Genomic DNA, 57,671 nt, shown 5'->3' with positions numbered 1-57,671 from the left:
GATTAAATCTTCGGTGATTTTGCATAAATCCGGATTGACAAAGCGGCCGGCAAGTTCCTTCTTCTTCTGTTGGTTCATCCCCAGATCCGACGTGTAGAACAGGGTTCTGGCCATGAAGCGGCCAATATGCTCTGCGAACTTCGGATAGGCATTGCCTTCGATCAGGCCTTTGCGCATGATGGTATACTCGCTCAGGTCTTCCATTACCGTGTAGGCGAGCTCATCCGAATAACCGTATACTTTGGGCACGAGGTCGGGGCAAATGGAGTACTCTGTCTCCAGCGCGAGACGTTCGATGCGGGCTCGGTCGAGAGACAGCGGCCAGGATTCGCCTACAACTTTTGCATAAGGAACAGCTTGCTTGATAATGATACTATCAGTTGTATTTTTGGCGGTGACATGAAACACCAGATTGAGATTGCCGTCGCCGATTTCGTGGCATTCGAGCTGGGCATGGTCCGGGAACCGGCCGGGTATACTTTTAGCTAATTGTATAGCTTCTTCCGCGTTCAGCGGATGATATGCAGACATGGATGGTCACCCCCAAATATAATAGAAGAAAACAAAGCCAACTTTTTTGCTTGGTATTACCTAGTATAACGTTTTTTCGCGAATTTTGTATAATTTTTTGGCAAGACGAAAGGTTTGTTTAAACTGATTCGCCTTGTAGTCCTAAGGGTAAACTATAAATAGTCGCCCCAGCACAGGATGTACTCATATATTAAGGAAGGAATGGCATTAGCAGATGGTACCAGTTACAATGGGTATACACCGCTCTGCCGAATGTTCCTTTGACGCAGTACAGGGTGCATTTCATATAGAAAAGGAAGGGATTAACCATGGCAAAAACTACATCTGGCAAAGCTGCAGGAAAAACGAAGAATGCAAGTCTGGAGCAATTGTTGAATCAGCAGGTTGCGAACTTCAACGTGCTCTATGTCAAACTCCACAATTATCACTGGTATGTAACCGGAGAGCAATTCTACTCCCTTCATGTTAAATTCGAAGAACTGTATGACGAAGTTACACTTAAAATGGATGAGGTTGCGGAGCGCTTGCTCTCGATTAAAGGCAAACCTGCTGCGACGATGAAAGAATATTTGGAACTTGCGACAGTCCAGGAGGCTTCGGGCAACGAGGATACCCGCGGCATGGTACAAGCTTTGATTGAGGACTTTGCAACCGTATCTGAGGAGCTGGCGGAAGGTATTGAAATGGCTGAGGAAGCCGGAGATGCGCCAACAGCGGACATGTTCACCGGGTTTAAGGCTGATCTTGAGAAGCATATGTGGATGCTTCGTTCGTTCCTTGGATAAAGCGTGAATACAACAGAGTGATGCCTGTTCTTTCCTTGAATTTTGCAAGAGCTAAGGTTGCGGGTTACCGTGCCGTGTGCCTTAGCTCGTGATGTTGACCTGAGCACCGTCTGTCAACGCGCGATAAACGCCGGTGCCGGATGCAGTAATGATTCTCAGGAGCATTAGCAGATAGGAAGGGGAATAGGGCGAACGAAACAGGCTTGGCCGGTCTATCGGTCATGCCTGTTTTTTTAATTGTTACGGTTGTCTGAATGTTGTCTGTAAAACGCTTGTCCGGTTGAAATACGTCATATTTTATTATAAAATGGCTTGAGAATCATTGATAATCAGTTTAGAATGATTATAAATAAATAATTATTTTTTGTTTTATGAAATCAGGGCGTCCAATCCTGTTATCATATAGGACAACAATACACTACCTATTCAACGGAGGGAATCTAATATGTCAACCAAGTTTGTCATTGAAGGATTGAAAGCAACAATCGAAGGCAAGGAGATCCTTAAAGGTATCAACCTTGAGATGAAGGGCGGAGAAGTTCATGCCATCATGGGACCAAACGGTACAGGCAAAAGTACTTTGGCTTCCGCGTTGATGGGGCATCCTAAATATGAAGTTACAGAAGGTAAAGTATTCCTTAACGATGAAGACGTGCTGGAGATGGAAGTTGACGAGCGCGCCCTCGCAGGTCTGTTCCTGGCCATGCAATATCCAAGCGAAATCGCCGGCGTTACGAACTCCGATTTCCTGCGCAGTTCCATCAACGCACGCCGGGGTGAAGGCAATGAGATTTCCCTGATCAAGTTCATTCGTCAAATGGAAGGCAAAATGAAGGAGCTCGAGATGAATCCTGAGTTCGCTCACCGTTACCTTAACGAAGGTTTCTCCGGTGGTGAGAAGAAACGTAACGAAATCCTGCAAATGATGATGCTGGATCCGAAAATCGTCGTGCTTGACGAAATCGACTCCGGTCTTGATATCGATGCTTTGAGAATTGTGGCGAACGGTGTCAATGCCATGAAATCCGAGGAACGCGGTTTCTTGATTATTACCCACTATCAACGTTTGCTTAACTATATCACCCCAGATTACGTTCATGTGATGATGCAAGGACGTATCGTAAAATCCGGCGGCCCTGAACTGGCACAGCGCCTGGAGGCAGAAGGTTATGACTGGATTAAGGAAGAGCTGGGCATTACTGATGAAACTGTAGGTCAAGACGCGTAAATAGACGGGAGGAGGAAACGATATGACTACACAAACCATTCTTCCGGTCAACGCTGAGGCTCTGAAGGCATTGTCCGAAAGTAAACAGGAACCGGCCTGGCTGACAGACAGCCGTTTGGCTTCCCTGGAACTGGCTGGCCAGTTGGAACTGCCCAAGCTGGAGAAACAACGCATCGAGCGCTGGAACATCCAAAGCTATGGTGAATATAAAGAGAGCAACAAACTTGCTTCCCTTGACGAATTGCCAGAACAGGTAGCCAAACTTGTCGAAGGTTCAAGAGAAGGCGGCTTGGTTATTCAACGCAACTCGGGAACCGTATATGTAAGTCTGGCTCCGGAACTTGCCGCCAAAGGCGTGATCTTCACCGATTTGGAAACAGCGGTTAAAGAACACGCGGATTTGGTTAAACCTTATCTGCATCAAGCGCTTAAGAATGACGAGCATTCGATGGCCGCTCTGCATGCTGCCGTATGGAACGGCGGGGTGTTCCTCTATGTTCCTAAGAATGTGGAGGTCGATGTACCTCTGCAGGCGGTGATGCTGACGGATGATGCCGAAGCAACATTTGCTCCGCATGTGCTGATCGTAGCTGAAGCGAACAGTCAGATCACTTATGTAGACAACTACGTATCGGATTCTCTGGCAGCACCGTTGACCCATAACGGAGCGGTGGAAGTATTCGCCAACAATGGCGCAAAGGTGCGTTATGCTTCCGTTCACCAATTGGCTGGGGAAGTAACCGATGTTACATTCCGTCGTGCGATGCTGGACAATGACGCTTCGATCGAGTGGATCGTTGGTGAAATGAACAATGGCGATACAGCTAGCGATACCATGAGTATCCTAAAGGGCAACGGCTCGACATCTGATGCAAAAGTCATCGCGGTAGGTTCCGGCTCCCAGAAGCTCAACTACACCACGCGAGCGAAGCATTATGGCAAGAGCTCCGAATCCCAGATGATTACCCGTGCGGTTATGCGCGAAGAGGCACAAGCCATCATCAACGGAATTACCAAGATCGAGAAGGGTGCAACGAAGGCGGACGGACAACAGACCGAGCGTGTGCTGATGCTCAGCCCGAAAGCTCGCGGTGACGCGAACCCGATTCTGTTGATTGACGAGGATGATGTAACAGCTGGACACGCAGCGTCCGTAGGACAAGTGAATCAGGAGCAAATTTACTACCTGATGTCCCGTGGTATTTCGCGTACCGTAGCAGAATCCTTGATTATATACGGCTTCCTGGCTCCGGTAGTCAGCGAAATTCCGCTTGAGGGACTTCGCGACCAACTGCAGGGGCTCGTTGAAAGGAAGCTGGGACAATGATCGCCTCTGTCCGTGAGCAATTTCCCATTCTTCATCAGGAGATCAACGGACATCCGCTGGTATATCTCGACAATGCCGCGACATCGCAAAAGCCGCAGGTGGTCATAGATGCTATCAAGCGGTACTACGAGTGGGAGAACTCCAATGTACACCGCGGGGTTCATACACTCGGCAGCCGTGCTACTGATGCTTATGAAGGAGCCAGGGAGAAGGTTGCCCGTTTTATTAATGCCGAGAGTTCGGAGCAAATTATTTTCACCCGCGGTACGACGACGGCCCTAAATCTGGTAGCTTCGTCCTACGCGCGCTCTGTGTGCGGTCCTGGGGATGAAATTGTCCTGACGGAAATGGAGCATCACAGTAATCTCATACCGTGGCAGCAGGCGGCTATCGCCGTTGGCGCTACGCTGAAATATATTCCTCTGCAGCCTGACGGCACGATCCGTGTCGAAGATGTAGAGGCACTCGTTACCGAACGGACCAAGGTTGTAGCCATCGCTTACGTATCCAACGTGATGGGCGTTGTACATCCCGTGAAACAAATGGCGGAAATCGCGCACCGCCACGGTGCCGTCATTGTGGTGGATGGTGCGCAGAGCACACCGCATATGAAAGTGGACGTCCAGGACCTGGATTGCGATTTCTACGCTTTGTCCGGCCATAAGATGTGCGCTCCAACAGGTATCGGCGCATTATACGGCAAGAAGGCGCTGCTGGAATCAATGGAGCCGATCGAATTCGGCGGAGAAATGATCAATGATGTTGGATTGTACGAGTCGAACTGGAAGGAGCTCCCTTGGAAGTTTGAAGGAGGGACGCCTATCATTGCAGGGGCTGTCGGTTTGGGCGCTGCCATCGATTTCCTGGAGGAAATCGGAATGGATGCCATCGAGCAGCATGAATCGCAGCTTGCGGCTTACGCCATGAACCGCCTCTCCGAGATCGAAGGTATTTCCATTTACGGTCCCCGTGAGCGTAAAGTAGGCCTCGTTACATTTAACCTTGGCGACGTTCACCCGCATGACGTGGCAACCGTGCTGGATGCACAGGGGATTGCGATTCGTGCAGGACATCATTGCTGTCAACCGCTTATGCGTTGGTTAAAAGTATCCTCTACGGCACGCGCGAGCTTTTATCTGTATAATACAGAAGAGGACGTTGATCGATTAGTTAGCGCCTTAATCCAGACAAAGGAGTATTTTGGCGATGCAACTTGACGATTTGTACAGACGTGTCATCATGGATCATTATAAGAACCCCCGCAATCGCGGCAAGTTTGAAGACGATGCAGTAACCATCGATTTGAACAATCCGACTTGCGGAGATCGCATTTCCTTGCAGCTTAAGGTAGAGAACGGCGTAGTAGCCGATGCCAAATATACAGGGGAAGGCTGCTCCATCAGCATGTCTTCCGCTTCGATGATGACGGACGCTGTAAAAGGCAGAACGCTGGATGAAGCGATCAGTCTGGCGGATCGGTTCTCCTCCCTTATGAAAGGCGAGGCTGTAGATTTTGACGAGTACGAGGATATTGAAGCCCTATCCGGTGTTAACAAGTTTCCTGCACGCATTAAATGCGCAACTCTTGCGTGGAACGCACTCCGAAAAGGAATAGACGCGAAGTAAGTGAATCAATAGATCGATAGGGAGGTAAGTTAAATGGCTAAAAAGGCACCAGAAATTGGAGAATATAAATATGGTTTCCGTGACGAGCACAAAGCTATTTTTCAAACTGGCAAAGGTTTGACGCGTGAAGTCGTAACGGAAATTTCCAAAATCAAGAACGAGCCGGAATGGATGCTGGAATTCCGTTTGAAATCACTGGAGCAGTTCGAGAAAATGCCAATGCCTCGCTGGGGCGGCGATCTCGACGAGCTGGATTTCAACGATATCCAGTATTATGTAAGACCTTCCGAGAAGCAAGGCAAGACGTGGGAGGAAGTACCGGCCGAGATCAAGGAAACCTTCGATAAGTTGGGTATTCCCGAAGCGGAGCAGAAGTTCCTGGCGGGCGTATCCGCGCAGTACGAATCCGAAGTGGTCTACCACAATATGCAAAAGGATCTAGAGGATCAAGGCGTTATCTTCATGGATACCGACACGGCTCTTAGAGAGCATCCGGAGATTCTGAAAGAGTACTTTGCAACGGTCGTACCTCCGACGGATAACAAATTCGCGGCTTTGAACAGTGCGGTATGGTCTGGCGGAAGCTTCATCTATGTTCCAAAAGGCGTGAAATGTGAAATTCCGCTGCAAGCGTATTTCCGAATCAACTCCGAGAACATGGGCCAATTCGAACGTACGCTGATCATTGCCGACGAGGACAGCTTCGTGCACTACGTAGAAGGATGTACAGCGCCAATCTACAGCACGAACTCGCTTCACAGTGCGGTGGTCGAGATCATCTGTAAAAAGAATGCGCGCGTTCGTTATACAACCATTCAGAACTGGGCGCCGAACATCTACAACCTCGTGACCAAGCGTGCCGTTGCTGAAGAGAATGCAACGATGGAATGGGTGGACGGCAACATCGGTTCCAAGCTGACAATGAAGTATCCTGCTGTTATCCTGAAGGGTCGCGGTGCAAAAGGGATGGTATTGTCCATCGCTGTAGCAGGCAAAGGCCAGCATCAGGATGCGGGAGCCAAAATGATTCACTTGGCACCGGACACGACTTCTACGATCGTATCCAAGTCCATTAGTAAGCATGGCGGTAAAGTAACGTACCGTGGGCTGGCTTCCTTCGGTCGCAATGCAGAAGGCGCGAAAGCCAACATCCAGTGTGATACACTCATCCTCGATAATGAATCGACGTCTGATACGATTCCTTACAATGAGATCAAGAATGACAACATTACGCTGGAGCATGAAGCGACCGTATCCAAGGTGTCCGAGGAACAATTGTTCTACCTCATGAGTCGTGGCCTTAGCGAGTCTGAAGCTACGCAAATGATCGTTATGGGCTTCATCGAGCCATTCACCAAAGAACTTCCGATGGAGTATGCCGTTGAGATGAATCGACTCATCAAGTTTGAGATGGAAGGCAGTATCGGCTAAATAGTTCTTATATACACAGGGGGCAAATCACTCGGGCACGAGTGGTTTGCCCCTTTTTTATGCTGGGGATGCTTGGATTGTTTATTTTATGTTGATTCATTGTGACCTTTATAGTTGCGTGAGCTCGTCTCGATAGGATACGCCTTTATTTTGCCAGAAATCAAGAGTGAGATGATGTGAGAAATGTCACAAAAACGCACGAAAAAACCGCCAGCACACTAGTCTGGCGGCTATATGAGTTATTCATAAGGGGTCTTAGGCGAAAACGCCGGTTACAGAAGAATCTCTTGGATCTCGGTATTATATTCCTTGGAGAGGTCGATGAATCGATCCTCAGTCTTCACAAGCGGACGGAAGTAATCCGAAGGATTGTTCATGACGATACTGCCTGATTCGCCGGTCGTCAGCAGAACCTTTTTACCGATAAAGTTCGGCAGCATCTGCTGGATGAAGGCATGCGTCGGCTTGCCGTTCAGTTTACCGAAACTAAGACGATACAGCTCCCGAAGTACGGTTAACAGCTGCTGCTTGGATTGATAGACCCGGTTCGTTGTCATCGCGCTATATACATCGGCTACAGCGCAAATATGAGAGTATGGATGAATCTGGTCTGCACGGAGTGCTCGTGGATAGCCGGAAGCATCATCCCGTTCATGGTGCTGGAGTGCGACCATAGCGGTGACCTTATCTTCCATGGATTCGGAGATCATCTCGTAACCATAGATGGTATGCAGCTTCACTTTCTCATATTCTTCAGAAGTCAGCTTCCCTGGCTTGTCCAGTATATTCCTTGGAATCTTGCTTTTGCCGATATCATGGAGATAGCCCGCTTTGCCGATTTCATAAGCTTCCTTGTCGGAGTAACCCATCCAATCCGCGATATAGTACGATAACATTCCTACTTGAATGGAGTGCCTGTAGGTATAATCGTCTTTGCCATTAAAAAGCAGAAGCAAGGAGACCACATCCGTATGCTCATTCAGAGAGCCGACTAAGGGTTTGAAAACATCATCCACAACGGACTCATTGAATTTACCGGTTTGTGACGCTTCGGTAAATAAGGTGGAGCACCCGTCAAATGCAAGATTGAAATGGGGTTTAACCTTGTTGTATGAATCTGAAATTTCAGATGATGAATCGAGGGATACGGACAGTTTGCGTGGGTTTATTTCTATGTAATCGATACCGTGCTGCAATAGCTTGGATATATCCTCTAAACGAAGGGTTGCTCCTTTTTGTAGAACATGAACGCCGTTTGTGTTGTAAGCATCATCCTGCATTTGATCACCGGGTATCAGGTCCGTGACATGTACTCTCAAATCATTGCACCTCTTGCCCTTATATAAGTAAAAAGATCAAAACTATCTTAGCAAGAAAATTATGGTTTTACAATGTGTAATCATGACTTATTACCTAACGGTTGGGTCCCAGGGTCCGGTCTGCGGTCCTTTCCATTCCGAACCATCGTCCCAGATCTCCTTTTTCCAGATTGGGACGGATCGCTTCAATTGTTCGATGGCATAACGGCTGGCCTCATAACATGCATTCCGATGCGGGGAGGATACAGCGATAACAACACTGGTTTCTCCAATACCGACCGTACCGATACGGTGGGAAATCGCACATTGCGTGCCGGGCCATTGTCGAAAAATGTCAGCGCATATTTGCTGCATCTCTTTTAGCGCCATCGGGATATATGCTTCATACTCCAGCGTAACCGTTCGCATCTGGCCGCTCATCTCTCGCGTTGTTCCTACAAATGAAAGCGTTGCTCCATGATTATCATCATGAACTTTGGCAATGGTTGCTTCTACGGACAGCTGGTCGTAGGATATAGAGCACTTCCCATCTGCCGAGGACCTGGATCCGGAGTCTTGCGGGGCGGTTCCGTCACCGCCGGACACAGGTGGAATCAGAGCTACCTCGTCACCGCTTTGAATAAGCTGATCCGATAACGCATACTCTTGATTGACCGCAACGAAAGCCGTGGAAATCTGGGATTGGACATCAGGATAAGCCCCGCTAAGAAGCAGCTTCAATTCCCCGGCTGTAAGGGGAAAGCCCGGTACGTTAAATGTAAGTGAAGCTGTACCGATTCGATCAGCTAATCCTGCAAATAATAATATAGAAATGGTTGTTGACATTCTTCATCACCTCGTAATTCTTATGGGCTACAATATACCATATTCTTCGCTAAAATGTTATGCTTGTAAGACCGGAAATTATGGAATAACGAACATGGGGAGGGGCCGCCAGATGGGGTTAGGAAGCAACAAGCAGAAGCTGACGATATTGTATACCAACGATATTCACAGCCATTTTGAAATGATGAGTAATGTGGCGGCACTTATTTCCCGGGAAAAGGCGGTTGCCGGTGATAAGGCAATTGTGCTGGATATCGGTGATCATATGGACCGGGCATCGGTGGAAACTGAAGGCACGATGGGCCAAGCCAATGTGGATGTCATTAATTTGACAGGATACGACGCCATCACGATTGGCAATAACGAAGGGCTCACCATTTCGTATGATGTTCTGGAGAGTGTATACGCCGGACTGCAGTGTCCCGTTGTGTGCTGCAACATAAGCGAGACAAAGAGCGGTAAACCTCCTTCATGGATGAAGCCGCATGTGATCCTGGAACGAGAAGGCATTCGAATCGGGCTCACCGGCGCAACGGCTGCTTTTGCAGGATTTTATCAATTGTTAGGCTGGGAAGCCGGAGATCCGGTGCAGGCTATTGCTGAGCAAGTGCGAGCGCTTCAGGGCCAGTGTGATATCATGATCGTTTTATCCCATTTAGGACTAACGATTGATAAAAGATTAGCAGAACATGTTGAGGGGATTGATGTTATTCTAGGCGGTCATACCCATCACATCCTTGAGGAGCCTCTGATGATTGGGAAGACTGCCGTGTGCGGTGCAGGCAAGTTCGGACAATACGTAGGTCGCCTTGGCGTGCAGCGCGATCATGCAGAAGATCGCTTTACCTGTATAGAGGGAAGTCTGCTGCCCGTGGATAAAAACTTGATGGAACCCATCGTAGAGCAGGCGATCATGAAACACCATGAGCTGGCAAGGGAGAAATTAACGGAGGCCGTAGCCGTTATTGACCGTAGTCTGCCCATTCACTATGAGGAGGAGTCGCCGTTTGCGAACCTGCTGGCTCAGGCAGTGCTGCAGCATACGGATGCTGATTTTTCTATCGTGAACTCGGGGCAGCTGCTAGGACCGCTGCCGGAGGGTGAGATCAGTACCGGCATGCTCCATGGCCTGTGTCCGTCCCCGATTAATCCCTGTGTCGTGAAGCTGCGCGGAGAACATATTTATCAAGCACTTGAGGAAAGCCTGCTCCAGGAGTTCAGCGGGAAGAAGATACTGGGCTTTGGCTTCCGCGGTTATATATTAGGCGGCCTGGCTGTCGATGGCTTGAAGATTCACTTTGACAAGAACGGAGAGCCCTATCGCAAGATCACGCATATCTCCATGAAGGGACAACCGCTAGAGCTGCAGCGAGAATACAAGGTGGGAACACTCGACATGTTCACTTTCAAAATCGGATATGAGTCGTTGTCACTTGGTAAGGACACGGTATATATGCTGCCGGAGTTTATTAGAGACTTGCTGCGAAGTGAGCTTTCGAGGCCCGGTTCGCTTGAAGAGTCCATGATTCCACGCTGGTTATCCTGACAATCCCCGACTAACTTCCTTTGGCCGAGCATACATATGAGGAGGACAAAGGTAAGGAGGGGAAGGATCATGGATTTTATCACATCCATTATACTGGGGATTGTGGAAGGACTGACCGAATTCATTCCGGTGTCTTCCACAGGCCATATGATCTTGACGGCTAAGGTGCTCGGTTACGACGATCAAACTCCGATCATGAAGACGTTTGAGGTTGTTATTCAGCTTGGCGCTATTATGGCGATCGCGATTGTTTACTGGAATCGGATTTTGAATCTGCTCGGCTGGAGTCGAAGTGAACCATTGACCAAGAAGATGCCTCGAAGACGATTGAATTTGATTCATATCTTTTTGGGGATTGCACCGGCCCTGCTGGTTGCTTTCTTTGCGAGGGATTTCATCAAGAGCCTGTTCCATGCACAGACCGTGTTGTTTGCACTCGTTGCCGGCGGTATTTTTATGATTTTTGCAGAATGGTACAATAAACATAAAGTTCAAGTGACATCGCATGATTTGGATGACTTGACATATAAACAGGCCTTTCAGATTGGCGTCTACCAGATCATATCCGTATTATGGCCGGGATTTTCCCGTTCGGGATCCACCATCTCCGGGGGGATGCTTAGCGGTGTGAGCTATAAGGCATCGGCCGACTTCTCGTTTATTATCGCAATTCCCATTATGTGTGCTGCATCCGGATATGAATTGCTGGATTCTTATCGATATTTTACTTTAGATACGATCGGTGTATTTCTTGCCGGATTTATCGTTTCGTTTGTTGTCGCTTATTTTGTCGTCTTGGCCTTCATGAAGCTCATACAGAAGATAAGGCTTACTCATTTTGCGATCTACCGTTTTGTTCTCGCTGCCGTTTTTTGGCTGTTTATCATGCATTAAGCAGGAGGAGACACAAGGAGGAGATCCGGCTTCTTCGTATCGTGATCCACTGAAGACTAGACGCTATATCCCACACAAGTTTGAGAATAGCAGAGGAAGTGACGGATTTTGCGTCTTATACCTATCAACGCGTTGAGGCCGGGGATGGTTCTTGGTAAAAGAATATATAATAGCGATGGTTTAATTCTGCTTGCCGAAGGCGTGGAGCTGACAACAGGGCTGATCCGCCGTCTGGGCACGTTGGAACTCGGGTATGTCTATATCGAGGAACCGATGACGGAGGATATCGTGGTTCCGGAGTTGTTGACCGAGGAAACTCGGCTGCACGCGATCCAGTCAATTCGGACGAGCTTCAAGACCCTGGAGAGCCAGGCTGCTCTGAAGGGAAGCTTCCTTCATTTAGGCAAAACGTTCTCTGGAATGATGGAGTCTATTATGGATGAAATATCGGATCATGACGAGGGCATGGTGCTGCTGACCGATATGAATACGAACGATTACAACTTGTATCGTCATTCTCTTAACGTATGTCTGTATTCAACGGTTCTTGGTGTGTCTTACGGGTATAATCGGCAGGATCTGAAGGTGCTGGGCTTGGGGGCATTGCTTCACGATATCGGCAAGACGAGGATATCCCAGGAGCTGCTGAATCATCCAGGACGTTTGAGTGAAGAAGAATTTCGCGAGGTTCAGAAGCATACGGAGATCGGGTTCAAAATACTGAAAGATGAACCCAACATTCCCCTGTTATCAGCGCATTGCGCCTTGTCACATCATGAGCGCCTGGATGGCAGCGGTTATCCCAGAGCCTTGAAAGGATCGGAGATCCATGAATACGCCAAATGGATTGCGATTACGGATTCTTACGACGCGATGACAACACAGCGGGTGTACAAGCCTGCCTTATTGCCGCATCAAGCGGTAGAGGTGATGTATGCAGGCTCGGGAACACTGTATGAACAGTCATTCCTGGCCATGTTTCGGGATCGGGTAGCGATATATCCTCCAGGGATCACCGTGAAATTGCATACGGGTGAGAGTGGAGTGGTATCCAAAATTCACGCACATGTGCCTCATCGCCCCGTTGTCCGCGTATTAACGGATGCCGAAGGCACACCGCTAACTGCACCTTACGAATTGGATTTGTCGGAAACGCTGGCCATTATGATCGCTGGTATCGGACGAGCACCATAGATCAAACTTACACTTAAGGAGGTTGACTCGTGAGACGTAACAGCCATACAACATTGCTGCATACATGGGGGCGACAGATATATCGCTACCGTAAAGCCATTGTTGTGACCTGGCTTCTTTTGTTTTGCGGGCTGCTTCCGTTTGCGTTTAAGCTGCCGTCCATTCTGGAGCACAACGGGTTTACGCCGAAGGATAGTCCGGCCCAGATCGGGATTGAGAAGCTGGAAGAGGGATTAGGATTGTCGGCAGCCTCATTGGATGTTGTCGTAGTCAGTCAGCACGATGAGAATCTGACGGCAGGCACGGCGCAGAGGCGAATATTGACGGAGCTTGCGCCTTTGCGAGCCCGTCCCTATGTCAGGGATATTTATATGAATATGGCAGCTCATAAGGCAGGCCAGGACCATATCGTATCCGTGACGGTGCTGCTGGATCTGGATTCCACGGAAGCCTTGAAGCAGTTTGAAGAGATTCGAGATTCGGTTCCGGACATCACGGGAGCGGATACTTACATAACAGGGAATACCGCCATCTTCGCCGACATGAACCAAGCCGTCAAAAGCGATATCATCCATGCCGAGATGGTAGGCATTCCCGCAGCTTTGCTCATCCTGGCGGTCGTATTTGGAACATTGACTGCCGCGATTCTGCCATTGTTAGCCGGTGTTGCCAGCGTGGTGGTCACGATGGGAATCCTATATTTCGTCGCTTTGGCCGACGGTTCGATCAGCAATTTCCTTCCGAATGTTGTAACGATGCTGGGGCTGGCCGTGGGTATCGATTATGCTTTGCTGGTCGTAAGCCGCTTCAAAGAAGAGATGCGGGCACGGAGCGGAGATGTGGGAGCTGCCCTGGCTGTCACTTGCGCAACCGCCGGCAAAGCGGTGATGTTCTCCGGTGCGGCTGTGTTGATTGGTTTTGTGGCGATGAGTTTCATAGACCTGCCGATCTTCCGTTCCTTCAGCATAGGGGGCATTACCGTCGTGCTGTTATCGGTGCTGGCTGGTAACACGCTTCTTCCCGCATTATTGGGAATATTGGGCCCGCGTATAGAAACGCTCCCTCTATTCCCTGCCGCATACCGGACGCTTCGGGCACGGCAGACCTCCGGTATGTGGAGAAAGCTCTCCAGATTTGTCATGGCGCATCCTGTAACCATCTCTATCGCAGCGATCGGTTTACTGTTGCTGGCGATTTATCCTGTTAGGCACATGAATATCGCGATCCCCGCAGCCGAAGTGCTTCCCCCCGCCTATGAATCCCGTTATGGTCACGACCTGCTCATACAGGCTTATGACGAACGTGAATTGAATTCGATCGTTGTGGCGGTGGAGCTTCCGGCCTCTTATGAGGAGTCGCGCAGCATCGAGCTAATGAAGGCATATACGGATGAAATCAGGATGATGCCGGGTGTGAAGCAGGTAGAGAGTTATCTGAGCATTGGCAGAGGATCGGTAGTGGAAGCATCGAAGTATTTATCCCGCGAAGATATCCGCCAGCAGCTGGAGCAGCATCGTTTTGTAAGGGGGAATATAGCAGCCGTCGCCGTGATCCCAGAATATGGGGAATCCCATGCACTTACAATGCAGCTTGTCCGAGCGTTAAGGACGATGGATACTCATGAGCTGACGACCTATGTCACTGGAAGTCCCGCATACAAACTTGACATCATGGATGCCATCCATCAGAAAATCGCCTATGTTCTGGTTTTTGTATTTGTAGTTACCTATGTCATCCTCCTCCTGGCGTTTCGATCGGTCGTGCTCCCTTTAAAAGCAAGCATAATGAATATGCTCAGCCTCGGCGCCGGACTCGGTATCGTAGTGTGGGTATTTCAAGAGGGGATAGGCGCGCAGTGGCTGGGTGTTTCCTCTACGGGATCTATCTTTGCGCTTTTGCCGATTCTGATATTCTGTGTGGTGTTCGGCATATCGATGGACTATGAAGTTATGATGCTCTCGCGTATGATGGAGAACTATGAACGGACGGGGGACAACGAATTCAGCACAGCTGAAGGTCTGGAGAGCACGGGCGGGTTGATTACAAGCGCTGCCTTAATCCTGGCCGTCGTTGTGGGTGCGTTTGTATTTACGGATAATGAAGTGATGAAAGCAATCGGTTTAGGCCTAACAGCAGCCGTTCTGCTGGATGCTACCGTAATTCGGGTGCTGCTTGTGCCTGCGTTTATGAAGATGATGGGCAAAGCGAATTGGTGGAGTCCAAGGTGGATGTTTCCGGCACACAAACTTACTTCCAAGGAACGCTCTGACAAACCCGGGGAAACCGGATGATTTCCCAGCCGAAACAAGCAGAAGCCTTCTGTTTGGGTATGTTATAATCATATAATGGACATTATCAAAGCCGTAGAGTACATAAAGCGTAAGTTGTACTGCATGAATCGGTAATTCAAAGAAATAAGGTGAGAGAACCATGAGTAATACAGCACAGCCATTTCCATCAGCCGTAAGGCCCATTTCGCCGAGTTATGATCCGTGGGATCCGATAACTTCACTGCGCGAGCATGGCCGTCATGTGCTGACCAGTGTGGAAATGACAGTGACGCATCTTTGTAATATGCGCTGTGAGCATTGCGCTGTCGGTGATATGCTTGTCATGAAGGAAGCCCCGATGCTGCCTCTCGTTACGATGCTGAAGCGACTGGACGAGGTAGAGCATCTACAGACGATTAGTCTGACGGGTGGAGAACCGGCATTTTTGGGCAAGACGGTGGACAACGTGATTGTTCCCTTACTCAAGTATGCCAAGGAAAGGGGCATCCGGACCCAGATTAACTCCAATCTGACGCTCGATATGAGTCGGTATGAGAAAATGCTGCCTTATCTGGACGTTATGCATATCTCATTCAATTATTTGAACGGGGATGACTTCTATGAGGTCGGATTTGCAAATAGCGCACGTCCTGTCTCCAAGGAGACGGCATACAAAATGTACGATACGATGCTGATCAATTCGGAAAAGCTGAGTGCAGCGGGTATGTACATATCCGCTGAATCGATGATTAACTATCGGACGCATACGAAACTCAGCGGCATCCACAAGCTGATCAAGGATATGGGCTGCAAACGGCACGAGGTTCACCCGATGTATGCCTCAAACTTTGCTTCCGCTCTGCCCGTATTGTCCTTGAATGACACGAAAGCTGCCATCCACCATCTGCTCGATGTCCGGGATCGGGACATGTGGATGCTGTTCGGAACGCTGCCCTTCTATGCCTGCAGCTCCGATGATCATGACCAAGAGATCATTCGCCGTCTGCGGCAAGAACCGAACGTAACGGTCCGGAATGATCCGGATGGTCGTAATCGGGTGAATGTGAATTTATTCTCGGGCGATGTGTATGTAACGGATTTTGCTGATATCCCGGCGTTTGGTAATATTAAGGAACAGAAGCTTGACGATATTTTTAATGAATGGACAACGGGACACCCGTTGAATCAAACAGTTAACTGTCACTGCGATGCAGTGAGCTGCTGTGGGCCGAACCTGTTGGTGGCGGACATGTACTACCAGGGTGTGGATTTCAAGTCAAGGCAAGCAAAGACAAACTAGAACTCTAGAAAGAAGGCGTGTCATCATGGCGGAGGAATTTGAGGTCGGGAAACTGATTTTGAATTTGCTCTTGGTTTTCCTGCTCGTTTTGTTGAACGGCGTGTTTGTAGCTGCCGAATTTTCACTGGTGAAAATGCGTCAATCCCGGTTGACCCAGCTCGTTAGCGAAGGGAACCGGCTGGCTGGCATTGCCCTGAAAGTAAATCAGAAGCTGGATGCGTATTTATCCGCAACTCAGCTTGGGATCACCTTAACTTCCCTGGGTCTTGGCTGGATTGGGGAGCCTGCCATTTCAGAATTGCTGGTGGCTCCCATTATGCATAGCATTGGCTTTACGGATGAACGATTGATTAGCACGATATCGGTTGCGGTGGGATTCTGTATTATCACTTTCCTGCATATTGTGTTAGGGGAGCTTGCACCGAAGTCTTTGGCTATTCAGCGGACGGAGGGGACGGCTCTGATTCTGTCGGCGCCGCTGCTCTGGTTTTATCGCATTTTTCTGCCGGTGATCTGGGTTCTGAATGCTTCCGCTAATCGTATTCTGAAGATGGTTGGCATCGAGCCGGCAAGTGAGGCCGAAGCAGCTCACTCCGAGGAAGAGATTCGGATTCTGATGAACGAGAGCGCAAAGAGCGGTGTCATTGACGAGAACGAGATGAAATTAATGGACAACCTGTTCGATTTTTCTGACTTGAGAGCCAGAGAAATTATGCTGCCAAGGACAGACATGGACGTTCTTTTCACCAATTATACCTTGGAAGAGAATCTTCAGATCGTCAATGAGACGAAGCATTCCCGTTACCCGGTTGCAACGGACAACAAAGACCGCATTATCGGGTTTGTCCACATTACCGATCTCTTGCTGGCGGAGCCTGATAAGCAGCGTGATCTGGCTTCCTTGATGAGACCAATTATGGATGTATCGGAATCGACGGAGATCAGCGAGGTCCTGCGGAAGATGCAGGCAAGACATGAGCAGCTTGCGCTCGTGGTGGACGAATATGGAGGGACGGCCGGTATCCTGACAGCTGAGAAGATTCTGGAAGAGATTGTTGGGGACCTGTACGATGAATTTGAAGATGAACGGCCTGAAATTGAAGTATATGATGAGTACTTTTCAGTGGATGGGCGGATGCTCATTGAAGAAGTGAATGATTTGACCGGCTTGATGATTGAAGAGCATAACGTGGATTCCATTGGCGGTTGGTTATTCAAGGAGCTTGAAGGGAACCCGGCTGTTGGGAAGAAAACCACCTTTGACGGGGTGGTCTTTGAGGTAGAGGAGTCTACACGATTGCGTGTAACTCGCGTCATGATTCATCAGAAGCTCGAGAGCAGCTTCACCTAGAACTAGCAAGACTCTATTTGTTAGGAAGTGGATTATGTCGATTAAGCAGCTCATATTTGTCGGTCTCGGCCTCCTGTTACTGTACGGAATGTTTACCGTTGGAGCTCCGTTCTTGTTGGCCATCGTGATTGCTATTGCATTGGAGCCGTTAAATCGGCTCTTAATGAAAAGACTTCGGTTGAATCGCATCGCGGCCGCAACGGTGACAAGCACGCTATTCCTTCTTTTGATGCTGCTGTTGGCTTATTTGATCGGTCTGCAGGTGTTTAACCAGCTCGTCGAATATTGGAGCCGGGCTCCGCAATATTTTGACGGGGCTAACCAATTCCTTCAGCATACGATTATTCAAGCGCAAGACATGCTGAACGGCATTTCGCCGGGGCTTGCCGACAGTCTTACCGAATTCATGTCGAATATTTCTTCCTATATACGGTCGCTTGTCAATTCGGTATCATCGACATTTTTGTCCTTTGCCAAAACGCTGCCGAACCTGTTCGTCACGTTCATTGTATTCTGTGTAGCGGTGTTCCTATTCGCTTTCAGCCTCGATACGATGCGTGAGAAAGTGTTGTCGCTATTCGATGAGACATCACAGTCGCAGGTGAACGAAGTGCTGATCAGCCTGAAAAAATCAATTTTCGGTTTTTTACGGGCACAGCTGATTCTCAGCCTGTTTACGTACGTGATTACGCTGCTCGGCTTGCTGGTATTAGGCGTTAACTATCCGCTTGCCATCGCTCTGCTTGTCACCATTGTCGACATTCTGCCGATTCTGGGTGTAGGTTCCGTCTTGATACCATGGTCCATCTACCTGCTTGCAGTAGGCGATATTTTTACAGGGGTTGGCTTGATCTTCATGTTCATTCTGATTACGGTAATCCGCCGCGTGCTGGAACCGAAGGTCATAGGGGATGCCGTCGGAATCGGCGCATTGCCTGCTCTGGTCAGCATGTATATCGGATTTAAACTGGTGGGTGTGATCGGATTTTTTATCGGCCCTTTGGTCGTTATTATCTATTCCGCTATGCGTAAAGCCGGCTTGTTCCAAATCAAAATTAAATTTTGAGGACAACTCAACGAGAACCCTTTTCCCGGAAATATTCCAGGGAAGAGGGTTTTTTTGTCATTTTGGAGTTCATTTTCTGGGCGGAAGACATATGTTAAATACGAAGAGCCTTTGATAACGACGGATAGTAACGATAAGGAGGAATACCCTTGAAGGAAAACCCTGAGGTGCGCGTATACCAGGTATTTCATTCGCCATTTGATCCTTGCCCGCCCAAGCCCTACAGAACGTATGTGGTGCCTGTTAACCAGTTTATTGTGTTTCAACCGCCCGGCCTGCCGCAGTTTAGCCCTGCCGAGGCATTGAGACACGGAACGTTATGGCCGTCTTTGTATAGCCCGTATACCTCGCGAAAATTTAAAGGAGAGTGATCGGCCGTGAACGAAACCAGACCCCAGGTTGGAGATCGGAAGTATTACGAAATGCTCGAGCAGCTGCAGGCATTGGATTTTGTCCTGGTGGAGCTGAACCTGTATTTGGACACCCATCCGGATGATCTCAAGAGCATCGAGCAATTCAACAGGCTGACGCAGGAAAGGACGGTGCTCGCGAAGCAATTTCAAGAGTTGTATGGGCCGCTGCAAAATTTTGGCCGTGCTTTTTCTAAGTATCCGTTCGAATGGGCCCAGGGGCCTTGGCCCTGGCAGGTTTAACGGTGACGGTGTTGGCAAGCGGGCTGCTGTTTTTTTCACCATCTGCATGCAGCCCTCGCGAAGAGGAAAAGCGAGAACAAGGAGGCGGACGATCCCATGTGGGTATATGAAAAAAAGCTTCAGTATCCGGTACGAGTAAGTAAATGTGATCCGAAAATGGCGAAGTTCTTGATTGAGCAGTATGGGGGAGCCGATGGGGAGCTCGCGGCAGCGCTCCGCTATTTGAATCAGCGGTACACCATTCCCGATAAGGTTATCGGATTGCTGAATGATATCGGAACCGAGGAATTCGCCCATCTTGAAATGATTGCCACTATGGTGTATAAATTGACGAAAGATGCAACGGTTTCGGAGATGGAGGCTGCCGGATTAGGTGCGCATTATGCCAATCATGATCATGCGCTGTATTATGAGAATGCCGGCGGGGTCCCTTGGACAGCAACCTATATTCAAGCTAAAGGCGATCCGCTTGCGGATTTGTATGAGGACATTGCGGCAGAAGAGAAAGCGCGCGCTACATATCAATGGCTCATCGATTTGACGGATGATGTGGATTTGCAGGACAGTCTTAAATTTTTGCGGGAACGCGAAATTATTCATGCCATCCGCTTCAGGGAAGCGGTGGAGATTATTAAGGATGATCGGGCAACGAAAAAAATATTCTAAGGGAGAGGAGATCGTTTCGACATACGAATGTATAACAAATGACAGACCCGGTCGATATCTGTCCGGGCCTGTCCGTTTTATGTTAGATTGGGAGTTATGGCGGCCATTATATCCCGTGCGACTGCTGATCCGAGTCATGATAGGGCAGCCGGACCGTAAATGTAGTTCCTTGCCCCTGCTGGCTCTCCACCTGAATCGTGCCACCGTGAGATACGATAAATTCCTTGGCAATCGCCAGACCCAGTCCCATACCGCCTTGATGCCGTGCACGTGCTTCATCCGCGCGGTAGAAGCGGTCAAAGAGATAGGGAAGATGCTGGGCGTCAATGCCTGGGCCTGTATCTCGAATATCAATCCGTAGCATGCCGGAAGCGGGCTCCTCTTGTAACGTGATGTGGACAAGCCCGTCTTGGGGCGTATACCGAACCGCGTTGATGAATAGATTCAGAAACACCTGTGTGATGCGGCTTGGATCCACAGGAACGGAAGTGTGTTCCGTAGCGCTCGTTAAACGCAGGGTCAAATTCTTGGCATCGGCATCTGGTTCTATGCGCTCCTGAATCTGACCCAGCAGATCCAGCATGTCCGTAGGTTTCCGAACCAGCGGCAGCTGCTTCGCTTCGGCAAGTGATAGTTGATGAAGGTCTCCTACGAGACGGGTTAAGCGAATCAACTCATCCTGGATGGGAAGCAATAGTTCCGGCTGGATCGGTTGCACGCTCTGCTGAAGCAGATCCAGCTTGCCTCTGACGATCGTCAGCGGTGTTCGAAGCTCATGTGCGACATCAGCCACCAGATTGCGACGGACCATCTCGGACTGTTCGAGTCTGGAAGACATTCCGTTAAAAGCAACCGCGACCTTCCCGTATTCATCTTCCGAGGTAACGGGAGCCTGGATACCGTACTCGCCTTGCCCGAGGCGTTCGATGGCCGGTACGAGTTTGCGCAGCGGCGCAGTAAGCCTCCGCGATATCCAGTAGGCTGCTCCGAGGGAGAGCAGGACGAAGAGGATGGTGCCGCCTCCCAACAGAATGATGATGGATGTGGGTGTGCCAATTCGAAGTTTGGACAGGTTTGCTATATCCGTATCATAATAATACACGTCCGCAATCGGTTTGCCTTCAAAATATAACGTCCGTTTAACCCCCAAGTGTTTGATCTGTTTTTCCACCGCGTCCCCCTCATGCAAGAGAACCGTTTGTTCCCTGGATACCAGCAGGATACTTTCCTGGTGGTCGGCTACTGGTAGACGTTCGCTTAACCATTCCTGATCCTGAATGACACGGAAGGTGTTCCCATTCTTCACATAGTAGCTGAGCAGCCTGGCCTCAAGCTGATTCAGCTCCTCTTCACGCGAGGTTTGCAGCATGACATCCATGGAGTCGCGGATCACAATGTAAGTAAGAAGGACGAAAACGGTGCTGAATCCGATAATAAACGACGACAACACGATGAATATCTTACGTCCAACACTCATGGCTGCTGTTCAAACCGGTAGCCGAAACCATACACCGTTTTTATAAAAATGGGCTCGGCAGGGTCATCTTCTACTTTTTTACGGATCCGGCTGATATGGGCGTCCGCGGTCCGTTCATCATTGTGGATATCGTCCTCCATGGCCGCTTGAAGCAGCTGCAGACGGCTGTATACCACGCCCGGTCTGGAAGCGAGGGTAAGAAGGAGCTTGAATTCGGTAGGAGTCAGCTGTATCTCCTGGCCGCGTTTCCATACCCGGCATTGAGTTTCCGAGATCGTTAATTCGCCGCGCTCAAGCAAATCCTCGGAAACCGAACCGCCTTCCATTCTGCGCAGAACAGAACGAATTCGGGCAGCCAGCTCGCGGAGTGAGAAAGGCTTGGTCATATAATCATCCGCCCCTACCTCAAGCCCGATTAGTTTATCTGTCTCCTCAATCCTTGCAGTAACCATAATGATGCCGACACGGCTTGATTTTCTGAGCTCACGGCATACCTCAATGCCACTTAATTCAGGCAGCATCCAATCGAGTATGACCAGGGAAGGCTTTAAATCACTCGCTTTGGCCAAAGCCTCCGTACCAGTCGCAGCGGTAATAATCTGAAATCCTTCTTGCCTGAGGAATGACTCCATAAATTCAATGACTTTGCGTTCATCGTCTACAAAAAGCAAGGTATGTGCCATGCTGAATCCTGCCTTTCTTTTGATTCGTTAGGTTTAACCTTAAATCCCCCCCATTATATACGGTTTCCAGCCGCGAATGGAAAATTTCACGGAATCCGCAAGCCATCATCACAAGATCACAACATTCCGGTGATAGGATGGTATCCGTAACGATCATGAAACAAGAGAGGGGTATCGAGATGAACCAACAAGCTTCATCTGTCAGAAAAACACCGCTCGCCGGTTGGATTTCACTAGGGCTGGCCTGGATTTTTGTTGTTTGTATTGCTATTCAGACGCTATTTGCTGGCATGGCGCTGTTTCACGATGGATCGATGTGGAGAAGCCATACTCTATTTGTTCATTTTTTTGAAATTGTGCCGCTGCTTATGCTGCTTTCGGGTTTTGTAGGCAAGCTGCCCGCCAAGTATAAATGGAGCTCGGTGGTCATGTTGTTATTGGTCCTCAGCCAGTATTTCACGGCCAATTTCCCTGGTGCGGGTGCATGGCATCCGGTCATTGCCATCGGATTGTTCTGGCTCGCGGTGGACACGGCGCGCTCCCTTCTGCCGTACTATCGACAGGGACAAAGAGGGGTAGATTGAATATGAAAGGCCTTGCGGTGTTGGTTATGGCTTTAATCGGAGGTTATGCGGGTGGGCTCATTCTGAATGAAGTGATTGCCGTTATGTCGCAAGTATTATATGGAGGAGACGAAAAAGGGTTGAAGGGTCTCAAGTATTTGCCGGTAGTTACCTCGGCATTATGCGCCGCCACATTAATGATTTGGCGTCCACGTCCGTGCTTTAATCGATAAACGCCAATCAGTTGGTACCTACCTCTTCTATCCTATTACCCTTCAACTGCCAGCGATACCCAAACGAACAGGATATAGAACAGAATGGGGATCATCATTCCCATGGACAGCAGGAGCCATACGAGCGGCGTCCGGATCATCTCTTTGACCACTACGATCGGGCTGCGGACATACCGTTCTTTCTTAAGGCGGCCCACCATCCGCTTGAGAATGACAGCTTGTTCATGGGGATCATAGCGGCTCAGCTCAGCCAATAGCTCGGCTTCCAGCTGCCCAATTGGCGGTGTAGTATCAGACTCCTTTATTCCAGGCATGTAAATCCCCCTCATCGTAGTACGTGTTATATGTATAACAACTATAAAGCACTCCTGGTTACGCATATTTTATAGGCGGAAGATCAAAAGCAAATGAGGAGATGGGGTTTGCAGATGTGATATGGTTCCTATATGATGAGGAAAGATTAGACTAGAATCAGATTATATGGATTGAAGGGAAGGGAAGGACCGAATTGGAAAATACTGCAACGTTGATCAAGCCGGAAGCGATGATATTTGACATGGATGGAACGCTGTTTCAGACGGAGACCCTGCTGCTGCCCGCCTATCACAAATTGTTCGACATTTTACGTGAAGAGGGGCATTATGAAGGAGAAACGCCGGATGAGGAGCTCATGCTTGGATGTCTGGGCATGCTGCTCGAAGACATTTGGAAAATTGTCATGCCGAATGGAACGCCGGCAGCCCATCGCCGTGCAGACGAGCTGCTGCTGCAGCTGGAACTCGAAGGCTTAAACAATGAAGCAGCCGTATTGTATCCAGAAGTGAAGGAGACGCTGGAGGAGCTTCATCGGCGCGGCGTCCGATTGTTTGTTGCCAGCAACGGCCTGGAGCATTACGTGAAAGGCATAGCCGAAGCGAGAGGGATCATTTCGCTCTTTGAAGGCGTCTACAGTGCCGGAGAGCATGGAACGGCTTCCAAGGTGGATTTGGTAAGACTGCTGCTGGATGAACACGATATCCGGGACGCCTGGATGGTAGGGGACCGGTCATCGGATGTGGAGGCAGGCAAAGAGAACGGACAAACCGTCATTGGCTGCCACTATGCAGGCTTTGGCGGGGAGCAGGAGCTGAAGGGATCAGACGTCGTTATTCATTCTTTTTCACACCTGCTGAAGCTTCATGATCAAGCAGAGTAGATCGATAGGAGTCATAAAGGCTGTTCCCAAGGGTATCAAGCAACCTCTTGGAAACAGCCTTTGTGCATTTCTGATTCTTAATTACGGTTTTTTATGATTTATCTTAAGCATTTTTTGCGGATTTTTTTTGACTATAGACCCACAGTGCATATTCTAAAGGCTTCACCATGGATTCACGGTATGCAGCCGTATCGCCGATTTGGGAGAAGACTTCTCTTGATGGCTTCGGATTCACCTCGAGGAGAAGAACTCTTCCGGTTTTGTCCACGGCCAGATCCAGGGCAAGCTCGCACAAACCTCCATACTGTCCGTCGAGAAATTGGGCTACATCCACGCCGAGGGAATCGGCTTCCTCGCGGATGCTGGCGCGCTTTACCGGATCTGTGATCCATTTACTTAATAATTCTTCCATCATGGTCGCACGTCCGCCGCCATGCAGGTTGGAGGTAACGCTCTTCGGCGCCCCGACGCGTCCCACACAACCGGTCACTTGCCATACGCCTGATCCGTTTTTCTGTACGAGCATCCGGTAATCATGCACTCTTCCATCCGGCAGCTCCAACTGTATCCCCTCTTGAACCAAATATCGATCTTTATTACCCCAGCCCGACAGATATTGTGCCAAATGGCCTGAAGGCATTCGTTTTGGTCGAATGATGCTCCGGTTGGAATTGCGTCCCCGGATTTCATACGTACCCGCAACACCAGGGACCTTCGTAATCCGCAGAATTCCGCGTCCGCCCGTTCCATTGATCGGTTTAAAATAGACGGTAGGATGTACATTAAGCATCCGGTGGATGTCACCTGTGCTTGTTACGATCCGGGTATCCGGCAGATGGGGCCGGAAGCGTTTCTTGGTGGACAGTACTTGATGAATCGTCCATTTGTTGCGTAAAGGTCTGTTCAGAAACAATAAATGCCGATAGTGGGAACGAAATCGCAGCAGCTGTTGAAAGCGGGGGCTCTTTTGAATGCGGCAGCGATCAAAGATCATATTGGGAAACGAGCGCCATCGCCGGCTCCATTTCCGATGATCTGGATCGTATTCCATGGCGTTGATCAGACCTTGGGTACTGTTGACGTCGGCAGGAGTGAAGACGTAAACGTCGAGCCCCATCGCTTTTCCTTCCCTGATCATATGCTCGTAGATATGCCGCTCCTCCAGCGTTTTTCGTTCATCCAAGTATAACGTCATAATACCTAAGACGGGTTTTGACACAGAAGTTCACCTTCTTGAATAGAGTCAGCACTAGATGTTGAACAACTTTGGAATGGGTGAAGGGGCAGGACTCCGCTCATAACGAGCGTAGGTTTGCTCGTCGGACCTTGCTCAAGAGCAATGGCCTTAAGCCCTGCATGAAAGCACATTTGCAAACTTGCGGAATGATCGGCGGCCACTTTGCATCGCAGCCGTCCAAATTTGGATAATTGTGAGCGGATCAGGGAAGAACCGATATGCCGGTTGCGGTATAGAGGGTGTACAGCAATCATACAGGCACCTTCTCCATAATCCGCCGCAAAGCATATCCCCACAGGTATGCGGCCGATATCGCTTCGAACCGTAGCCGCCATGATTGAGGTGCCGGGCTGCAGCAGCCCTTCATAGGATAGCGAGACCAGACACTGGTAACCTTCGCGGGTTAGACGTTTGTTGCCGTACCGTCGGAAGAAATCGCTGCACTGCTGTCTGGCATGCGGCCATTCTTCCGGGCTTGAGAGAGAGAGAGATGAGATTTCCACATGATCCCCTCCTTTCATATCTTCCTTAACGGTTGCTCTAGAGGATGCAAGGACTACCTTTGATTGATCAGATATTCGGAATATTGAAAAATCCGCTCCAGTGATTTTTTCCGGATCGCGGGTTCGTCAAATTTCATGGGTCTTGAATTGGCTTCGAAGAACCAAAGAACGCCCTCGTTATCAATTCCGAGGTCCATGGACATTTCGCCATGGATTTGACCAGAGCTCTTCTCAATCTGCCGTGCCATATGCACGGCTGCTTTTTTAACTTCGCTAAGGATGGCGTCGGACCGTTCCTGACCGAATACAATCGGAAGCAGCTTCTCTGGATCCTCAATCGTTCCTCCGCGAGGAACATGCGTGGTTATGCTCTTGGCGCCTGCCATTCGAGCTCCAATTCCTGTAACTGCCCAGACACCGTATTCGTTCTTCTGCACAAGTATACGGAGGTCAAAGGCGCGACCGTGGACCTGGGCCAGCTCGATTCCCTGCTGGATCAGGTATGAGCTTCCTTTAGTCTCTTGATAAACCCGGTTCCAAAGCCGCTCCAATGAGGCTGCTTTGTATGTGGTGCTGTTTTTGTTGTTCTGTATCTGTATGCGGTAGGGGAGCGGTTTGTTTTTCTGATATCGTACCCTCATGATCCCTTGCCCGGCTTTGCCGTCCTCGGGTTTAAGATACAGGTAAGGCTTCCGCTTCATCATTTCATATAAAGTGGGGTAACCTTTCAAACGCTTTGTCAAAGGAGCCCACTTTTTAGTTAACCGGGATTTGTTCAGCCAAGCAAACAGCCGCCATTTATTGAAAAAGTGTGGATTATAGATATCGATATGGGGATGATCTTGGCATTCCTTGATTTTGCGGCGAACCCAGGGAAGAGCTTCATCCTCTCGGTAGGGGATCCGGTTATATATAACCTGGGGCAGAGGGCATGGCCTCTGCTCCCAGGAATGGTCGTTGTTCAGGATGTAGCCCTTGACAGTACCCGTATCAAGCTTCAGATCACGTACAGTCACTACGTAGACCATAAAGCCCATATCTTTTCCCGTCTTGATGATTTCCTGAAAGTTTTGCCGGTTGCCCCTGAACATCGTATTCGTATCGTGCATGGTCAGGATGGCTACAACCGGTCTTCCATCACTCTCCACTCGGTTGATCACGAATCATTCCCCCTGTGGAAGCCGCTGAGATACATACTGTGTTCAAAAATATGCTCGACCGATGCTTTTCCTTCCCCTTTAAGGGAAGGGTGGTTGAATATCGATCGGCCCGGCTTCGAATTCGCTTCAAACATCCATATTCTCTCGTTGTCATCTATTCCGATATCAAACCCGATTTCTCCTAACAGATGCGGATGATGATTCTCGATGGCTTCCGACATCTCGATGGCAGCGTCCTTGGCACGCTCCAGCACCTCTTTCGCTTTGGAGCCGAAGGCCCGGCTGAGCGCATGTTCCGGCGTCATCAAGGATCCCCCGTTCTTGATATGCGTCGTGACGCTGCCCCTTCCGGCCTTTTTCGCACCGATACCAACCACGGACCAGCGGTTTTTGCTGTTCTTATGCATGTGGAATCTGAAGTCGATGGGGCAGCTGTCGATTTCAATGAGGCGGATTCCTTGCTGGATAACATAGTTTCGCAGCTTGGAGCCGTGTTTGGCTTGAAGCATCCGCATCAGACTATTAAAGTTTGGAAACTTGAGGAGGGTGTTGCCCCCGTTTCCATGATAACGCGCGAAGTATCCTTTTTTGGGAAGATAGGTTAACCGGTAAATTCCAAGGCCTAAACTTCCGGCTGAGGGCTTATAATACACAAAGTTGTGACGCTCCATCATATCCTTAATCCGCTCGGGACTAGGATTATTATACGTTTCCGGCAAATATTTGCCTGCCTGCACATCGCCGTCCAGTTGGGAGTACACATCGGATTTATTGAAGAAGGCCCAGTTGAAAAATTTGATGTTGCGCTTCAGAAACCGATCTCTCAGTTGATTGGTAAAAGGGGAGAAGTCGGTTTTCCGGCTAGGAAGGCGATTATAGACGACATCAGGGAGCGGAACAGTTTTGCGGACAAAACCGCCGCCGGAACCGAGCATATAGGCATGAACGGTTCCGCGCTGCCAGTTGATATCCCGGGGGGCAAAGGCATATGCGAACATTTTTTTGTTGCCCTCACGAAGAAGCTGCCGAATATACGAGGTTCGGGCTCCAAAAGGGCTGGATGGATTATGTGGTCCGTCGGACAGAACCCCAACCACAGGCCCCAGCACGATTTCGCCCTCACCGTGGGAATGGATATAGACAGGGCCCTGTCTGGGGACGTTGATGCCATTTCGGACACCGTTGCTTAAATAGATGTGTTTCCCCGATCGCTCAATCGGTTTCACAGCAGCGGACACCGTATTGGTACCGATGCGAAGCTTAATCGATTTCCTGCTTGATAGCCCCAGGCTCTTTAGAAGCGAACCGGATAAAAAGACGACTTTTTCGGGCTGCTGCGAGAAATGAATATTTCCGAAATTCAAACTCATGTATTTACCCTCCTAAGTTGTCGAAGCAATAAATAACGGGCGTATTGAATCGGATGTTCGACGGACAGCCGGGCTGCGTGACCATCTCCCGTTAGTGTAAATGCGCGGCGGCCCGGTTTGGAGTTGACCTCCAGAATCCAGATCCGTCCCTTTGTATCCACGCCAAAATCGATTCCCAGCTCGCCGAGTCGGCCGAATCCTTCTTCGAGCGAAGATGGAAGCTGAGCGGACAGATTCCGGATGGTCTGAATGATCTTCATGGCCTGTTCTTCTCCGAAATCAGTCGTTAGATAGGGAAGGGCTGGAAATGCCGTACCTCCCCCGTGTAGGTTCGAGGTCAGCCCTTGGCTTACACCTTGCCGTGCGGCGATTCCTGTGATGGACCATATGCCGCGGTCATTCTTTTGAACCAATGACCGAATATCAAACGGGTCTCCGTTACGGTTGCAAAGCTCCAGGTAGGGTTGAATGATAAATCGGCGTCGGCCGGTAAAACGCCTCACCCATTCGTTCATCTCTTGTGTGGGAATGGTCTGCTGGAACATGCGATTGCTCCGATCCCTTCCTTGCAGTCTGACACGCTGGTGATCTGTCAGAGCGAGGTACAAAGTATGACGGCCTTGGGAGCCTCCGCTAGGTTTCATGAAAAGCCTGCTGCCAAAAGCCAGCAAAGCCCTGTTCAGTGTCTCGGCACCCGTATAGTTTAAAGTTGCCGGCAGATAAGGTCGTAAGGCGGAGGAGCGCTTTAATACTTCATGCACTTTCTGCTTGCCAGGCAGACCTCGTGACCACAGCTTTACGCCCTGCTGCAGCAGTTGGTCCAGACATTGGCCGGCAGCAGCCGTTTCCTCACCGTTTCGGTGCAGGCATCGGTCATAGATGACGTCAGGAGGAGGAAAGGTGCCGATGGTCCAGCCATCTCCCGGATTGAATTGATATCCTTGTATCCTGTCTATGGTGCTTGCTGCACCAGAAGCAGGAGAGGCATCATCCGGACAAAAAACAAATACCTGCATGCCGAGTTCCTTGGCCTTCGAGCTTAGTTCACGGAGAAATTCCTTCTCATTAAAGGGAGGGAAGCCCGGTTTGCGGCATACCATGACACCCAGGGTGCCTATCTTGTTTGAGGCCATAGGGTTCTCCTTTTTTTAGAAACCCGTCAAGTATATACAGTACTGAACGAGTCGTACGGCTGACGGCCTTACTTTGGAGTCGGCATTCAGCGGTGCGTTTTCGCCTTTGGACGGCTTGGAGTTGACCTCCAGGAGCCAAATGCGTCCTGTCGTATCAATTGCCAAGTCAATGCCCAGCTCTCCGAAATGATAGGGGATGGCAGCTTCCAGACCATGAGCAATATCGAGCGCCGCTTGATTCATTCGAGCGGGGGCCGTTTGCTTGGAGTTTAACGGGATACTGCTCATGGCAAGCGCATCCTTGACGGAAGACAGTGTACCACCTCTGGCGAGATTGGAAACAAAGTGGTTTCCGCCGGCAATGCGGGCCACGACCGAGGTCACTGCCCATTTGCCGTTTTTGTTTTTATGAACAAGCGCGCGAAAATCAACGTTTCGCCTATTGATGCGGATTAAATCCAATCCTTGCTGAATTTGATAACGCGTTTTTTTTATTTTTCCGGATAAGCTGCTGAACAGCTTTGGAAGCGAGGAGTAGGTATTCTTCTTGCTTCCTTCAAGAGAGGTAGTCAGCGTTTGATAATGGCCGTTCTCTTGGCGGGATATCCGGATGATACCTTTTCCCAGACTACCTCGGACCGGTTTCAGGAAGACGGTCCGATAAGTAGCACACATTTTTTTGAGCGTCGGATAACCGCTAAGCAAGTAGGATTCCGGCAAGTATTTCTGCAGTTTCGCATCAGGTCCGAGTGCCTCGAAGACATCGGATTTATCGAGAAATTTCTCGTTAAAGATATGGGTGCCGAATTGTGATTTTACTTCTCTCATAAAATGCTGTACGCTAGGACTATTCTCCAGTTTGCGGGTAGACAGCCGGTTATTAATGACGTCCGGAGCTGGAACGCTGAGCTTTTTCCATCCTGCGTCATAAGCAATGGCTTCAAGTGTTGCCGGGTTCGAACCGATCATGTCAGGTGTGAAAAAATATACATATGCGCCTTGTTTCCTGGCTGCGTTGACCATTTCCAAGCAGAAAGCTGAGATCGATCCGAAAGGTTTATCAGGTTCATCCGGTTGATAGCGACTGACCATGATCCCGATAAGCGGACCGAGCTTCAGTGTTCTTTCCGTTGGATAATATTTGAGATTCATGACGGTATGAGGAAGAAGTCCCGAATGGCTGAATACGGAAGGGCTTAGGGCCAGCGAGTTCGATTTTCCTCCTGAGGTAACGCTGACTTCCTGCTTGAAGGAGCCAAAGGCAAGCTGTACCTTTGAATCTGTCGGGATACGGAGCTGTCTTATGAGACGGTCACCAAGCTTGATATCGTTATCCGAAAGCTGGGCTGAGCGGATTAATTGAGCCGATATCTTGGATTTGGTGTTGGATTTAACCTTGGATTTGCGCATGATGGATCTCCTTCCGACAACAACTGGATACTTAAGTGATCAGACAAAGACTTCATCTGATCATTGCATGTAATGCATCATATGAGGACATATATCCCTTGGTGATTGTACTGCTCGGGAAAAAGGAGTGCTTAAAATGCAGAACTGGCTGTTTATTTTGGTGAACGTGTGTGTTGCTGCTTTTGTTGGCGGCATAACGAACCATTTTGCGATAAAAATGCTGTTTCATCCTCGTGAAGAAAAAATCATCCTGGGTCGCCGCATACCCTTTACACCAGGGCTCATCCCCAAGCGTAAAGACGAAATAGCCGAGTCGCTCGGACACGTGGTCTCGGATTACCTGGTAACAAGCGAGGGCTTGCAGGAGCTTATTCGTAAGCCGGTGTTTCGGGGTAAGATAGAGGACAGCCTCTATCGGAAGCTGGAGGAATGGAGCCAGTCGGAGCTGAGCTTCCGAGACTTGGCGCTAAAGGTATGGAGTTCGGAACAGTGGGAGCAATTGAAGGTCCGTGCTGAACAATCAGCCCGCCAGCTTACGGCCCGGGGTGCCGCAGCAGTATGGGATGGCTACGGGCTGGAGGCAAAGCCGCTGAAGGAGCTTGTTCCCGGCTGGTCGGAGGAAACGATCCAGGGCTGGAGCGGGGCTGCCGCCGATATGGTGCTGAAGGAGCTGAAGAACACGCTGCTGTCCGCCAAGGGACAGCTTATGCTATCGGAGGTGGCTTCATCGCTCATCGATAAGGCAGGCGGATTTCTCGGGACCATGGCTTCGATCTTTGTGGATGAGGATAAGCTGGTCCAGAAGCTGACGCCCATGCTGATTCAGCAGCTGGAGGGAGAGAAAGTCCGCAAGACCATCACGGATATCATCTCAGGAAAGCTGTCGTATTACGGTGATATGCCGCTTGGGAATCTCATCGAACATGTCGCGGATGAGCCGGGCTTAGCTTGGATCACCCGAACTTTGGATGATAAGCTTCCTTGGTCCAAGTGGATTGAGCGGATCGAGCTTCTTCGTGTTAGCGAAGTGATCGGACCGCGAATGCCGGCTATTGGGGCAGCCTTGCCTGGACTGCTCGATAAGGGACTAGGTTTCCTTGAGCGAAGCATCCCGGCTGCTATGAAGGCTGTTAACTTGCCGCAGCTCGTTCAGGAGCAGGTGGAGAAGTTTCCAATTGAGCGGCTGGAAGAGATCATTCTAAGTGTATCCGGCCGTGAATTCAGGGCTATCACCTGGCTTGGAGTTCTGCTGGGCGGAGTGATCGGATTGTTCCAATCCATGCTGATTGTGCTGTGGAGATGAGATGTTTGATGGAGTAAGGCGAAAAGCGAATTGAAAAAAATGGCATTTTGGCCGAATATATTGGAGGAATTAAAAATGAACATTTATGACAAGGCACATGATTTGGCAAAAGCGATGAGGGAAAGCAAGGAGGTAGAGGAGATCACCTCTGCTATGAAACTCGTGGATGCAGATCCGGAGAGCAGACGCATGCTGGATGATTTCCGTCAGCGCCAGATGGAGCTTCAACAGCGTATGATGTCCGGCGATATGCCGGCTCAGGACGAAATGGAGAAGATGGAGAAGCAGTTTGAGGTGCTTAGCTTGAACCTGAACATTCGTCGTTTGTTTGACGCGGAGCGGCGTTTGAGTGTCATCATCGAAGACGTGAACAAGATTATATCGGATAGCCTCCAGCATCTGTACGGACCAGCTCAACCATAAAGCAATCTATTTGTAACCATGATGCGGGCCGTTAATTTCGGATCGAATTTGAACAATTTTTAAAAACTTGTCTCATAAATTGCGCAAGCTCCTCATAGAGTAGAAATATAGATTTCAGAGAGTAGAGGAGCTGCGTTTATAATGAAAAAAAAGAAGAACAAGTTTAAACACACCGCTTATTTATTGGTTGCACTCGGCATGTTGATATACGCCCTTCCCAGCATTTCCTTTTCTGGCGGGTTCTCGTGGGTTTCGCTGTTCGGTGCAGTCTGGGCAGGATTTGCCCTGCTCGTGATCGGTTCACATCTCTATTACCTCATCGGTGTAGATGAAGCGAAACAAAAAGCGCTCGATGAGATCCGCAAGGAGAAATTGCGTCAATGGGAATTGAAATGGCCTGAGGAACAGAAGAGCCAGGAAGCTAATTAAGAGTTGGATCATAGCGAGCGTTGTGATGAACAAAAACCTCCCATAAGGGATACGGTTGGATCGCCCATCCGTTATCCTTTATGGGAGGTTTTTTTGTATCTGACGGGTATGGGAGTGTCATAGGACGTGATATAATAGATACAGTATGGTACAGATAGTGTTCTGGGGGTGTAACAGTTGGACGTTCGAGATGATACGATTACTAAACACGAGCAGTTGGTTCAGCATATTGAAAGTTTGAAGGTTGGAAGCAAAATATCGGTACGACGGTTAGCTAAAGAGATGGGCGTCAGCGAGGGCACCGCTTATCGGGCGGTGAAGGAAGCGGAAAGCCTGGGCATTGTGGTCACGAAGGAGCGGATCGGCACGGTTCGTGTGGAACGGAAGCCGCGGAACATCTCCGAGCAGCTTATGTTTGCCGATGTTGTTGAAATAGTGGAAGGGCATGTGCTTGGCGGTGCGGAGGGGCTAAATAAAAGCCTGCATAAATACGTGATTGGCGCTATGAAGGTAGAGGCGATGATCCGATATATCGATGCCGGAAGCCTCATGATTGTCGGTAACCGTGAAGATGCCCATTTCCTGGCACTTGAGCAGGGAGCGGGCGTATTGATTACGGGCGGTTTCGGAACCAGCCGGGAAGTGAAGCAGCTGGCAGACCAACTGCATCTGCCCATTATATCGTCCCGTCATGACACGTTTACCGTCGCCTCCATGATTAACCGCGCCATTTTTGACCGTTTAATCAAGAAGAAAATTATGCTGGTGGAGGATATCGCTCATGATAAGCCGAAGAATCATCAGTTGAAAAACTCCGTCACCGTTGAGGAATTCAAACGGATTTCACAAGCGACCGGGGAAATCCGTTATCCGGTAACCGACGAATGGAACCGGGTCATCGGCATTGTTGGTGTCCGGGATGTGGAAGGGCTCGCCGACACCCAGCCGATCGAGAAAGCGATGACCCGTAACCCGGTGACGGCAAGCATGAAAACTTCGCTTGCATCAGCGGCGCAGATTATGATGTGGGAAGGGATCGATTTTCTGCCGATTGTGGATCGGAACCGCAAGCTGCTTGCAACGGTCACTCGTAAAGAAGTGTTAGGGGCACTGCGGGATGCGCGAAATCAGCCTCAGCTCGGCGAAACGTTTGATCAGCTGATCTGGAATGGGATTGCAGAGGATAGGGATGAGGAAGGGCGTTTGTTCTTTCACGGTTTTATCACGCCCCAAATGGCTTCAGAACTTGGAACGATTTCACAAGGAGTGCTTACGACCGTAATGAGCCAAGCGGCGGTTAAAGCGGCCAAGGATATCAGCGGCTGGGATCATGTGCTGGACCATCTGTCAACGTATTTCATCCGGCCCGTGCAGATCGAGGACCCGATCGTCATTATGCCGAAACTGCTGGAGATCAGCCGCCGTACCTGCAAGATGGAGATTGAGATTCAGCATCAGACGAACCTGATTGCCAAAGCGGTCATGACGATGCAGGCGATCGATCATGGCTGACGTAAATTCCGGACAAAATAAAGGGGCATCCTGCAGGTCTTATAATAGACCTTCCGGGATGCCCTTGTTCCGTTTAGTTTAATTTAGCTGGCCGTCCGCGAATCCTTCAGTCTGCTGTAATAGGTGCGGCTTCTTATGCCGGAAAATATATTAAATGCGCCAAGCACCAAGAATACGGCTTCTACAATGACAGCCGGCGTGGAGCCGCTGAACAGAAACATGCAGACTAGCGAAAGGGAAACCAGCATAATGCCCATATAGAGGTTCATCATGGACATATAGATTCCGCGGTCTGCGGGATCCGCTACTCGTCGTGCGCGAATGCTGTACAGCGCGGCAGCGATCACGGACAGAACGAGGATAATGTATAGGATATAGTGGATGACTGTGATCATGGAATGGAAGGCTCCTTTATATTCAGTAACATGCTTACGATATAGCTAAAAGTGCGTGTTCAATAAGTCAGGCTGACTTACTGAACAACCTCTAAAAGCGTGTAGATTCGATCATGTACAATATCGGTATTGTATCATGATACCGTTGACTTTGCATCCACATGATCAAAGCTAACCCAGATTTGAAGTACACCTTCCATCACAAGCATGGTCTTGATTTGGACTTTGTAATCCTTTTCGCGAACCGTATATATTTTGTCGCTAAGGAGTGAGCGCGTCAGCTTGCTGTCCGCGTCGATATCAAACACATTACGGCCCCGAAGGGCTGCCAGATCATCCCCCATAAGCCTGATGAGTTCTTTGATGATCACGGGATCCAGCGGCGCCCTGTCGTTTTGCTCGCTCCGGATCTTGATTTCTTTGATGACCGTGGATTGTTTATTGTATTTTTTTAACGACTCGATGTCTTCTTCATATTGTGCAATTTTGATCTGCTGGCCTTGATTCGTTTCCCATAGTTTATTGTAGGCTGCATGATAGACCGAGTTGTAGACGATGCTGCCGACAACCATCCCCAGCACGAAGATGGATGCGACCTGATAGAAGGGGCGGAAGCGGTGGGTTGGAGGTACGCGCATCGATTAACTCCGGCTGGAGCACACCCATTTGACCAGCTCGCTGCCCATATGTGCTCCAAGAAATGCAAAGCCGAGATATAGAATTTGTTTGATCACAGGGGATAAATTACCGCCAAGCATATTGCTCTCAATGACCCGCATCGGATCGATGGTGCCTCCGATGGCAGCCGCAAGCGCCCAGATCTTAATTCGGTCTGCGACCTCCATCATGGTGTGGGTGGGGGGCTGCAGGGACAGCACGGCGCCCACACCTCCCACCATGGCTCCCCCCAGCACGATGCCGAAGGCTATAAAAAAGTCCAGGATCGCTTTTGATAAAAAAACGCTCATGCCCTCATGTCTCCTCTCTTCTCTTGGTGGATGTCACGGCAACCGCCTGTCCACGTACTCCCTAGTTTCATTCTATGGGCGGGCCTAGCGGGATTATGATAAAATGGTATAAAGACTTTTAAAGATATCTTTGGATTGATTTTAAATATACATGTACCGGCGAAAGGAAGGCGTTACGATGAGCTCTTTCGTGCATTTGCACGTGCATAGTGAATACAGTTTGCTCGATGGAGCGGCACGTATCGGTGACCTGGTGCGGGAAGCGGCGGCGCTTGGAATGAAATCGCTGGCGCTTACGGATCATGGCGTGATGTATGGTGCCATTCCGTTCTATAAAGCTTGTATGGCGCAAGGCATCAAACCGATTATCGGCTGCGAGGCCTATATCACGGCAGGCTCCCGCAAGGAGCGGGGAAGCCGCAAGGATCAGCCGATCTATCATTTGATTCTGCTTGCCAAGAATGAGACCGGCTATCACAATTTGATGAAGCTGTGCTCGATCGGGCATCTGGAGGGGTACCATTACAGACCCCGAATCGATATGGAGGCGCTCGCCGCCCATCATGAAGGCATCATATGTCTCAGCGCTTGCTTGGGCGGCGAGGTTCCCCAGCATCTGCTTCATGGACGTGAGGCGGAAGCGAAAGCCGCTGCGCTTCGTTACCAGGCGATTTTTGGAGAAGACTACTACTTGGAGCTGCAGGATCACGGAATTCCGGAGCAGAAGCGCGTGAATCCCCAGCTGATTCAGCTGAGCCGGGAGACGGGTATTCCGCTGGTCGCTACCAATGATGTGCATTATCTGGCTGAGAGCGATGCCGAAGTTCAGGACGTCCTAATTTGCATCGGCACGGGCAAAACGGTTGAAGATGAAGACAGGCTGCAAATCCAGACGAACCAGCTCTATTTGAAGAGCGGCAGCGAAATGGAGCGTCTGTACCCCCATGTGCCTGAAGCTATATTGAATACGGTTAAGATTGCGGACCAATGTAACCTGGAGCTGGAGTTCGGCAAGTCCATTTTGCCGGAATACAGCTCTCTTCCTGAAGGGAAAAATGCAGCAGAATACTTGCGGGATCTCTGCTTGAACGGGCTGAAAGGACGTTATGAGAATACGGAGCGGTGGCAGGATGAAGCGCTGCGCAGCGAGCTGGAGCAGCGACTGAACTATGAGCTCGGTGTCATTGAGAGCATGGGCTTCAGCGATTATTTCCTGATCGTATGGGATTTTATCGCCTATGCCCACAGGCAAGGCATCGCGGTTGGACCGGGCAGGGGTTCATCGGCGGGGAGCTTGGTAGCTTACACGCTTCACATTACAAATGTTGATCCGATGAAATATAAATTGTTGTTTGAACGCTTCCTGAACCCGGAACGGATTACGATGCCGGATATTGATATCGACTTCAGTGACGAGCGCCGGGAAGAGGTCATTGATTATGTGGTGGATAAATACGGGAAAGAACATGTCGCTCAGATCATCACGTTCGGTACGATGGCGGCAAGGGCGGCCGTCCGTGATGTCGGACGTGCGCTGAATGTGCCGTTCGGGGATGTGGACAAGGCGGCCAAGCTGATCCCTAACCACCTGGGCATCAGCATCGCAGGAGCGATGGAGCAAAGCCCACAGCTGAAGGAGCAGTACGAGACGAAGTCGAAGGTGCGCGAGCTGATCGATATGGCGATGAAGGTCGAGGGCATGCCCCGTCATGCTTCGACGCATGCGGCGGGCATTGTCATTTCCCGCGATCCGCTGACGGATGCGGTGCCGCTGCAGGAAGGCAGCGAGAAGACGGCGCTGACACAGTATTCCATGGAGAATCTGGAGAGCGTGGGGCTGCTCAAGATGGATTTTTTGGGTCTGCGGACGTTGTCCATCATTGAGCGTACGCTGCGATGGATTCAAGAATTGACCGGCAGAACACTCGATTTCGAACAAGTGCAAGATGACGATCATCTGACGTATGAGATGCTGGGGCGCGGCGATACCACGGGCGTATTTCAGCTCGAATCCGCGGGCATTCGGCGGGTGCTGAAGGATCTGAAACCTTCGGTATTTGAGGATATCGTATCCGTCAATGCCTTGTACCGACCGGGTCCCATGGAGTTTATTCCGAAGTTCATTCAAGCCAAGCACGGCCGGATTGAGCCGGAGTATCCCCATTCGGACCTGATCCCGATATTAGGCGATACGTACGGCATTATCGTCTATCAGGAGCAGATCATGCAGATCGCTTCGACGATGGCCGGCTTCTCGCTCGGGGAAGCCGATTTGCTGCGAAGAGCGGTTTCGAAGAAGAAGCGCGAAGTGCTGGACCGGGAGCGGAGCCATTTCGTGTCGGGCAGTCTCAAGCTCGGCTATAGCGAGGATGAGGCCAACCGTGTGTACGATATGATCGTCCGGTTCGCGAATTACGGATTTCCCCGTGCGCATGCTGCCGCTTATGGCGTGCTGGCCTTCCAGACGGCTTATCTTAAGGCGCACTATCCGGTTCCGTTCATGGCTTCCATGCTGACTGCCGTTATGGGCAGTCACCGGAAGGTAGCCGAATACGTGCTGGAGGCACGGCGGCTCGACATCGAGGTCATGCCGCCGGATGTCAACGAAAGCGGAACGTATTTCACGCCGGTCATGAGCGGTCCTGCTGCCGAGGGCGGCGATGATGAAGGCCGTCCTGCCGGAGGCGGAATCCGATTCGGGCTTGCCGCTATTAAGAATGTTGGCACGCAAGCGGTAGAGAATATCGTCGAGATCAGGCGTGAAAAGCCGTTTGAAAGCCTGCTTGATTTTTGCCGCCGGGTGGACCTCCGCGTATGCAACAAGCGCGTGATCGAGTCACTTATCCAGGCGGGGGCTTTCGATTCCTTGCAGGGTCACCGCTCCCAACTGGTTGCTATGCTGGATGAAACGGTCGAAGCGGCCGTGAAGTGGAGAAAGGAGCGGGATGATCTCCAGATTCAGCTCTTCGACTTCGTGGAAACGACGAATTGGGACATTGAATATCCGGACATCCCGCCGTATACCGCAAGTCAGCAGCTCGAATTCGAACGTGAGCTGCTGGGCATGTATTTGTCCGGTCATCCACTAGACGGATTCGAAGATACGTTGACGGAATCCGGAGCTGATCGGTTAATGGATTTGCATGAAGCGGAAGATGAATCGATGGCTACGGTTGCCGGGATGGTGGTTACACTAAAGACCATTACGACGAAACAGGGGAAGGCGATGGCCTTCATGGAGTGCGAGGACCAAATCGAGCGCTGCGAGGTCGTTCTCTTTCCCGAAGTGTGGAAGCGAAGCGCGCATCTGATTGAAAAAGGCGCACTGCTCGCGATCCGGGCAAAGGTCCAACTGCAGGACGAAGGCTTCAAGCTGCTGGCCGAAGAAATCGCTCCGCTTGAGGCGCAAACCTTGAGCCAACTGGTTCACCGGAGCAAGGTTCGGGGAACAGCAGGCGGAAGAGGAAGATCCGGCGGAGAGAATAACGGTCGGGGCGTAAAATCGGGCGCAGTCGGCATGCCGCCGGTTTCGGCCGGTAATCCCTCGGCCGTCCCGCCTCCGGAGCCGCTTGCCGCCCGGAGTGGCGTTGATTCGACCTCAATCCGAAATGAAGCATCGGGCAGCAGCTTATCGTCCGAGAAGGAATCTCGTACCGGCGTATCGAATCATAAGGCTGAGCAGCGCGTGTTTGTGAAAATAACGGCCGATGCGGAGCAATCGGAGCTGCTGGTGAAGCTGAAAGAGCTCCTGCAGCAGCATCCGGGGCATGTGTCAACGGTGCTGTTTTATGAGCGAAGCCAGAAGGTGCTTGCGCTTAGCGATGCCTATCGGATTAAGCCTTCGACAGAGCTTTTTGCCGAAATGGAGAGCATGCTGGGTAAGGACACCGTTAAAGTGAAGTGACATGAAAATTTAAGAACGTTTCCCATCCCTCCCGCATACAATTAGGACACTACAGGTAATGTTGGCCGAGTATTCGTATGAAGAAGGCTCTTCATGATAGAACCGGATTGAAAGAGCGCGGCCAAAGACGCGGGGGGGATTTGTGATGTCAATGGACTTGGCAGAAAGCATGCTCAGCCGCAGAGGAGTCAGCGTAAGCTCCATCGCGGATATTGTGTTGAAGCTGCAGCAGCGTTATCATCCGAAGTTAACCATCGAGCAGTGTGAAGAAAGCGTCCGGGCCGTTCTCGGCAAGCGCGAAGTTCAGTATACGCTGTATACGGGCATTGCGCTGGATGAGCTGGCGGAGAAGAAACTGCTGCCGGAGCCGCTGCAATCGATTATGGAGCAAGACGAACCGCTCTACGGAGTGGATGAGACCATGGCGCTTGGTGTCACGAGCATATATGGCATGATCGGATTGACCAGTTTCGGTTACCTGGACAAAGAAAAAATAGGTGTGATTGAGATATTAAATGAAAAGTCGGACGGGATACATGTGTTTCTGGATGATCTCGTTGCAGGCATCGCCGCTGCCGCTTCCTCACGCATCGCCCATAACAATCCCGATGCGGCCCATTATACCGCAGGTTCTGACTGATTTGCGCGAGCGGTGTCGAATCGCTGCATAAGGGTAAGATTTGGCTTTCAGCCCCCTGCTCTCTTTGTTGAGGTAAAAACTGAAGTATGTTATCATTATCCATTATATCGGCTCAGGATATGCCTGTGGGACGAGATTAGGGGGATCTGAAAGGCATGTGGACGGTAATCTATATTGCGCCAACTGCAAAGGTGGCGGAAATGATCAAGACCAGGCTAACGGAAGAAGGTTTTTTGGTTCAAAGCCGTCCTGTGAATCTTTCCAAACAGCAGTTTGAGATTTTGGTACCCTCCGGAGAGCTTGAGGAAGTACAGGAAGTGTTGAATTCGATATTGCACCCCTAGTTTCATCTGGGTTACATAGCGAAGCTTAGCGTACGGATCGGCGATGTGCTATTGCGGCGGCCATTCAAATTTACGGCTGGAGAGGTGTAGTTGTGTTTAAAGACTTATTTCAGAAAAAAAGGAAATACGCAACGATCCCATCGGAACGACTTGGGACAGCAGGGCAGCCTCAGGAAGGCGAACGCCCGAAACGGGAAATTCCGGAAGGTCTGATGAATAAGTGTGCTAAGTGCGGCACCATTCAATACAGCAAAGAGCTTGAGAAGAATCTGAAGGTGTGTCAGGAATGCGGACATCATATGCGTCTGAATGCGGTAGAACGGATTGCCATGACGCTGGATGAGACAGGCTTTGAAGAGTTTGACGCAGATATGATCTCGGTGGATCCGCTCAAGTTTCCGGGATATGCGGCCAAGCTGGAGCAGCAGAAGATGAAATCCGGTCTTCATGATGCGGTTATTACCGGTCAAGGCTCGATTCTCGGCCAGCCTGTTGTGGTGGCTGTGATGAGTTTTGATTTCTTCACGGGAAGCATGGGCTCCGTTGTCGGGGAAAAAATCACCCGAGCGATCGAGTTTGCGACGGACAAGCGTTTACCACTCATTATTTTCTCCACTTCCGGCGGTGCCCGGATGCAGGAGAGTATTCTCAGTTTGATGCAGATGGCCAAAACAAGCGCAGCCCTGTCCAGGTTTAACGAACTCGGCGGGCTTTATATTTCAGTGATAACGGATCCGACGACCGGCGGTGTATCCGCCAGCTTTGCGACGCTTGGCGATATCAATATTGCCGAGCCGGGAGCCGTATTCGGTTTTGCGGGCCGTATCGTTATTGAACAGACCATTCGCCAGAAGCTGCCGGATGACTTCCAGACAGCGGAGTTCAATTTGGCTCATGGTCAGCTTGACATGGTTATTCATCGGAAAGATATGCGCTCCATGCTTGGTAAGCTGCTGGAGATGCATACCGTGAAAGGGGGATTCTGATGTCAGGCGAATTGCCTTTTGAAATGCCACTTGCCGAAATGCGCAAGAAGATTGATGAACTGAAACAATTCGGACAGGAAAAAGGGATCGATTTCACGGATGAAATCGCCCGCCTGGAAGAACGATATAGTCGTTTGGAGGAAGAAATTTATTCTTCGATTTCGCCTTCTCAGAAAATGCATCTGGCCCGACATCAGCAGCGACCGACTTCGCTTGATTTGATCCAGTTGATCTTTACGGATTTTATTGAGCTGCATGGAGATCGTCTCTACGGGGACGATCTTGCCATTGTCGGCGGTTTGGCCAAATTGGACGGTGTTCCCGTCACGGTGGTCGGTCAGCAGCGCGGTAAGGATACGAAGGATAATATCGCGCGTTTCTTCGGAAGTCCGCATCCGGAAGGCTTCCGTAAAGCTCTGCGACTTATGCAGCAGGCGAACAAGTTCAAGCGTCCCATTATCACATTTATTGATACAAAAGGCGCATATCCGGGTAATACAGCAGAAGAAAGAGGTCAGTCCGAGGCGATTGCCCGTAATCTACGGGAAATGTCGTCCCTTGGGGTGCCTATTGTTGTTGTGGTCATCGGCGAAGGTGGGAGCGGCGGTGCTCTTGCGATGGCTGTAGGCAATCGTGTGTTGATGCTTGAGCATGCCATTTATTCCGCCATTTCACCGAACGGCGCCGCATCCATTCTGTGGAAGGATGCATCCAAAGCGGACCAGGCTGCGGAAGCCATGAAGATCACCGCTAAGGACCTGCTTGAAATGGAAGTCATTGAGGAAATTATACCGGAGCCTAAGGGCGGTGCGCACCGCGACTATGAAGAGACGGCCGCCGCCATTCAAAGCGCACTGATCAGCCAGCTGAAAGAGCTATCCGTCATGGATGCCTGCGAGCTGAAGGAAGACCGGTACCGCAAGTTCCGCAAGATTGGCGAATTCGATTTTGCGAAGGCGGAACAGGAAGACGATTCTGTGAAAATCTGATGAGTATGTGACGATATGACAAAGTTCCTATACAAATTAGACTTTTTGTAGTAGATTTAGTTGTTGGAAAAAGAGATATAGAGAACCCTTTAATAAACGGAGGAAACCCAAATGCGCAAAACAAAAATTGTATGTACCATCGGTCCTTCCAGTGAATCGTTGGAAAACACCAAGAAGCTCATTATGGCCGGCATGAACGTGGCTCGTTTGAACTTCTCTCACGGCGACTTCGAGGAGCATGGCAACCGGATCAAGAACATCCGCCAAGCTTGTGAAGAGTTGAACAAAACGGTAGCGATCCTGCTTGACACCAAAGGACCGGAAATCCGTACAGGTAAACTTGAAGTGGAACCGATTGAGCTTGTACAAGATGAATATATCACCCTTACTACCGAGGAAATCCTTGGTGATAAGAATCGTTTGTCCATTACTTATAAAGAGTTGCCGCAAGATGTTCAAGTGGGATCCACGATCTTGATCGATGACGGTTTGATCGGTCTGACCGTGGTGGAGATTCAAGGCTCCGAAATCAGATGCCGCATCGTCAATGGCGGAACCATTAAGAGCAAAAAAGGTGTAAACGTACCGGGAGTCGCGATTTCGCTCCCAGGGATTACGGAAAAAGACGCCAACGATATCGTTTTCGGGATCGAACAGGGCATCGATTTTGTTGCTGCTTCCTTCGTTCGTAAAGCAAGTGACGTGCTTGAAATTCGCGAATTGCTGAAGAAGCATAATGGCGAGCACATCCAAATCATCTCCAAAATCGAGAACCAGCAGGGCGTTGACAACCTGGATGAAATCCTCGAGGTATCCGATGGCTTGATGGTAGCCCGCGGCGACCTCGGTGTTGAGATTCCGGCTGAGGAAGTTCCATTGGTGCAAAAACGCATGATCGAAAAATGTAACCTGGCTGGCAAACCGGTCATTACGGCTACGCAAATGCTGGATTCCATGCAGCGCAACCCACGTCCTACCCGTGCGGAAGCAAGTGACGTTGCCAATGCGATTTTTGACGGTACCGATGCCATCATGCTGTCCGGCGAAACGGCTGCAGGTAAATATCCTGTAGAATCCGTTTTGACCATGTCCCGTATCGCAGAGAAAGCGGAGTCCGCACTGAACTATCGTGAAATGTTCTTGAAACAGCGTATTGCTCAAGATACCAGCGTTACCGAAGCAATCAGCCAATCCGTTGCGATCTCAGCACTCGACCTGAATGCTAAAGCAATCATATCGTCCACGGAATCTGGTCAAACGGCTCGTATGGTATCCAAATACCGTCCAGAGGCTCCTATCGTCGCTGTCACGACTCAAGACAGAACGATGAGACGTTTGGCACTGACTTGGGGTGTAACGCCGGTTAAAGGCGAACAGGCTTCTTCTACGGACGAGATGTTTGATTACGCGCTGCAAGGCGGCGTGAAGTCCGGACTCGTTAAAGAAGGCGATCTTGTTGTGATTACAGCAGGCGTGCCGCTGGGCCGTTCCGGTTCGACCAACCTGCTGAAAGTGGATCAAATTCCACAACAGAAGTAATACAACAGTCAAGAATCCGTTGGATTCTGAATATAGCAGCATATGAGCAATGGACGATGATTCTGTCGACCATTGCTTTTTGCATAGATAAGGGGGGGATGTTGATGCCTAAGCCATCCGTGCCGACACTAAGCCGCTGGTTCTGGACGTCATTTCGGGTGCGTTATCAGGAAAGCGATCAAATGGGTGTCGTATACCATGCTAACTATTTAAACTGGTTCGAGATCGGGCGCACCCAAATGATCCGTGAAATGGGATTTGCGTATCGTGGAATGGAAGAAGAAGGTGTCCTGCTCCCGGTGGTTGAACTTGATATCAAGTACCGCCAGCCTGCGCGGTATGATGATCTCGTAACGGTATTTACCAGAATGACTGATTTCTCCCCGCTTCGAATACACTATGAATATGAGGTCCGTTTGCTGAGCGAACAGGAGCAGGCGGATTTGGGGACGATGGATTTGTCTCCCGAATCCGGGCTGCCCGGTGCCTTGTTAACGGCAGGTGCGACCCGACATGTATGGCTGAATCGAGAGTGGAAGCCGGCCCGACTGGATAAATGCTCCCCAAAGCTGTATGATGCATTGAGGGACACCCTTTGGGGGAGGAAGGAGTAGCTTCATGTTCAAATGGTTGCTGGCAGCGATTATCTTCGTGCCTGCTATTGAAATATTCGGCTTCCAGATTGTTGCGGATCGCGTGGGTGGCATGAATACCTTGTTATTGACACTGCTGACCTCTGCGGTTGGCGTGGCCATGATGAGGTTCGAAGGTCGCAAAGCGATGGAAGATGCCAAGCAGAGAATGAACTCAGGCATGGTTCCGGGTGCTTCCATGGCTGATGGCCTATGTATATTTGCAGGTGGAGTACTACTTATTCTGCCGGGCTTTGTAACTGACATTATCGGATTTACGCTGATATTTCCGTTGACCCGCCCACTGTATCGGATTCTGCTGTTGAAATGGATGAAGAAAAATATGAAAAACGGCAAGATTACGATCTTTCGCAGATAAAACAAACAGGATCACCCATAAGACCGGCCCCTTCGTGGGCCGGTCTATTTACTATCTGAACCTGCCCCCGATAATATAATTCCTTAGGTCCTTGAATACATGGGCCCGGTGGAATGCATCCAGGATGACAAGCGACACAGGACCTACAATCAATCCCAGAATGCCAAACAGCTTGAGCCCGACAAACATGCCCAGCAGGGCGGCGAGCGGGTCCAGTCCCACACTGCTGGCGAGCACCTTGGGCTCCATGATCTGCCTGACGATCAGGATGATGCTGTACAGGACGGTCAGTCCGATGCCGAGCGTCAGGTCGCCCGACATAAAGGCATACAGCGACCAGGGGATCAGGACGATGCCGACGCCAAGGTATGGGAGAAGATCCACCAAGCCGATCAGAAGTCCGATGGAGAAGGCGGAATCGACCCCAAGCGCATAAAGCGTGAGCATGACAATAAGGGCCGTGATGGAGATGAGGATCAATTGGGCCCTCGCGAATCCGAACAATGCTTTTTTCAGATCCGAGAAGATATAGATCATGGGTTTGCGAATGACGCCCGGTAGGATGCGGATAAGCGCGCGATTATGGCGCTCCCAGCTGTTGCTGAGAAAGAATGTTGACAGTAAAACAACAATCAGAATCGTGCCTAAGTTCGGCAAGTAATAAATAATTTGCAAAATTCCGTTAAAAATACTGGTAACTAAATCGGTCACGGCCGTGCCAATCGTTTGTGTCGTGCGGGTAATATTTTGATTGATGGTATCGTGATAATTCGGGTTGTTCTGATAAAACCGGCTAATCTCATTGATGATATTCTGGAAGCTATCATTCTGCATCCAGGCCGTCAGCCATTCCATCCAGGTATCAATATGGAGATTGAAGGACTGTGACAGAATAATCAGTTCCTTGACCAGTCTGGTAACAGCCGCAGTAAGAATCAGTAGAGCCGCTCCGAAATACAGCAGCAGGGACAACGTGACGGCGAGCCACCGCGGCAGCTTCAAACTCCGCTGAAGCAGGTGGACGCAAGGATTCATGGCATAGGCGATGATCCAGGCCAGAAGGAAGGGATAAAGCAGCGGCAGCAGTACATATATTAAATAGGCAATCACGAAGATGGAAGACAGCACCCACACTCCCCGGCCAAAACGCTTGAGCATCAATCGTTCCAAACAATCACACTCCTTTGCAGCACTTCAAGGACGAGCAGAGTCGCTCATACTCTATACCTATGCAAGGAGTTTCAATATAAGGATAAAGAGTTGGAAAACGCTTGTCTTCATGATTCGACAATGAGAATTATCACAGGTATAATGGAATTGTAAGTGATTTCAAAAAAATGTTTATGGTGTCGATAAAACAATTTGATGCGGCGAATGTCGCTGCTCATGTTCACATATCAGACAAAATCCAGTATGATATGAGAAGGTTTATGACTAGGACCATAGCAATTTTTTTCGCGTTTTTCTTTTTTATCCGACTTCATGAAAATGTTTTCATGAATGTCAAAATAGTTCAGTTTATCCCGATCATAAAGGAGAGATGTTGCATGACAGCTACCAAGGGTTTGGAAGGCATTGTAGCTACCACCTCCGCGATTAGTTCGATCGTCGATGGCGTTCTGACTTATCGTGGATATGATATTGACGATCTTGCAGAACATGCAAGTTTTGAAGAGGTAGCCTATCTGCTCTGGTTCGGAAAACTTCCGAATGCCGAAGAGCTTAAGGGCCTTCAACAAGATTTGAGCGACTATGCTGCCATTCCGGATGAGCTTATCCAGCAGATCAAATTGTATCCGAAGGATACCAATACGATGGCTGCGCTTCGCTCGGCTGTATCCGCGCTTGCTCTGTATGACGCCGAAGGCGACGATATGAGCCGTGAAGCGAACGAAAAGAAAGCGGTTAAACTTCAAGCTCAGCTTCCGACGATCATCGCTGCCATCGCCCGTGTTCGTCAGGGTAAAGAGCCGGTCGCTCCGAAAGCCGGCGTCTCCATCTCGGAGAATTTCTTGTATATGCTCAGAGGCGAAGATCCTGATCAGACTTCGATCAAGGCTCTGGACCAGGCACTGGTATTGCATGCGGATCACGAGCTTAACGCATCCACGTTTGCTGCCCGTGTAACCGTAGCCACGCTGTCCGACATATATTCCGGCGTAACTTCCGCCATTGGTGCGCTGAAAGGTCCTCTGCACGGCGGTGCGAATGAAGCCGTCATGAAGATGCTGAACGAAGTCGGTTCGATTGATCGGGCTCAGGCTTACATTCAGGAGAAGCTGGACAACCGTGAAAAAATTATGGGCTTTGGACACCGCGTTTACAAAAACGGCGACCCGCGCGCGAAGCATCTGCAAAAAATGTCGCGTGAGCTTGGTGAAATGAAAGGCGACACTACGCTGTATGACATGTCGGTACTGATCGACGAAACGGTTACCAACCAAAAAGGGTTGAAGCCGAACGTTGATTTCTATTCCGCATCGGTCTATACGCAGCTCGGTATCGAGCAGGAATTGTTCACGCCGATTTTTGCCATCAGCCGTGTATCCGGATGGACTGCGCACATCCTTGAGCAGTATGAAGGCAACCGTATTATCCGCCCGCGCGCAGAGTATACAGGTATGACCGACCAAAAATATGTGCCGATAGAACTTCGCTAAGTGGCTGGCAATCATGTACAATAGGCTAGAGAACCGCTCAAACGTGAGTGAATCGCGGGTGGCGGGTTTCTCTGTGCCTATTCTGGTGGAATTTTTGGAATAGTTAGAGACAAGAACCATATTCAAAGGAGGAACTCATACTCATGAAATTGGAAAAATTCGCACTACCAACTGAAGGCGAGAAAATTACGATTGATAACGGAACTCTGCAGGTGCCTAACAACCCTGTCATTCCTTTTATTGAAGGTGACGGTACTGGCCGTGACATTTGGAAAGCTTCCAAACGCGTCCTTGATGCAGCAGTAGAAAAAGCATACAACGGTTCCAAGAAAATTGCCTGGTATGAAGTATTTGCCGGTGAGAAGGCATACAATACATACGGTGAATGGCTCCCGAACGATACGCTTGAAGCGATTCGCGAGTATATCGTTGCGATTAAAGGGCCTCTTACAACGCCTATCGGCGGCGGTATCCGTTCCCTGAACGTTGCCCTTCGTCAAGAGCTGGACCTGTACACTTGCCTGCGTCCTGTTCGTTACTTCGACGGCGTACCATCTCCGGTAAAACGCCCTGAACTGGTAGACATGGTTATTTTCCGTGAGAACACGGAAGACATCTACGCAGGTATTGAGTATAAAGAAGGCTCCGAAGAAGTGAAGAAAGTGATCAAGTTCCTTCAAGACGAGATGGGAGCCAACAAAATCCGCTTCCCGGAAACGTCCGGTATCGGCATCAAGCCTGTATCCTCCGAAGGTTCCAAGCGTCTCGTACGTGCAGCGGTTGAATACGCAATCAAGCATGGCCGCAAATCGGTGACATTGGTTCACAAAGGCAACATCATGAAATTTACAGAAGGTGCCTTCAAAAACTGGGGTTACGAAGTGGCTGAAGCTGAATTCGGCGATAAAGTGTTCACTTGGGCTCAATACGATATCATCAAGGATAAAGACGGCGTAGATGCAGCTAATGCTGCTCAAAAAGCAGCTGAAGATGCTGGCAAAATCATCGTTAAAGATGCGATTGCTGACATCGCGCTGCAGCAAGTTCTGACTCGTCCAACCGACTTTGATGTCATTGCGACATTGAACCTGAACGGTGACTACCTGTCTGACGCGCTGGCTGCACAAGTTGGCGGTATCGGTATCGCTCCAGGGGCTAACATCAACTATGTAACTGGACATGCGATTTTCGAAGCGACTCATGGTACAGCTCCGAAATATGCAGACAAAGACGTAGTAAACCCTGGTTCCGTTATCCTCTCCGGCGTAATGCTGCTTGAGCACCTCGGATGGCAGGAAGCCGCTGACCTGATCTACAAAGGGATGGAAACATCGATCAACAACAAAACTGTGACGTATGACTTTGCCCGCCTGATGGAAGGCGCTACCGAAGTGAAATGTTCCCAGTTCGCAGACGAAATCATTAAAAACCTGTAAGGAGGAGATTCATCGTGGCAATTACTCGTAAAAAGATTACGGTAGTAGGTGCTGGCTTTACAGGTGCGACTACCGCCCTGATGCTTGCTCAAAAAGAATTGGGTGACGTGGTGCTGCTGGATATCCCGCAGCTCGAGAACCCAACGAAAGGTAAAGCGCTGGATATGCTCGAAGCAAGTCCCGTTCAAGGATTTGACAGCAACATAGTTGGTACATCCAACTATGAGGATGCAGCTAATTCCGATATCGTAATCATTACAGCAGGTGTAGCCCGCAAGCCGGGCATGAGCCGCGATGACCTCGTTAATACCAATGCAGGGATCGTGAAATCCGTATGTGAGAACGTGAAGAGTCACGCACCGAACGCCACGGTGATCATCTTGAGCAACCCGGTCGATGCCATGACTTACGTGGCATATAACACGCTCGGATTTCCCAAGAACCGCGTAATCGGCCAATCTGGCGTACTGGATACGGCTCGTTATTGCACTTTCATCGCGCAAGAGCTGAACGTATCGGTTGAGGATGTCCGCGGATTCGTACTTGGCGGCCATGGTGATGACATGGTTCCGCTCGTTCGCTACTCCAGTGTTGGCGGCATTCCGATCGACACGCTGATTCCGGCTGAGCGCATTGAAGCCATTGTGCAGCGTACCCGGGTTGGCGGCGGCGAAATTGTGAACCTGCTGGGTAACGGTAGTGCATACTATGCGCCGGCTGCGTCCCTGGTACAAATGACGGAAGCGATTCTGAAGGACAAGAAACGGATCATTCCGATTATTGCTCTGCTGGAGGGCGAGTATGGCTATGACAATCTGTTCATGGGCGTACCGGCAATTCTCGGCGGAGACGGCATCGAGCGAATTTTCGAGCTTGAGCTGACGGCCGAAGAGAAAGCTGCTCTCGATAAGTCTGCGGAATCCGTACGTAATGTAACCGCGGTCGTGACCCTGTAATTGAATCAGGATTCACAAAATCGTCTAATAATGCAATCCCGTCCCGTGATTCGGGGCGGGATTGCTTTTCTTTGGAGGATCTCTCCAGTATAATAAGAGACGATGAACTTGATGTAACAAAAATCACACTAACGACTTTGGAGGAATTGTTTATGTGGAACGTAACATTTTTTCTGCATATGGTCGGTACGGCGGCGCTAGGATTTTACTTGATTCTGCCGTTTGTTGTTGGCGGTATTCAGAAGCTGTCCCTCGGCGCACAAGAAGGAGCCGTTAATACGATTCGTGTAGCGAACCGGTTTGCTCAGTACGGCTTGGTTATTCAGTTGTTGACTGGCGGATACATGATGTCCCAAGGCGAGTATTCGGTTCCTTGGATGATCATTGTAACGGTATTGCTGCTGGCGATGTTTGCTATTGGAGGCATCATGAGCAAGCCATTGAAGAATGCGCTTGCAGGAATCCGCGAGAAGCGTGAAGTGAAGGAAGAAACAAGCAAGTTGGGTACGCTTAGCGCACTCCTCTCCTTGCTGCTCCTGGTTATGATCTTCTTCATGGTATTCAACCATATCATCTAAGAACAGCTACATACGAAAGAGAAGCCGTCCGTTTATCGGGCGGCTTTTTTTGATATTATTGCATTCATATAAATTACCGGCGTCCCCCGCGAAGGATCTGAATGGACTTCGGAGCAATGCCCCACTTTGTGGGGGGGATTTATGGGGAGAGAAGGGCTTTACTTACGTTTGATCCCGTTCAATCTGGGTAAAAACAATAGCGAAGGGCTTTTTATGAGTATAAAGAGGCGTGTCGTACGCATCCTATGAGTGGTAGTTTGAGATACTGACCCGAAAGGAGAAATGTTCATATGCCACAAGATCAACAGAAACAAACCTTGCCGCCCCAGCATCAGGATCACAGACCCGGAACGGAATCGGAGATGAGTCCGAAGCCGGAGTTTGAGAGCAGTGCTTACAAAGCAGCCGGTAAGTTGAAGGGAAAGGTTGCGCTGATTACCGGAGGTGACAGCGGTATTGGCCGTGCGGTAGCGGTCCACTATGCCAAGGAAGGCGCGGACGTATCTATTGTGTACCTGAATGAGCATAAGGATGCGGAAGAGACCAAGCGTCAGGTGGAGCAGGAAGGCCGTAAATGCTTGCTGATCGCCGGTGACGTCGGCGACGATGCGTTTTGCCGCGATGCGGTTACCGAAACCGTGGAGAAGCTCGGAAAGCTCGATATTCTCGTGAACAATGCAGCCGAACAGCATCCGCAGAAGAAGATTGAGGATATTACCAAAGAACAATTGGAGCGGACGTTCCGTACGAATATTTACGGTATGTTCTATCTGACGCAGGCGGCAATGCCGCATCTGTCGAAAGGAAGCTCGATTATTAATACAACCTCCATCACGGCTTACCGGGGAAGTCCACAGCTGCTGGATTACGCATCAACCAAGGGGGCAATCGTTGCCTTTACGCGCTCGTTATCGATGAACGTAGTCGGGCAAGGGATCCGGGTGAACGCCGTTGCGCCGGGACCGATCTGGACGCCGCTGATTCCTTCGACGTTCCCGCCGGATCAGGTAGCCGAGTTTGGGGCAACCCAGCCGATGAAACGTCCGGGTCAACCGGAAGAGCTAGCTCCTGCCTATGTATATCTGGCCTCGACGGACTCCTCCTACGTGAGCGGTCAAGTCATTCACGTGAATGGCGGCGAAGTGATTAACGGTTAAGGTGTTTGTTTCACTTACGTTGTGAAGACATACTCAATGAATAAAATAGAGCGGACATCCGGGGCTCCAGCCCGGATGTCCGCTATTTTATCATGGGTGAATTATGAGGGATTACGGAGCTTACGGAGAATCAGATGGTTCTAAAACCGTTTGGAAGCGTACCGGTATCGCGGATCGCCCGGATTTGAGCAAGCGTCAAACGACGGTTGGAGCTGATAATGGATTCCGGCTCTTCGCCACGAATAATATCATCAAGATCGGCGATGTTGGTGTTGCCGCGGAATACTCTGAATCTGCCCCTGAAATTCGTTTCCGAGAACAGGACAAGGGTTGCATTGGGGTTGGTGGAGAAGAATCTCAAGCTTTCAATGTCACCGAAAGTTCTCTCGAGATTACGGATACCCACGTTCCCACGCACCACAAATCGCCGTCCTCTGTAAAACTCGTTTCTAAACAGGGCAAGTCTTGGAAAGACAACCTGGGAGACTGAGGCTTTCATCATGGCAATCACCTCCTTTCCTTAACCAAGATATGCGAGATTCATAGATTGGTATGGTTGATGCGACGGGGAAAATCAACACATTTTCTCTACTCTTTCATTTTTTGAAGTAAACCCTTTCATGTGCGAAATGATATGATATGATAACAATATTGGCAGTTTCTAATGATTCTTTTTTACCATCATGTTTGGGTTATGAGAGAGAGGAGTTTACTAACGTTATGAAGTCATTTGAAGAGAGCATGTATCGACTGATTGTAGAAACCTCCACGAATTTGCCTGGAGATGTGCGAAGAGCAGTCAACCGTGGGCGAGCGTCTGAGGATGCCGCAACGCGAGCGGGGCTGGCACTGGCAACAATCGCTCAAAATATTGAGATGGCCGAGCAGGAAGTATCACCGATCTGCCAGGATACCGGCATGCCAACATTCATCGTACATACACCGGTGGGTGCGAACCAAATCGAGATGAAGAAGGCGATCTACTCTGCAGTGATTCGCGCCACTAAGGATGGCAAGCTGCGTCCTAACTCGGTGGATTCGTTGACTGGCGCTAACAGCGGGGATAATCTCGGTCCTGGCACGCCCGTCATCCATTTCGAGCAATGGGAGCAGGATCAGGTGGACGTCCGTCTCATCCTGAAAGGGGGCGGCTGCGAGAACAAAAATATCCAGTACAGTCTTCCTGCAGACCTTGAAGGATTGGGAAAAGCGGGTCGTGATCTGGACGGGATCCGCAAATGCATCATGCATGCCGTGTATCAAGCACAAGGTCAGGGCTGCAGTGCTGGATTTATCGGCGTAGGCATCGGAGGCGACCGGACGACCGGTTATGAGCTTGCGAAGCATCAGTTGTTCCGTCATGTGGAAGATGTGAACCCGAATCAAGATTTGGCGAAGCTCGAAGATTACATATTGGAAAATGCAAATAAGCTGGGGATCGGGACAATGGGCTTTGGCGGAGAAGTCACGCTGCTCGGCTGCAAGATCGGTGCGATGAACCGTTTGCCGGCAAGCTTTTTTGTATCGGTTGCTTATAACTGCTGGGCATTCCGCCGTCAGGGTGTATTGATTGAGCCGGAAACCGGGGAGATCACGGACTGGCTGTATGAAGCGGGCAGCGAGGTGCAGATGAACGCAAATTCCGAAACGGCTGTGTCCCAAGCCGAAGACGCCAGTCCAAGTGATTCCAAGGGCCGCGAAGTGGTGCTGCAGACCCCGATCAGCGAGGAGCAAATTCGTTCTCTGCGCGTTGGGGACGTGGTGGTTATCCGAGGCGAGATGCATACCGGACGGGATGCGCTTCATAAATATCTGATGGATCACGATGCTCCTATCGATCTGAACGGATCCGTGATTTATCACTGCGGTCCGGTTATGATGCAGGATGAAGAGGGATGGCATGTCAAGGCTGCAGGCCCGACAACCAGCATTCGCGAGGAGCCGTACCAGGGCGATATTTTGAAAAAATTCGGCATTCGCGCGGTCATCGGAAAAGGCGGCATGGGTTCGAAGACGCTGCAAGCCCTGCAGGAGCATGGCGGCGTGTATTTGAATGCAATCGGCGGGGCCGCTCAGTATTACGCAAGATGCATCAAAAAAGTAAACGGCGTGGATTTCATGGAGTTTGGCATTCCGGAAGCGATGTGGCATTTGGAGGTTGATGGCTTTGCCGCTATCGTCACGATGGATTCACACGGAAATAGCCTGCATGCCGATGTGAGCAAGGATTCGGCAGAGAAGCTGGCCATGTTTAAAGAGCCGGTGTTCTCCTAATCCAGAGCATCAGAAGAAGCATCGATTGGCCATTGTGCCGGTCGATGTTTTTTTGTTGAGCAGGGGAGGTGGGTCCTTATTTCGAATTTTCGTTGCGGTTTTCGCACACTCCGGTTTATGATGAAAGTCAAATACGTCAATTCAGACATGGGAGGAAACAGGTGAGAAGTTTTGGACTAGCCTTTGCATCTTGGTTTGAAAAGTACACCTTTCTCTTGATTCCCGGCTCGCTGGTGCTAGGCTGGCTGCTCTCGGATGTCTTGCTGGGCTTTGTTCACTGGATTCCTTATCTATTCGGTTATATTACACTGGTTATGGCGCTTGGCTGTGGGATCCGTCATCTGCAAGGGGTTCTAAAACGCCCCTTTGCCGTTATGTTGACGCTGTTTCTTGCCCATGCGGCCGCACCGGTGCTTGCTTATGGACTGGGCTCGGCTGTGTTTGGTGCGCACTCGGATTATACGATCGGCTTGCTGCTGTTCGCGATCATTCCGCTGGGGATATCCTCGGTGATGTGGGTCGGGAGCTCCGGCGGCAGCGTTCCGTTCATCTTAGCGGTGGTCGTGCTGGATACCATACTCAGTCCACTAGTCGTACCGGCTTTGATGGATATGTTTATCGGGGATGCTTTGGTTACCTGGAATGCGTCTGAGCTGATTCTCGATTTGCTGACCATGGTGGTATTGCCCACTGTGATCGGGGTGATGCTGTATGAAGGCTCCAAAGGACGGATTAAGGACTGGTCGGCTCCCGTAGCCCAGCCGATCTCGAAGGTGTTTTTTATGCTCGTGGTTATGCTGAATGCAGCTGCCATCGCTCCCCATGCAGCAGGCATGAAGGAGGAGATGCTGGTGGTTATCCCGGTTGTTTTCACGTTGATTGTGATCTGTTATTTGCTTGGTTATTTTGGCTCGTATGCGATGCCGGGACCGACACGGGAAATGCAAATTACATTTACATACGCGTCCGGAATGCGTAATATATCACTCGGGATGGTGCTAGCTACAACGTATTTCTCACCCCAGGCTTCCATCCCGGTGGTGCTGGGCATTATGTTCCAGCAGCCGGCGGCAACTATCATTCATGCTTTATTCCACCGACGACGCACACGGACGGTAAGTTATCCAAAATGATCACGCGGCAGAAAGAGGAGAGAACATGAGGCAGTATCGCAATCGTTTGACTCTGATTATGCTTACTTTAATTGGGTTATCTATGCTCGCGGCAGGACTGGCTATGGTGACGGTATTCAAGCAGTCCCATATTCAGCTGCTGGAGGACAATATGGTCCGGGAGATTCGGCTTCTGCAGACGATGATGGAGTTTCCGGATGCGGACAGCGCGGATGCTATCACGTATTATACCAACAGATCCATACAGCTTGAGGAGCTGTCCGAGTCGAGAGTGACGTTTATATTGAAGGATGGCAAGGTCATCGGGGATTCGGAAAGTGATCCGTTAACTATGGATAACCACGCTTATCGCGAAGAGATGCTTCAGGCGGTTAAAGAAGGCCGCGGGAGTACCATTCGCCGGAGCGATACGCTTGAGCAGGACATGCTCTACGTTGCTCTTCCGGTCAAGGCCGGAGAGAATTTCGACGGATTCGTCAGATTGTCGGTTAGCCTGAAAGCAGTGGACCAGGGAGTCAGGCAAGGCTGGACCGTCATGGGGATTGGCCTGCTGGTGCTGTTCCTGATTGCTGCCCTGGTGAGTTATCGTGTCGCTAAAGGCTTGACGTCACCGCTAGAGAAAATCACGCGCGTTGCCAGACGGATATCGAGCCTTGAATATGATGCGAGGGTGAAGATTCACCGTAAGGACGAGATCGGTCAATTGGCGCAAGCGATTAACGGAATGGCCGACAGCCTGCAGACCCAACTGCGGACGATACGGGATAATGAGGATTTGCTGCAAAGCGTTCTAAACAATATGACAGGCGGTATCGTCATGGTGAACGGAGCAGGTCAGATTATTCTTGTGAACCGGGCTGCCGAGCGAATGCTCGGCATTAATGCCGAAGTGATAACAGGCAAATCGTACCGTGAGCTCAAGCAGCATTATGAATTGACCAAACTGATGGAGCAAGGCTTGGAGAGCAAGGAAGGCTTCCATGAAGAGCGCAACATTTATTATCCGGTGGAATCGATCATCCGCCTGGATGGGGTTGCGATGATGCAGGAGGAAGAGCAGGAGTCATATAGAGGCATGCTGTTCCTCCTGCAGGATGTAAGTGATATCCGCAGACTGGAACGCATGCGGAGCGAATTCGTAGCCAACGTGTCTCACGAGCTGAAGACTCCGCTCGCTGCCGTTAAAGGGTTTGCCGAAACGCTGCTTGGTGGCGGGGTTACCGATGAGAAGACATCGCGTTCCTTCCTCCAGATTATTTATGACGAGTCCGAGCGGCTGAACCGGCTGATCGGTGACATTCTAGAGCTGTCCAAGATCGAATCAAAGCGGATTCAGATGGATTATTCGCCGATTCATCTGTCGGCGTTCTTTGATACGATATCCGAAATGATGCGCACGGTCGCAGAGAAGAAGCGGATCAGCCTGGAGCTCGACATTCCGGAAGAGCTGTTTATGGAGGGAGACGAGGACAAGCTCCGCCAGATATTTATGAATCTGCTCTCGAACGCGATCAGTTACACGCAAGAAGGCGGACGAGTAAAATTAACGGCTCTTGAAAAGCATAGTCATGGGAACGCCGAGGATATTGTGGAATTCATCGTTAAGGATTCCGGGATTGGCATTCCGAAGAAAGATCTTCCCCGTATATTTGAACGATTCTATCGGGTGGATAAAGCGCGTTCGCGCGGATCAGGCGGAACGGGGCTTGGACTATCGATCGTGAAGCATCTGGTGGATCTTCATCACGGAACCATCAAGGTGGAGAGCGAGCTCGGAATCGGCAGCTCCTTCATCATTGAGCTTCCGATATTGCAGGAAACCCAGGAGACAGGGAGTTAACACTCCGTTAACATTCTGTTGATATACTTGCATAAGCAGTCCAATTATCAAGATAAGGGCGGGGGTAACATTGACGCAACGCATGCTGGTTATCGAAGATGAGCCGACACTTTCGCGGCTGTTGTCTTACAATCTGACGCAGGAAGGTTTTCAAGTCGAGGTAGAGGAACACGGTACCGCAGGTTACGAGAAAGCGTCGCATCATGAATATGATCTGA

57 protein-coding genes (2 of these 57 cut by a window edge) are annotated in these 57,671 nt (G+C 50.1%); 40 read left to right on the top strand and 17 right to left on the bottom strand.

The window, feature by feature from the left end; translation table 11 throughout:
- Window positions 1–531 carry the beginning of an S-methyl-5-thioribose kinase gene (gene mtnK / locus ACOZB4_RS07435; protein WP_379406168.1) on the bottom strand. Its footprint begins 693 nt before the window's first position, so the window shows 531 of its 1,224 coding nt (coding positions 1–531); its start codon is at window positions 529–531; the stop codon falls past the left edge of the window.
- Between the two features lie 308 nt (window positions 532–839).
- On the opposite strand from mtnK, the gene ACOZB4_RS07430 reads away from it, so the two are divergent.
- The 6 genes from ACOZB4_RS07430 (at window position 840) to sufB (ending at window position 6,928) form a co-directional block, all read left to right on the top strand.
- Window positions 840–1,316, top strand: coding sequence for a Dps family protein (locus ACOZB4_RS07430; protein ID WP_076324372.1), 477 nt, complete (start codon window positions 840–842; stop codon window positions 1,314–1,316).
- Between the two features lie 445 nt (window positions 1,317–1,761).
- Entirely contained in the window at window positions 1,762–2,544 is a 783-nt protein-coding gene (sufC, locus tag ACOZB4_RS07425; protein WP_076324371.1) for a Fe-S cluster assembly ATPase SufC, read from the top strand.
- Window positions 2,545–2,566: 22 nt separating this feature from the next.
- Window positions 2,567–3,871, top strand: a complete 1,305-nt coding sequence (gene sufD / locus ACOZB4_RS07420) for a Fe-S cluster assembly protein SufD (RefSeq protein ID WP_076324370.1) — start codon at window positions 2,567–2,569, stop codon at window positions 3,869–3,871.
- A complete protein-coding gene (locus ACOZB4_RS07415; protein ID WP_076324369.1) occupies window positions 3,868–5,088 on the top strand; it encodes a cysteine desulfurase in 1,221 nt (406 codons plus the stop codon). Before sufD ends, ACOZB4_RS07415 begins: the two co-directional genes overlap by 4 nt.
- A complete protein-coding gene (gene sufU, locus ACOZB4_RS07410) occupies window positions 5,078–5,497 on the top strand; it encodes a Fe-S cluster assembly sulfur transfer protein SufU (protein ID WP_098748444.1) in 420 nt (139 codons plus the stop codon). The genes ACOZB4_RS07415 and sufU overlap by 11 nt, the downstream gene beginning before the upstream one ends.
- A 33-nt stretch (window positions 5,498–5,530) precedes the next feature.
- Window positions 5,531–6,928, top strand: a complete 1,398-nt coding sequence (gene sufB, locus ACOZB4_RS07405) for a Fe-S cluster assembly protein SufB (protein ID WP_379406169.1) — start codon at window positions 5,531–5,533, stop codon at window positions 6,926–6,928.
- Between the two features lie 272 nt (window positions 6,929–7,200).
- Here sufB and ACOZB4_RS07400 read toward each other — a convergent pair whose 3' ends face one another.
- Window positions 7,201–8,247: an HD-GYP domain-containing protein gene (locus tag ACOZB4_RS07400; protein ID WP_076324366.1), complete on the bottom strand. Its 1,047-nt coding sequence runs from the start codon at window positions 8,245–8,247 to the stop codon at window positions 7,201–7,203.
- Window positions 8,248–8,337: 90 nt separating this feature from the next.
- Window positions 8,338–9,072, bottom strand: a complete 735-nt coding sequence (moaD, locus tag ACOZB4_RS07395; RefSeq protein WP_379406170.1) for a molybdopterin converting factor subunit 1 — start codon at window positions 9,070–9,072, stop codon at window positions 8,338–8,340.
- 112 nt (window positions 9,073–9,184) lie between these two features.
- On the opposite strand from moaD, the gene ACOZB4_RS07390 reads away from it, so the two are divergent.
- The 10 genes from ACOZB4_RS07390 (at window position 9,185) to ACOZB4_RS07345 (ending at window position 20,012) form a co-directional block, all read left to right on the top strand.
- Entirely contained in the window at window positions 9,185–10,618 is a 1,434-nt protein-coding gene (locus tag ACOZB4_RS07390) for a bifunctional metallophosphatase/5'-nucleotidase (RefSeq protein WP_379406171.1), read from the top strand.
- A 69-nt stretch (window positions 10,619–10,687) separates the two neighbouring features.
- Window positions 10,688–11,512: an undecaprenyl-diphosphate phosphatase gene (locus tag ACOZB4_RS07385; RefSeq protein WP_280530284.1), complete on the top strand. Its 825-nt coding sequence runs from the start codon at window positions 10,688–10,690 to the stop codon at window positions 11,510–11,512.
- Between the two features lie 108 nt (window positions 11,513–11,620).
- Window positions 11,621–12,706: an HD-GYP domain-containing protein gene (locus ACOZB4_RS07380; RefSeq protein WP_339291598.1), complete on the top strand. Its 1,086-nt coding sequence runs from the start codon at window positions 11,621–11,623 to the stop codon at window positions 12,704–12,706.
- A 29-nt stretch (window positions 12,707–12,735) separates the two neighbouring features.
- Entirely contained in the window at window positions 12,736–14,997 is a 2,262-nt protein-coding gene (locus tag ACOZB4_RS07375) for an MMPL family transporter (protein ID WP_379406172.1), read from the top strand.
- 139 nt (window positions 14,998–15,136) lie between these two features.
- Window positions 15,137–16,276 (top strand): radical SAM/CxCxxxxC motif protein YfkAB, encoded by a 1,140-nt coding sequence (gene yfkAB, locus ACOZB4_RS07370; protein ID WP_379406173.1) that lies wholly within the window; start codon window positions 15,137–15,139, stop codon window positions 16,274–16,276.
- A gap of 25 nt (window positions 16,277–16,301) precedes the next feature.
- On the top strand, window positions 16,302–17,627 hold the full coding sequence (locus ACOZB4_RS07365) for a hemolysin family protein (RefSeq protein ID WP_339267293.1): 1,326 nt from the start codon (window positions 16,302–16,304) through the stop codon (window positions 17,625–17,627).
- A gap of 34 nt (window positions 17,628–17,661) precedes the next feature.
- Window positions 17,662–18,693, top strand: a complete 1,032-nt coding sequence (ytvI, locus tag ACOZB4_RS07360) for a sporulation integral membrane protein YtvI (protein WP_379406174.1) — start codon at window positions 17,662–17,664, stop codon at window positions 18,691–18,693.
- A gap of 149 nt (window positions 18,694–18,842) precedes the next feature.
- Window positions 18,843–19,064, top strand: a complete 222-nt coding sequence (locus ACOZB4_RS07355) for a spore coat associated protein CotJA (RefSeq protein WP_090909178.1) — start codon at window positions 18,843–18,845, stop codon at window positions 19,062–19,064.
- A gap of 6 nt (window positions 19,065–19,070) precedes the next feature.
- Complete coding sequence (locus ACOZB4_RS07350) at window positions 19,071–19,346, top strand: spore coat protein CotJB (protein WP_379406175.1); 276 nt, start codon at window positions 19,071–19,073, stop codon at window positions 19,344–19,346.
- A gap of 96 nt (window positions 19,347–19,442) precedes the next feature.
- Window positions 19,443–20,012 carry a manganese catalase family protein gene (locus ACOZB4_RS07345; protein WP_379406176.1) on the top strand — a complete coding sequence of 190 codons (570 nt, stop codon included), beginning with the start codon at window positions 19,443–19,445 and terminating at the stop codon, window positions 20,010–20,012.
- Window positions 20,013–20,118: 106 nt separating this feature from the next.
- On the opposite strand, the gene ACOZB4_RS07340 is transcribed toward ACOZB4_RS07345, so the two are convergent.
- A complete protein-coding gene (locus ACOZB4_RS07340; protein ID WP_422759514.1) occupies window positions 20,119–21,489 on the bottom strand; it encodes a sensor histidine kinase in 1,371 nt (456 codons plus the stop codon).
- A complete protein-coding gene (locus tag ACOZB4_RS07335; protein WP_379406178.1) occupies window positions 21,486–22,172 on the bottom strand; it encodes a response regulator in 687 nt (228 codons plus the stop codon). The genes ACOZB4_RS07340 and ACOZB4_RS07335 overlap by 4 nt, the downstream gene beginning before the upstream one ends.
- A 155-nt stretch (window positions 22,173–22,327) precedes the next feature.
- Between ACOZB4_RS07335 and ACOZB4_RS07330 the strand changes: the two genes are divergently transcribed.
- Window positions 22,328–22,756 carry a DUF6220 domain-containing protein gene (locus ACOZB4_RS07330; RefSeq protein ID WP_379406179.1) on the top strand — a complete coding sequence of 143 codons (429 nt, stop codon included), beginning with the start codon at window positions 22,328–22,330 and terminating at the stop codon, window positions 22,754–22,756.
- A 2-nt stretch (window positions 22,757–22,758) separates the two neighbouring features.
- On the top strand, window positions 22,759–22,968 hold the full coding sequence (locus ACOZB4_RS07325) for a DUF5957 family protein (RefSeq protein ID WP_379406386.1): 210 nt from the start codon (window positions 22,759–22,761) through the stop codon (window positions 22,966–22,968).
- A 35-nt stretch (window positions 22,969–23,003) separates the two neighbouring features.
- Here the strand turns inward: ACOZB4_RS07325 and ACOZB4_RS07320 are convergent, their stop codons facing one another.
- Window positions 23,004–23,282, bottom strand: coding sequence for a hypothetical protein (locus tag ACOZB4_RS07320; protein WP_379406180.1), 279 nt, complete (start codon window positions 23,280–23,282; stop codon window positions 23,004–23,006).
- Window positions 23,283–23,476: 194 nt separating this feature from the next.
- Between ACOZB4_RS07320 and ACOZB4_RS07315 the strand changes: the two genes are divergently transcribed.
- Window positions 23,477–24,163, top strand: a complete 687-nt coding sequence (locus ACOZB4_RS07315; RefSeq protein WP_379406181.1) for an HAD family hydrolase — start codon at window positions 23,477–23,479, stop codon at window positions 24,161–24,163.
- A 103-nt stretch (window positions 24,164–24,266) separates the two neighbouring features.
- Here the strand turns inward: ACOZB4_RS07315 and ACOZB4_RS07310 are convergent, their stop codons facing one another.
- From ACOZB4_RS07310 to ACOZB4_RS07285, 6 genes are read right to left on the bottom strand one after another with little or no spacing between them, the layout of a single operon-like run.
- Window positions 24,267–25,382: a YheC/YheD family protein gene (locus ACOZB4_RS07310; RefSeq protein WP_379406182.1), complete on the bottom strand. Its 1,116-nt coding sequence runs from the start codon at window positions 25,380–25,382 to the stop codon at window positions 24,267–24,269.
- The gene (locus ACOZB4_RS07305) at window positions 25,364–25,903 is read right to left on the bottom strand and encodes a GNAT family N-acetyltransferase (RefSeq protein ID WP_379406183.1); all 540 of its coding nucleotides are present in this window, start codon (window positions 25,901–25,903) and stop codon (window positions 25,364–25,366) included. The genes ACOZB4_RS07310 and ACOZB4_RS07305 overlap by 19 nt, the downstream gene beginning before the upstream one ends.
- A 53-nt stretch (window positions 25,904–25,956) precedes the next feature.
- The gene (locus ACOZB4_RS07300; protein ID WP_379406184.1) at window positions 25,957–27,063 is read right to left on the bottom strand and encodes a YheC/YheD family protein; all 1,107 of its coding nucleotides are present in this window, start codon (window positions 27,061–27,063) and stop codon (window positions 25,957–25,959) included.
- Window positions 27,060–28,433: a YheC/YheD family protein gene (locus ACOZB4_RS07295; protein WP_379406185.1), complete on the bottom strand. Its 1,374-nt coding sequence runs from the start codon at window positions 28,431–28,433 to the stop codon at window positions 27,060–27,062. Before ACOZB4_RS07295 ends, ACOZB4_RS07300 begins: the two co-directional genes overlap by 4 nt.
- Window positions 28,430–29,566 carry a YheC/YheD family protein gene (locus ACOZB4_RS07290; protein ID WP_379406186.1) on the bottom strand — a complete coding sequence of 379 codons (1,137 nt, stop codon included), beginning with the start codon at window positions 29,564–29,566 and terminating at the stop codon, window positions 28,430–28,432. The genes ACOZB4_RS07295 and ACOZB4_RS07290 overlap by 4 nt, the downstream gene beginning before the upstream one ends.
- A 15-nt stretch (window positions 29,567–29,581) precedes the next feature.
- Window positions 29,582–30,976: a YheC/YheD family protein gene (locus ACOZB4_RS07285; RefSeq protein WP_379406187.1), complete on the bottom strand. Its 1,395-nt coding sequence runs from the start codon at window positions 30,974–30,976 to the stop codon at window positions 29,582–29,584.
- Window positions 30,977–31,112: 136 nt separating this feature from the next.
- Between ACOZB4_RS07285 and ACOZB4_RS07280 the strand changes: the two genes are divergently transcribed.
- From ACOZB4_RS07280 to ACOZB4_RS07265, 4 genes are all read left to right on the top strand, one after another.
- Window positions 31,113–32,279, top strand: a complete 1,167-nt coding sequence (locus tag ACOZB4_RS07280) for a DUF445 domain-containing protein (protein WP_379406188.1) — start codon at window positions 31,113–31,115, stop codon at window positions 32,277–32,279.
- A gap of 75 nt (window positions 32,280–32,354) precedes the next feature.
- On the top strand, window positions 32,355–32,702 hold the full coding sequence (locus ACOZB4_RS07275; protein ID WP_076324343.1) for a YlbF family regulator: 348 nt from the start codon (window positions 32,355–32,357) through the stop codon (window positions 32,700–32,702).
- 141 nt (window positions 32,703–32,843) lie between these two features.
- Entirely contained in the window at window positions 32,844–33,131 is a 288-nt protein-coding gene (locus tag ACOZB4_RS07270) for a hypothetical protein (protein WP_076324342.1), read from the top strand.
- A 177-nt stretch (window positions 33,132–33,308) separates the two neighbouring features.
- Entirely contained in the window at window positions 33,309–34,643 is a 1,335-nt protein-coding gene (locus tag ACOZB4_RS07265; protein ID WP_076324341.1) for a DRTGG domain-containing protein, read from the top strand.
- 83 nt (window positions 34,644–34,726) lie between these two features.
- Here the strand turns inward: ACOZB4_RS07265 and ACOZB4_RS07260 are convergent, their stop codons facing one another.
- The 3 genes from ACOZB4_RS07260 to ACOZB4_RS07250 form a co-directional block, all read right to left on the bottom strand.
- Window positions 34,727–35,038 (bottom strand): YtpI family protein, encoded by a 312-nt coding sequence (locus tag ACOZB4_RS07260; RefSeq protein WP_098748415.1) that lies wholly within the window; start codon window positions 35,036–35,038, stop codon window positions 34,727–34,729.
- Window positions 35,039–35,172: 134 nt separating this feature from the next.
- Complete coding sequence (locus ACOZB4_RS07255; RefSeq protein ID WP_339291587.1) at window positions 35,173–35,676, bottom strand: hypothetical protein; 504 nt, start codon at window positions 35,674–35,676, stop codon at window positions 35,173–35,175.
- Window positions 35,677–35,679: 3 nt separating this feature from the next.
- A complete protein-coding gene (locus tag ACOZB4_RS07250; protein ID WP_076324338.1) occupies window positions 35,680–36,006 on the bottom strand; it encodes a YtrH family sporulation protein in 327 nt (108 codons plus the stop codon).
- A 178-nt stretch (window positions 36,007–36,184) separates the two neighbouring features.
- Here ACOZB4_RS07250 and ACOZB4_RS07245 point away from each other — a divergent pair, with 178 nt between their 5' ends.
- The 8 genes from ACOZB4_RS07245 (at window position 36,185) to ACOZB4_RS07210 (ending at window position 45,419) form a co-directional block, all read left to right on the top strand.
- Window positions 36,185–39,910 carry a DNA polymerase III subunit alpha gene (locus tag ACOZB4_RS07245; protein ID WP_379406189.1) on the top strand — a complete coding sequence of 1,242 codons (3,726 nt, stop codon included), beginning with the start codon at window positions 36,185–36,187 and terminating at the stop codon, window positions 39,908–39,910.
- Window positions 39,911–40,055: 145 nt separating this feature from the next.
- Entirely contained in the window at window positions 40,056–40,550 is a 495-nt protein-coding gene (locus ACOZB4_RS07240) for a phosphatidylglycerophosphatase A family protein (protein ID WP_076324336.1), read from the top strand.
- A gap of 155 nt (window positions 40,551–40,705) precedes the next feature.
- Window positions 40,706–40,894: a hypothetical protein gene (locus ACOZB4_RS07235; protein WP_006212044.1), complete on the top strand. Its 189-nt coding sequence runs from the start codon at window positions 40,706–40,708 to the stop codon at window positions 40,892–40,894.
- A gap of 92 nt (window positions 40,895–40,986) precedes the next feature.
- Window positions 40,987–41,880, top strand: a complete 894-nt coding sequence (gene accD, locus ACOZB4_RS07230) for an acetyl-CoA carboxylase, carboxyltransferase subunit beta (RefSeq protein ID WP_071218063.1) — start codon at window positions 40,987–40,989, stop codon at window positions 41,878–41,880.
- Window positions 41,880–42,869, top strand: a complete 990-nt coding sequence (locus tag ACOZB4_RS07225; RefSeq protein WP_076324335.1) for an acetyl-CoA carboxylase carboxyltransferase subunit alpha — start codon at window positions 41,880–41,882, stop codon at window positions 42,867–42,869. Before accD ends, ACOZB4_RS07225 begins: the two co-directional genes overlap by 1 nt.
- 111 nt (window positions 42,870–42,980) lie before the next feature.
- Window positions 42,981–44,408, top strand: a complete 1,428-nt coding sequence (gene pyk, locus ACOZB4_RS07220; protein ID WP_098748411.1) for a pyruvate kinase — start codon at window positions 42,981–42,983, stop codon at window positions 44,406–44,408.
- Window positions 44,409–44,512: 104 nt separating this feature from the next.
- Entirely contained in the window at window positions 44,513–45,022 is a 510-nt protein-coding gene (locus ACOZB4_RS07215) for an acyl-CoA thioesterase (protein WP_379406190.1), read from the top strand.
- Window positions 45,023–45,026: 4 nt separating this feature from the next.
- On the top strand, window positions 45,027–45,419 hold the full coding sequence (locus tag ACOZB4_RS07210) for an FxsA family protein (protein WP_076324332.1): 393 nt from the start codon (window positions 45,027–45,029) through the stop codon (window positions 45,417–45,419).
- 51 nt (window positions 45,420–45,470) lie between these two features.
- Here ACOZB4_RS07210 and ytvI (ACOZB4_RS07205) read toward each other — a convergent pair whose 3' ends face one another.
- On the bottom strand, window positions 45,471–46,589 hold the full coding sequence (gene ytvI, locus ACOZB4_RS07205) for a sporulation integral membrane protein YtvI (RefSeq protein ID WP_076324331.1): 1,119 nt from the start codon (window positions 46,587–46,589) through the stop codon (window positions 45,471–45,473).
- A gap of 377 nt (window positions 46,590–46,966) precedes the next feature.
- Here ytvI (ACOZB4_RS07205) and citZ point away from each other — a divergent pair, with 377 nt between their 5' ends.
- The 5 genes from citZ (at window position 46,967) to ACOZB4_RS07180 (ending at window position 52,206) form a co-directional block, all read left to right on the top strand.
- Window positions 46,967–48,079 carry a citrate synthase gene (gene citZ, locus ACOZB4_RS07200; protein WP_379406191.1) on the top strand — a complete coding sequence of 371 codons (1,113 nt, stop codon included), beginning with the start codon at window positions 46,967–46,969 and terminating at the stop codon, window positions 48,077–48,079.
- Between the two features lie 143 nt (window positions 48,080–48,222).
- Window positions 48,223–49,515: an NADP-dependent isocitrate dehydrogenase gene (gene icd, locus ACOZB4_RS07195; protein WP_339267254.1), complete on the top strand. Its 1,293-nt coding sequence runs from the start codon at window positions 48,223–48,225 to the stop codon at window positions 49,513–49,515.
- 14 nt (window positions 49,516–49,529) lie between these two features.
- Window positions 49,530–50,471 carry a malate dehydrogenase gene (mdh, locus tag ACOZB4_RS07190; protein WP_076324328.1) on the top strand — a complete coding sequence of 314 codons (942 nt, stop codon included), beginning with the start codon at window positions 49,530–49,532 and terminating at the stop codon, window positions 50,469–50,471.
- A gap of 152 nt (window positions 50,472–50,623) precedes the next feature.
- A complete protein-coding gene (locus tag ACOZB4_RS07185; RefSeq protein ID WP_076324327.1) occupies window positions 50,624–51,049 on the top strand; it encodes a hypothetical protein in 426 nt (141 codons plus the stop codon).
- 290 nt (window positions 51,050–51,339) lie between these two features.
- Window positions 51,340–52,206 carry an SDR family oxidoreductase gene (locus ACOZB4_RS07180; RefSeq protein WP_379406192.1) on the top strand — a complete coding sequence of 289 codons (867 nt, stop codon included), beginning with the start codon at window positions 51,340–51,342 and terminating at the stop codon, window positions 52,204–52,206.
- Between the two features lie 130 nt (window positions 52,207–52,336).
- Here the strand turns inward: ACOZB4_RS07180 and ACOZB4_RS07175 are convergent, their stop codons facing one another.
- Window positions 52,337–52,708 carry a hypothetical protein gene (locus ACOZB4_RS07175; protein WP_379406193.1) on the bottom strand — a complete coding sequence of 124 codons (372 nt, stop codon included), beginning with the start codon at window positions 52,706–52,708 and terminating at the stop codon, window positions 52,337–52,339.
- 218 nt (window positions 52,709–52,926) lie between these two features.
- On the opposite strand from ACOZB4_RS07175, the gene ACOZB4_RS07170 reads away from it, so the two are divergent.
- From ACOZB4_RS07170 to ACOZB4_RS07155, 4 genes are all read left to right on the top strand, one after another.
- Window positions 52,927–54,480, top strand: a complete 1,554-nt coding sequence (locus ACOZB4_RS07170; protein ID WP_379406194.1) for a fumarate hydratase — start codon at window positions 52,927–52,929, stop codon at window positions 54,478–54,480.
- 161 nt (window positions 54,481–54,641) lie between these two features.
- Window positions 54,642–55,613, top strand: coding sequence for a bile acid:sodium symporter family protein (locus ACOZB4_RS07165; RefSeq protein ID WP_379406195.1), 972 nt, complete (start codon window positions 54,642–54,644; stop codon window positions 55,611–55,613).
- Between the two features lie 25 nt (window positions 55,614–55,638).
- Window positions 55,639–57,453: a two-component system histidine kinase PnpS gene (gene pnpS, locus ACOZB4_RS07160; RefSeq protein WP_379406196.1), complete on the top strand. Its 1,815-nt coding sequence runs from the start codon at window positions 55,639–55,641 to the stop codon at window positions 57,451–57,453.
- A gap of 70 nt (window positions 57,454–57,523) precedes the next feature.
- A protein-coding gene (locus tag ACOZB4_RS07155) for a response regulator transcription factor (RefSeq protein ID WP_076324321.1) crosses the window boundary here: on the top strand, window positions 57,524–57,671 show its 5' end (the start). Its footprint extends 584 nt past the window's final position; 148 of the gene's 732 nt are visible here — the first part of the coding sequence; it begins with the start codon at window positions 57,524–57,526; its stop codon lies off the right edge, out of view.

Origin of the sequence: Paenibacillus sp. NPDC058898, assembly GCF_049316025.1 — a bacterium.
In the GTDB taxonomy this organism is placed as follows: domain Bacteria; phylum Bacillota; class Bacilli; order Paenibacillales; family Paenibacillaceae; genus Paenibacillus_AQ.
This window is presented reverse-complemented; position numbering and strand designations above follow the sequence as displayed.

Coding starts and splice junctions, on each gene's coding strand:
- ACOZB4_RS07430 (WP_076324372.1), top strand. CDS start 840: ATGGCAAAAACTACATCTGGCAAAGCTGCAGGAAAAACGAAGAATGCA.
- sufC (WP_076324371.1), top strand. CDS start 1,762: ATGTCAACCAAGTTTGTCATTGAAGGATTGAAAGCAACAATCGAAGGC.
- sufD (WP_076324370.1), top strand. CDS start 2,567: ATGACTACACAAACCATTCTTCCGGTCAACGCTGAGGCTCTGAAGGCA.
- ACOZB4_RS07415 (WP_076324369.1), top strand. CDS start 3,868: ATGATCGCCTCTGTCCGTGAGCAATTTCCCATTCTTCATCAGGAGATC.
- sufU (WP_098748444.1), top strand. CDS start 5,078: ATGCAACTTGACGATTTGTACAGACGTGTCATCATGGATCATTATAAG.
- sufB (WP_379406169.1), top strand. CDS start 5,531: ATGGCTAAAAAGGCACCAGAAATTGGAGAATATAAATATGGTTTCCGT.
- moaD (WP_379406170.1), bottom strand. CDS start 9,072: ATGTCAACAACCATTTCTATATTATTATTTGCAGGATTAGCTGATCGA.
- ACOZB4_RS07390 (WP_379406171.1), top strand. CDS start 9,185: ATGGGGTTAGGAAGCAACAAGCAGAAGCTGACGATATTGTATACCAAC.
- ACOZB4_RS07385 (WP_280530284.1), top strand. CDS start 10,688: ATGGATTTTATCACATCCATTATACTGGGGATTGTGGAAGGACTGACC.
- yfkAB (WP_379406173.1), top strand. CDS start 15,137: ATGAGTAATACAGCACAGCCATTTCCATCAGCCGTAAGGCCCATTTCG.
- ACOZB4_RS07365 (WP_339267293.1), top strand. CDS start 16,302: ATGGCGGAGGAATTTGAGGTCGGGAAACTGATTTTGAATTTGCTCTTG.
- ytvI (WP_379406174.1), top strand. CDS start 17,662: ATGTCGATTAAGCAGCTCATATTTGTCGGTCTCGGCCTCCTGTTACTG.
- ACOZB4_RS07345 (WP_379406176.1), top strand. CDS start 19,443: ATGTGGGTATATGAAAAAAAGCTTCAGTATCCGGTACGAGTAAGTAAA.
- ACOZB4_RS07340 (WP_422759514.1), bottom strand. CDS start 21,489: ATGAGTGTTGGACGTAAGATATTCATCGTGTTGTCGTCGTTTATTATC.
- ACOZB4_RS07335 (WP_379406178.1), bottom strand. CDS start 22,172: ATGGCACATACCTTGCTTTTTGTAGACGATGAACGCAAAGTCATTGAA.
- ACOZB4_RS07330 (WP_379406179.1), top strand. CDS start 22,328: ATGAAACAAGAGAGGGGTATCGAGATGAACCAACAAGCTTCATCTGTC.
- ACOZB4_RS07325 (WP_379406386.1), top strand. CDS start 22,759: ATGAAAGGCCTTGCGGTGTTGGTTATGGCTTTAATCGGAGGTTATGCG.
- ACOZB4_RS07320 (WP_379406180.1), bottom strand. CDS start 23,282: ATGCCTGGAATAAAGGAGTCTGATACTACACCGCCAATTGGGCAGCTG.
- ACOZB4_RS07295 (WP_379406185.1), bottom strand. CDS start 28,433: ATGAGTTTGAATTTCGGAAATATTCATTTCTCGCAGCAGCCCGAAAAA.
- ACOZB4_RS07290 (WP_379406186.1), bottom strand. CDS start 29,566: ATGGCCTCAAACAAGATAGGCACCCTGGGTGTCATGGTATGCCGCAAA.
- ACOZB4_RS07285 (WP_379406187.1), bottom strand. CDS start 30,976: ATGCGCAAATCCAAGGTTAAATCCAACACCAAATCCAAGATATCGGCT.
- ACOZB4_RS07280 (WP_379406188.1), top strand. CDS start 31,113: ATGCAGAACTGGCTGTTTATTTTGGTGAACGTGTGTGTTGCTGCTTTT.
- ACOZB4_RS07275 (WP_076324343.1), top strand. CDS start 32,355: ATGAACATTTATGACAAGGCACATGATTTGGCAAAAGCGATGAGGGAA.
- ACOZB4_RS07270 (WP_076324342.1), top strand. CDS start 32,844: ATGAAAAAAAAGAAGAACAAGTTTAAACACACCGCTTATTTATTGGTT.
- ACOZB4_RS07260 (WP_098748415.1), bottom strand. CDS start 35,038: ATGATCACAGTCATCCACTATATCCTATACATTATCCTCGTTCTGTCC.
- ACOZB4_RS07255 (WP_339291587.1), bottom strand. CDS start 35,676: ATGCGCGTACCTCCAACCCACCGCTTCCGCCCCTTCTATCAGGTCGCA.
- ACOZB4_RS07250 (WP_076324338.1), bottom strand. CDS start 36,006: ATGAGCGTTTTTTTATCAAAAGCGATCCTGGACTTTTTTATAGCCTTC.
- ACOZB4_RS07245 (WP_379406189.1), top strand. CDS start 36,185: ATGAGCTCTTTCGTGCATTTGCACGTGCATAGTGAATACAGTTTGCTC.
- ACOZB4_RS07240 (WP_076324336.1), top strand. CDS start 40,056: ATGTCAATGGACTTGGCAGAAAGCATGCTCAGCCGCAGAGGAGTCAGC.
- ACOZB4_RS07235 (WP_006212044.1), top strand. CDS start 40,706: ATGTGGACGGTAATCTATATTGCGCCAACTGCAAAGGTGGCGGAAATG.
- ACOZB4_RS07225 (WP_076324335.1), top strand. CDS start 41,880: ATGTCAGGCGAATTGCCTTTTGAAATGCCACTTGCCGAAATGCGCAAG.
- pyk (WP_098748411.1), top strand. CDS start 42,981: ATGCGCAAAACAAAAATTGTATGTACCATCGGTCCTTCCAGTGAATCG.
- ACOZB4_RS07215 (WP_379406190.1), top strand. CDS start 44,513: ATGCCTAAGCCATCCGTGCCGACACTAAGCCGCTGGTTCTGGACGTCA.
- ACOZB4_RS07210 (WP_076324332.1), top strand. CDS start 45,027: ATGTTCAAATGGTTGCTGGCAGCGATTATCTTCGTGCCTGCTATTGAA.
- citZ (WP_379406191.1), top strand. CDS start 46,967: ATGACAGCTACCAAGGGTTTGGAAGGCATTGTAGCTACCACCTCCGCG.
- icd (WP_339267254.1), top strand. CDS start 48,223: ATGAAATTGGAAAAATTCGCACTACCAACTGAAGGCGAGAAAATTACG.
- ACOZB4_RS07185 (WP_076324327.1), top strand. CDS start 50,624: ATGTGGAACGTAACATTTTTTCTGCATATGGTCGGTACGGCGGCGCTA.
- ACOZB4_RS07180 (WP_379406192.1), top strand. CDS start 51,340: ATGCCACAAGATCAACAGAAACAAACCTTGCCGCCCCAGCATCAGGAT.
- ACOZB4_RS07175 (WP_379406193.1), bottom strand. CDS start 52,708: ATGATGAAAGCCTCAGTCTCCCAGGTTGTCTTTCCAAGACTTGCCCTG.
- ACOZB4_RS07170 (WP_379406194.1), top strand. CDS start 52,927: ATGAAGTCATTTGAAGAGAGCATGTATCGACTGATTGTAGAAACCTCC.
- pnpS (WP_379406196.1), top strand. CDS start 55,639: ATGAGGCAGTATCGCAATCGTTTGACTCTGATTATGCTTACTTTAATT.